Here is a 57,671-nt window from a genome sequence, read left to right as displayed (position 1 = left end):
CGAATATACAGAAAAATTGCTGCTGCTGTTAAACCTGCCAAAAGTCCTATCCAAACGCCTTGCGCTTTTAGATCTGTATGCTCTCCTAAATAATACGAAATAGGAAAACCAATGATCCAATAAGCCACAAATGTAATATACATAGGCACTTTTACATCCTGTAAGCCGCGCAAAGCGCCCAAAACTACAACCTGAATTCCGTCAGAAATTTGGAAAACAGCCGCAATTAAAAGCAGTTTTGATGCAATTGCAATTACTTCGGTATTATCCAGAACCTGTCCTGTATTTTCCATATTTAAAAACATATGCGGCAGATAATTATGGAATACTATAAATAGAAGTGCAAAGAAAGTTTCGAGTATAATTGCCAATAAGAAAATAGAACGGGCTACGACAATCAGCTTTTTATAATCGTTTAATCCTCTTTGGTTGCTGACTCTGATCATCGAAGTGACGCTCAATCCCATTGCAAACATAAAAGTCATCGAAGCCAGACTTAAAGCAATCTGATTAGCGGCCTGACTGGTTTTTCCAATATTACCGCAAAGCCATATCGAAGCGGTAAACAAAACTACCTCAAACAACATTTGCATTGCCGATGGAAATCCAATGCTGATGATTTTTTTGATCGTTGCTTTTTTGATTTCATCAAAACTGAAACCCTTAAAGAAACGTTTTAAATCGTCTCTTCTTGACAACATTATATGCATAAACATTACCAAAAATATTCTCGAAATCACAGTTCCCAATGCCGCCCCGATAATTCCCATTTTTGGAAAAATCCAGATTCCGTAAATTAAAACATAGTTTAACCCTACGTGCAGCACGTTTGCCATAACCATAGCATACATAGAATATTTTGTAAGAGACATTCCATCTGCAAATTGTTTATATCCCTGATACATAATTAAAGGTATCAACGAAAAAGCTACCCAGCCCAAATAAGGTTTTGCCAGAACAATAACATCTGCAGGCTGTTTTAATAATTCCATTATAGGTTTTGCAAACATGATTACAGTAAAAAGCACTAATCCTAAAATGGTGCATAAAAATAATCCGTGGTGAAAAGCAGAACGAATTTTACTGTCATTTTTTTCTGCATCGCCTTCTGCTACAATTGGAGTTATGGCAGTAGAAAAACCAATTCCCAGAGACATTGCAATAAAAATCATGCTGTTTCCTAATGAAACTGCTGCTAATTCTGTACTGCCAATTTTCCCTACCATTATATTGTCGACAATACCAATTAAAGTATGGCCAACCATTCCTAAAATAACAGGATAGGCAAGTTTAAAATTATATGAAAATTCTTTTGTGTACTGCTTTAAATTCACTTGTATTCTTTTTTAGTGCGCAAAGATAATCAGAAGCTTCGAATTCTGATCTATTTATAAAAACATAAGCCAATATTAAGACTAAAATCAGCATACCATAATATTATATAACGATTTTTAAAAATTATATAACAAGCTCAAAAGACCTCTATTTTACTTTTACATTATTAATAATTCAAAAATATTTGCCATGAAAAAATTACAGATTATATGCCTAGCTGCCTTTGCTTTTTTATACTCCAACACAACTTTCGCTCAAGACGCCGCAACAAATTACAATCAGGGATTTAGATTAGGTTTTGGGTTAAATGGCGGTATTCCAACTGATAATGATTATGACTGGTCACTTGGAGGAGACGTTCGTTTACAATATGATTTATCTAAAAAAACATCATTAACGCTAACAACAGGTTTTACAAATTTATTTTTAGGAAAAGATGATTTAGGAAATGACATAAAAGATTTAGGATTTATTCCTGCAAAAGCTGGTTTTAAAGCTTTTATCTGGGAAGATCAATTTTATGTTTTAGGTGAAGTAGGTGCCGGTTTTGCTGTAACAAACGGTTATAACGACACTACTTTTTTATGGGCGCCTGGAATTGGGTACGCCAACAAATACATTGACATAAGTGTCCGCTACGAGGACTACAACAAATTCAAAACCAATCAAGTGGCTTTACGTTTGGCCTATGGTTTTGATCTATAAAAAGAAAGGTTTATTTTATTTTTTTGTTTTTGGTAACAGACCCGGAAGTTTTCATAGTCTTCCGGGTTTTGTATTTTATGCCATTGGTCAAAACAAAATTACCATTAGTCAAATGATTTTTCAGTATTGATTTAGATCGCGGTAATTCGCAGAAAAATTAATCAAATCATGAACAAAACAGTTTTTTATCTATCGCAGCTTTTTCTTCTTTTATTGGTTTCTGCTGCAGCACAATCACAATCCGGAATTTCAGGTGAGTTTAAAGTCGATTATGTTCCTTTTTCTAAATATGTCCGGCCAATAGACAGCACCAGAACAAATGCCGAAAGCAATTTTAAAAGAGCCCAGATTGTTTTTGAAGTACCAATTTCGTTAGAAACAGACAAATACAATAATCCCAGACTCTGGTCTGTTTTTGTAAATGGAAGTTATGCGAGAATGGAAAACAGAAACTACAATATTCAAGATCTCCCGACAGAATTTCAGACAGGATTTCCAACTGAATTATTGAACACACAAGTTGGTATTAAACATTTACGATCTATTTCTCCATCCTGGTCTTTATTAATCCTGGCTTCTGTTGGAGTTTATACAGATATGGTCGAAATTAACAAAGATGATGTCCTGATACAAGGAGGAGTGCTTTTTATCAAACAATTTAATCCTAATCTGGCTTTAGGTATAGGCCCGGTTTTAACCAATAGTTTTGGTGTGCCAATGGTATTGCCCGGAATTTATTTTAATTGGGAATCCAGAGGCGCCTTGCATTTTAAAGTTGCTTTTCCTGAAGGTGTGGAGTTTGGCTATAAAATGTCTGACAATCTTGATTTAAAGCTTGTGGGAGAATTAAGCGGTATGACGGCCGAAACCAAAATTGGAAATAAATCTTCGTTATTGGGATATCAGCAGATAATTGCAGGTTTACGACCTCAGCTTAAGTTTGGCGAGCATTGGACTCTTGAACCTACTGCTGGAACTACTCTTCTTCGCAGTTTCTCTACTACTAATAGAAAGATTAAAGATATTTTTAAAGAAAAAGATATAGCCGATCCAAGATTTACTACTACTTTTTACGGAGCAATAGCTCTAAAATGGAAATTCTAGAGCTACCTGCTTAATAAGTTTTTATAGACTACCTCTTTCAATAATGCCTCGCGGCGGGTTCTTGAAATTGGTAGTTCTTGTCCTTTTATAAATAATCGTCCGCCCGAAACAGAATCGATATGAGTGATGTTTACTAAAAATGATTTATGAATTCTAAAGAAAATCTCTGCCGGAAGTGTTTCTTCTAATGAAATCATGGTTTGATGAATTACAATGACTTTTTCTTTAAAATGAAGTTTAGCATAATTCTGCATTCCTTCAATATATAAAATATCTACCCAGGAAATTTTCTGAAATCCTTCTTCCTGACGCACATATAAAAATGGGTCTAATTGATTCTGCTTTGGAACGTGCATCATTTGATGCCATTGTCTGGCTTTTAAAGATGCCTGATAAAAGCGTTGAAACGTAATAGGTTTTAATAAATAATCTACAACCTGTAAACGATATCCGTCTAAAGCATGTTCTGAATAGGCAGTTGTAAAGATCACCAATGGCGGATTATCTAAGGATTCCAGAAACTCTAATCCGGTAAGATAAGGCATATTGATATCGAGAAACATCAAATCGATTTGCTTTTCCTGAAGATACGAAGTTGCTTCTAATGCCGAAGCACATGTACCCGCAGCTTCCAAAAAATCAATTTTAGAAATAAAATCTACGATTCCGTTTCTTGCGATAGGTTCATCGTCTATAACGAGGCATTTCATGTTCATAATATTGTTTTTGTTTCAGGTTTATTTTGTTTCAGGTTGAATGTTTATTTTTTTTTCACGCTCCCGATAGCTATCGGGATGGGAGATTTAGCAGATTTTTCTCTTTTTTTAATCCTTTTAATCCGTGTAATCTGTGGCTAAAAAATTTAACCGCAAAGGACGCAAAGAACACAAAGCATTAGATTAAAAATTCATGTTAATTCGTGCAATTAGCGACAAAAAAATCATTTTAAATCTAAAGTTACTGTAACCGTAAAATCAGAATCAGTTTTATTGATATTAAATTGATGTTTTTCCGGATATTGAATCGCTAATCTTTTCTTTACATTTTCAAGTCCTAATCCCTGACTTTTAGACGGAATTTTATATTGTTCTGTATACGAGTTTTCGATTCTAAAATTCAATTGCTGGTTTATCTGCTCGCACGATAAATGCACATATCCTTTTTGATTTGGAAGTCGGGACACGTGTTTAAAAGCATTTTCAATTAAAGGAACCAAAAGCAATGGCACGATTTGCAGCTGTCCGTCTTCAATATTCCATTTGCTTTTTACTTCCAGTTCATTTCCCCAGCGGGTTTCTTCAACAGCAATTAAATCTTTCAAGTATTTAATTTCAAGATGCAGCGGCACATATTCTTTGTTGCATTCATACAATTGATAACGCAGAATATCTGAAAACTGAACCAATAAAACAGACGCCAATTGTACATTACTCTGCATTAGAATATGAATATGATTCAAAATATTAAACATCAAATGCGGATTTATCTGATCCTGCAAAATCTTGATTTGTGCTTCAAGGTGAACTTGCTGCAATTGCGCATGATTTCTTTCGATAACATTATGCTCCTGATAAAACCGAAGTCCGCAGGCAGTACCGCAGATTAAAATCGCCGATGGAATATTGCCATAAAATCGTGACCACATAAAATGAAGAGACTCCACATCAGCTTCTCCTGGATATGCTTTCCTTCTCAAAACCGAATCAGAAAAAACAATATAAATTAATGACAGACAAAATGCCAAAAGCAGTACAACAATAACGCTTTGTACCGCAAACCAGCTCATTTTATTTTGTTTTAGTGCTTTGGGCAGTATAACATCACTTAAAATATGAGCTAAAACGGCAGAACAAAACAAAACTAAAACGGCCTGAATCGTGGCTGTCAAAAAATCGTAATCTTCGATCATCTGGGCCCAGATTGTCATCCCTAATAAGCTCCAGAAAAAGACTAAAAATATCCAATGCCTATTTTTATAATTTGCAACCATCTAAATAATTTATAAGATTTACATTCAAAATTAACCTATATATTTTAAACAAACAGCAAAGGAGCACAAACCACAATTGCTGTTAAAATTAGTTTGATGAACTACACTATTGTTTTGACCAACGGAATTTTTAAAGTTATCTAATGGAAAAACAATCCTTAAAATAAAAAAGTTCCGAAGGAGCGACATATTTTTCTGTACCTAAATATATGTCACTCCTCCGGAGCTTTATAATGCAAACGTTTATTCTTTGGTATAAATATTTTGCTTTTCTGAAGCTTACAAAAAACTATTCTTTTGCAAGCTGTTCTTTATAAAGCGCAAAATTGGCTTTTATCTTATCGTCCAGTTCCGGTTCTTTAATATCTGTGTACTGTTTCATTTCTTCCCAAATAATTTTGGCTACAATATAACGCGCCATATCTTTATCATCGGCTGGAACAATGTACCATGGCGCATGTTCTTTAGAAGTTTCATTTATAGCTTCTTCGTAATACTGCTGATATTCATCCCAATGCTCACGCTCTTTAAGATCACCGGGAGAGAATTTCCAATTGTGTTTTCCTTCTTCTAAACGGCGTAATAAACGCTGACGTTGTTCTTCTTTACTTAAGTTCAGAAAAAACTTCATGACAATAGTTCCGTTTTCGGCAATGTGCTTTTCGAAATTATTGATTTGTTCAATTCTGTTTTTCCAGAATTTAGGTTTAATATCGTCAACTGAATTAATTCCCGGTAAATTCTCTGCCAAAATATATTCCGGATGCACACGTGTTACCAATACATTCTCATAATGCGTGCGGTTAAAAATGGCAAACTTTCCTTTTTCCGGCAGGGCAATATAATGACGCCATAAATAATCGTGTTCCAGTTCTGAAGAATTTGGCGTTTTAAAACTATGCACCACAACCCCGCGCGGATTAAATTCTTTAAAAACTTCCCTGATTAAACTGTCTTTCCCGGAAGTATCCATTCCCTGCAGACAAATTAAAACAGCATATTTATTGTGTGCATACATTACATCCTGCAAATCACTCAATTTCGCCTGGACTTTGTCTAATTTTTCTTCTTTTTCATCAGCATCAGCATCGACTTTTAATAAAGTAGGAAGTTTACTTAATTTGATTTTGTCAGTAACTTTAAAATCTTTCGGATCTATTGATTTCATATTTTTCACATTTATATCATAAATATACTACTTTTACGAATTCTGTCAGCTATCGGCATCACTATTAGCTGCCTGTTTTTCAAAATAACATTCATGGAAAAATTTACATTAGAGATATTATTTCAAATCATCGGAATCGGTTCTGCATCAGGATTATTTTACAACAATGACGCTCTTTACATTATTGGCGACAACAGCGGATTTTTATACGAATACAACATGCAGAATCAGCAGTTGAATCAGCATGCTTTAATTGATAATCCAACGCAGAATATCCCAAAAAATCTAAAACCAGATTTTGAATCTTTAACACATCACAACGATACGCTTTATGTTTTTGGTTCCGGCTCTACCGAAAACCGAAACAAAATGATTGAGTTTGACATTAAAAATAAAAACGTTTTACAAAAAAACAATTTAGTCGATTTATATGCCGTAATGCAGAATTTCGGTTCAATAAAACCAGAAGATTTTAATCTGGAAGGAGCTGTCTTTGATGGTGAAAACTGGTATTTATTTAACCGCGGAAATGGCGTATCAAATAAAAACACCATTTTTACCATTCACGCCAAAAGTCTCGGTGATGAATTTGCTTTGGTTGCGACCAATTATAAACTTCCAAAAATAAAAGGCATTCGTTCCAGTTTTACCGATGCTGTTTTAGTCGAAGACAAAATCTATTTTCTTTCAACCGTCGAAAACACAAAATCAACTTATGATGATGGTGAAATTTTAGGAAGCTTTATTGGCAGAATTGATCTTAAAACGATGAAAATTGATTTTACTCAAAAAATTACTTCAACTAATAAATTTGAAGGTTTGACTTTCTATAAAAAAGAAAACAATAAAATCGAGTTTTTACTTTGCGAGGATAATGATACGGAATTGTTAGAAACCAAAATTTTCAAATTGACTCTTCTAATTAAATAAAATGTAACATTTTTCTTAAAATAACGTCTTTTATAACAAAACCAATAACCAATAATTATAAATTTATTTAAAAATAATGATCAAAAAAACCGCTTTCGCTCTTTTAGTTTTTATTACAAGTCAAGCTTCACAAGCCCAGTACAAATACCCTGCAACTCCTGAACGTCCTGTTGTAGAGGATTATTTTGGAACAAAAATCACAGATTCATACAGATGGCTTGAAGACATGAACAATCCTGAAGTTCAAAAATGGTTCAAAGACGAATCGGATTATACCAACTCTATTGTGAAAACAATTTCTGGACGTGATGCTCTTTTTAACAGAATGAAAGAAATTCAAGCTTTGAGTGGAGATCAATACGGAACTATTAGACAAGTTGGAGATATTTATTACTATACAAAAAATAAAAAGAAAGAAAACATATATAAATTGTATTTCCGTAAAAATAGAAACGGAGCTGAAATTTTATTATTAGATCCCAGCACAATAACTAAAGGTGCCACTATAACCAGTTTTAATATTAGTCCTGACAATAAAAAATTGGCTGTAACTATATCTGAAGATGGCGCAGAAGTTTGCGATCTTAAAATTATGGATCTTGAATCAAAAAAATTCCTTTCAGATAAACTTACACCTGTTTGGAGCGAATTCCCTTTTGAATTTACTCCAGACAGTAAAGCCATAACCTACACTCAAATGTTCACTAGAGATAATACAAGTGATGATTTTTTGAAGAACATGAAATCTCTTCTGCATGTAATTGGCACTGATCCCAAAACAGATAAAATACTTGCTTCAAAAGAAAACAATCCTGAGTTAGAAATTTTAGCGGCACAATTTCCTTCTGTTAAGCTTCCTGATGATTATTCGTATGTCATTTTGGATATTGGATCTACAAAAAATGAAGAATTTTCTTTTTATGCCCCGTTTTCAGAACTGGGAAAATCAAAAATTAATTGGAAACCATTAATAAAATATGAAGATGAAATAACTGACAGCCAAATTATTGGCGACAAAATATTTTTCCTTACTCATAAAAATACACCTAATTATAAACTAGCATATACAAGTCTAAAAAATCCAGATTTCAACAATCCAACGATTCTTGTTCCTGAAAGCAATAAAATAGTACGAAGATTAAGAAAGTCTAAAAACTTCATTTACTATAATTTGAGTGACGGAATCAATCAGGAAATTTTTCAACTTGATGCCAAAACTTTAGAAATCAAAAAAATTCCAATACCTGCAGGTTCTAATGCCGGATACCCACTAAGTCCGCGTTACAACGATGATCTGATGCTTTTTAACAACGGCTGGGTTACACCGTCAACAGATTATGATTATAACGGCTTAACAGGTAAATTAGAAAAAAGCAAAGAATTAACATCTAATGGTACATTCCCTGACTTTAGCAAAGATTATATTGTAAAAGAAATAGAAGTGCCAAGTCATGATGGAGTAATGGTGCCTTTATCTATAATTTATCCTAAAAACATCAAAATGGATGGTTCTACATCTTGCTTTATTACAGGATATGGTGCCTATGGAATTAGCCAATATCCATATTTTGTCGGCCCTAGTTTAATGACTTTATTAGAGCAGCATACTATTGTAGCTTTTACCCACATAAGAGGCGGAGGTGAAAAAGGCAATCAATGGCATGTAGACGGAATGAAAGCTAAAAAACCAAATACATGGAAAGACTTTATTGCCTGTTCTGAATATTTGATAAAAGAAAAATATACTTCTAAAGAAAAACTTATTGGAAATGGAGTAAGTATGGGAGGTGTATTGATTGGAAGAGCAATTACCGAACGCCCTGATCTTTACAAAGTGGCACTTGTAGAAGTAGGCTGTACAAACACCTTAAGAATGGAAACTACTCCTAATGGTCCAAACCAAATACCTGAAATTGGCTCTCTAAAAAATGAAGAAGATGTAAAACATATATTAGAAATGGATTCACAAAGCAAGGTAAAGAAAGGAGTAAAATATCCTGCAGTTTTAATTCGCACCGGTATTAACGATCCTAGAGTTACCCCTTGGGAGCCTGGTAAATTTGCAGCTATTTTACAAAATTCCAGCAGCTCTGATAATCCGGTTTTACTGCATGTTAATTATGCCAATGGTCATCATTCTAATGATTTGGATGTTACCTTTGGAGATGAAGCCGACATGTATGCCTTTGCATTGTGGCAGGTTGGAAATACAAAATTTCAAATTAAACCATAACTTTTAAATTTTTGCTTTTTTTATAAGATTTTATAAATGCTTGCGAAGACGTGCTGTAGTGCGTCTTCGCAAAATAATAAATAAAAAAATTAAACTTTTTTTCATCTGCGTCCCAACCTTTTTATCTTTTTAGCACTCTTTATAATTAAAGACCAAAATTGTGATAAACGAAACTCTAATTTCTAACTGCAAAAAAATGAACCGTGATGCCCAGCGTCAGGTTTATGAGCACATGGCTCCAAAATTGTATCGCGTCTGCAAACGATACCTAAAGAAAGAAGAAGAAATCGAAGAGGCTCTAGCCGATGCTTTCTATACCATATTTACAAAATTAGATCAGCTTAAGGAAGAAAAAGCCTTTGAAGCCTGGGCCAGAAAAATTGCCGTTAATTACTGTTTGGCATCAATCAAGAAAAACACAAACTTCAATATGTATCTTGATGATGTTAAGGTTCTTTCGCAGCCTTTTACAGAAGAAATGAACGCATTAGAAGAAGAAGATTTACTCAATTTATTAAACCATATTCCAGACGGCTGTAAAACTGTTTTTAACCTTTTTGTTATTGAAGGTTACGGGCATAAAGAAATTGCAGCTATGCTTAACATTTCTGAAGGCACTTCAAAATCACAATTGAATGCCTCAAAAACCAAGCTGAAGGAATTAGTAAATAAATTGTATTATCAAAAAGCAAAATAGTCATGGACAATCAAGATAAAATATTCAACAGATTTAAGGAAGCTGCAGATAATGCAGAAACCAAAGATTTTCCGGGAATGGAAAAAGTCTGGTCGCGCGTTGAAGAAAAACTCGACAGAAAAGAAGACAGAAAAACCATTTCACTTTGGAAAAAAATTGCGGTTGCGGCTTCTCTATTATTAGTAATCTCTTTAGGTTACCAATTTTTAAAAACCGATGAAAAAGCCATTATCGAAACGCCAAAAGTTGTAGTTACCGAAGATGATAAACCAACAACAGAAGGCCCTTCTTTTGAAGAAAACAAAGCAGTAGTTTCTTCAGATTCGCAATTGGTTCCAAAAGAAGAAGCTGTTAAAATTTTGGACAAACAAATTAAACAGCAAGAAAAAGTAGCGGTTCAGGAAGTACAAGCAGCACCAAATACAGTTTTAGCTCCGCCTGTTGTAACTGAAAGAGCAAATTATGATGCTATAATGGCAGTACCTTCTCCAGTTCGCGCAGAAGAAGAAGCGAAAGACGAAGAAATTATGCTTTCAAAATCTAAAGTGCAGACAGAACCTGGTTTTGGTTATGCTAAAAAAGCGGCAAAAGAATCTTTTAGTTCTTCTGCCGAAAAAGCAGCGCAATCGCCTAGAAAAAGTGCTCCATTAGTTGTACTGAACGGAAATGCAATTTCTCACACCGATGATGTAAAAAGAGATAGAATGATGCAGAGAGAACTTCCTAATCTGGAACCTTCAAATGTTGAGTCTCTTGTTATATTAGATGATCCGCTTTATATTATTGACGGAATATATTATTCAGAAAATGATTTATTCGGGAAAAATCCAACAAGTCCGTATGCTCCACTAAACGAGCAGGAAATTAAAACCATAACAATTCTACAGGATCTGGAAGCCACAGAAAAATATGGCGAAAAAGGAAAAAAAGGAGTTGTCATTATTACTACAAAAACAGGAAAACCGGCTCAGAAAAAATAGCCAAAACAGTAAATCTTTGTCAAAGTTTTGAGCTTTGGTAAAGAAAAAAAATCCGAACATTAATTTAAAACTTACTATCATGAAAAGTCTAAAACTTATTTCATCAGCCATTGCTATGCTTATATGTTTCGTAACAATGGCGCAGCAAAGAACCATTACAGGAACTGTTACAGATGAAAATTCAATTGCGCTTCCGGGAGTTAATGTCTACATTCAAAAAACAAAAACAGCTGCCACAACCGATTTTGACGGCAAATACAGCATTCAGGCTCAAAAAGGAGATATTCTTGTTTTTAGTTATGTTGGAATGAACACGCAAACCGTTACGGTACAAGATTCTAATATCATCAATATTACACTAAAAGAAAGTGGGAATCAGCTGCAAGAAGTTGTTACAGTGGGTTATGGGACTTCAAAATCCAGAAAGAAAATGGTAAAAGAATCCCGAATGATGGCACAAGGAAAAGTCTCAAGTTTACAAATCTCATCAAACAGCCAATATACTCCGGCTCCGAATGTTTCTATGCCAGCTTCTGAATCTGCTGCGCCTAAAAACGAACCAATGTATATCGTAGATGGAGTTCCTATAAAAGCAGATCAAATGGCTAAAATTAATCCGAATGATATTGACGATGTAAAAGTTTTAAAAGATGAATCGGCTGCTTCAATTTACGGAAACAAAGCTGCAAATGGTGCCGTTATTATTGCAACAAAAAAAGGACTTTATAAAAATCTTTCGGAGCAGGAATTAGATAAAAAACTAAATATTATCAGACCAAATCCAACTCTGCCAACTCAGGAAGATTATGATACTTTTGTAGAAAATGCTTTCGAAAGCCCTAAAACGGCCCCGCTTTCTACTTTTTCTATTGATGTAGATAATGCTTCTTACACCAACATCAGACGTTTTTTAAACAGCGGACAAGAAGTTCCGAAAGATGCTGTTCGTGTAGAAGAAATGGTAAACTTTTTTAAATACAATTATCCGCAGCCAAAAAATGAACATCCGTTTTCTATTAATACAGAATACAGCGATTCGCCTTGGAACTCACAAAATAAGATTCTAAAAATTGGTTTACAGGGAAAAAACATTCCAACAAACGATCTTCCTTCATCAAATCTTGTTTTCTTAATCGATGTTTCGGGTTCAATGGAAGACATGAACAAACTGCCTCTGCTAAAACAATCCATGAAAATATTGGTAAATGAATTACGCCCAACCGACAAAGTATCTATCGTAGTATATGCAGGTGCAGCAGGTATGGTTCTGTCTCCAACATCTGGAAATGAGAAAAAAAAAATAATTAAAGCTCTTGATCAATTAGAAGCCGGAGGAAGTACTGCCGGAGGTGCAGGAATTGAACTTGCTTATAAAATTGCCACAGAAAATTTCATTAAAGGCGGTAATAATCGTGTAATTCTGGCAACCGACGGAGATTTTAACGTAGGAAGTTCTTCTAATTCTGACATGGAAAAACTAATCGAAGAAAAAAGAAAAACTGGTGTTTTCTTAACTTGTTTAGGCTATGGAATGGGAAATTACAAAGACAGCAAAATGGAAATCCTCGCTGATAAAGGAAACGGAAATTATGCTTATATCGATAACATTCAGGAAGCCAATCGTTTTTTAGGAAAAGAATTTAAAGGCTCTATGTTTGCGATTGCAAAAGATGTAAAAATCCAGATTGAATTTAATCCAAAACAAGTTCAGGCGTATCGATTGATTGGTTATGAAAACAGAAAACTTCGTCCGGAAGATTTTAAAAATGATGCTATTGATGCAGGAGAATTAGGAAGTAATCATACGGTTACGGCTTTGTATGAAATTATTCCGGCTGGTGTAAAAAGCGATTTTTTAAATATACAGCCAGATGATTTAAAATACACTAAAACCGAAACCAATTCTGCCAATTACAGCAATGAACTTGCGACAATAAAATTCCGTTATAAAAAACCTGACGGTGACAAAAGCATCGAAATGGTTCAGATAATCAATACCAAATCGATTAGTTTAGACCAAGCAAGTGATGACTTTAAATTCAGCACAGCCGTGGCTTGGTTTGGGTTAAAATTAAGAGATTCAAAATTAATTACTGATAAATCTTCAGAGAGTATTGCCGAATTGGCGCAACAAGGAATGTCATTCGACAAAGGCGGTTACAAAGCTGAATTTATTCGTCTTGTCGAAACTTCTGACCGATACAATTAATAAATATTTTATTACATTTGCGCTTTATTCGAAACACTAATTTTTTACAAACGTATGAACCCAATTTTAAGCCAAAATCTATTTTTAGTTAAAGAACACATCGGAATGTTTAAAGCCGCAAACAACTATGATATTTATGATCCAGAAACGAATCAAATTATAATGAACTGCCGAGAAAATAATCTTGGTTTCTTTACTAAAATATTTCGTTTTACAGATTATAAAAGAGCAACGCCTTTTGACATTGAAATTACAACGGCTTCTGGCGAGAAATTAATTTCTGTAAAAAGAGGAGTTGCCATTTTTCGCTCAACAGTTGAAGTTTTTGACGAGAAAAACAGATTGCTTGGAACCTTCAAACAAAAGTTCTTTTCTATTGGCGGTAAATTTGACATCTTAGATAAAAATGAAAGACCGGCTGCAACATTACAGGGAAAATGGACCGGCTGGGATTTTAAATTCTCGCATGAAAACAAACAGCTTGCTCAGGTAAGCAAAAAATGGGCAGGATTAGGTAAAGAGTTTTTTACAAGTGCAGATAATTATGTATTAAAAATTGAAGAAAACGTACCATCAGATAGTCCGCTTAGACAATTAATCCTTGCAGCCGTAATGTGTATCGACATGGTTCTAAAGGAATAAGAAAGTTGTTAAACTTAGATTAAGAAAACATAAGAAAGCATCATTTTAGCTGGCAAAAGTTTTATTTTTGTTATACTTAAAATGATGCTTTCTGCATTTCTAAAAAACAAATCATGACAGACTTAAAAAATAAAAATGCGTTTATTACAGGCGCCGGAAAAGGAATTGGAAAAGCAGTTGCAATTGCTTTAGCAAAAGAAGGTGTAAATGTAATTTTAGTTTCGAGAACGCAGGCCGATGTTGATCAGCTGGCAGCAGAAACCAATAAATTAGGCGTAAAATCTTTGGCATTATCTGCTGACGTTTCTGATATCAATTCTATCAATTCAGCTGTTGAAAAAGCTTTAGCCGAATTTAAACATATCGACATTTTAATTAACAGTGCCGGGATTGCTTCTTTTGGAAAATTTTTAGAATTAGAACCTGCCGAATTCGAAAAAATTATTCAGGTTAATTTAATGGGAACGTATTATACAACACGTGCTATTATTCCGAATATGATTGAAAGACAAACCGGTGATATTATCAACATTTCATCAACTGCAGGTTTAAACGGAAACGCTTTAACAAGTGCGTACAGTGCTTCAAAATTTGCTGTTTTAGGTTTAACGGATTCTTTAATGCAGGAAATGAGAAAACACAATATTCGTGTTACCGCTTTAACACCAAGTACAGTTGCGACAGATATGGCAAAAGACTTAAAGTTAACCGATGGAAATCCTGAAAAAGTGATGCAGTCTGAAGATATGGCAGATTTAATTATTGCTCAGTTAAAATTAAACCGCAGAGTGTTTATTAAAAACAGCAGTATTTGGTCTACAAATCCTTAAAACCATTTTCTACGCTTTGTATAAGTTTAAAACTTTGACAAAGTTCTTAACAGCCTTTAACATAAAATCAAATGGAACAATATTTAAGACAATTAATTGCTATAGAATTTCAGGATAAAAAAGAAATTTTTACCGGTTTTCTTATTGATTATTCTGATGATTGGATTTTACTTCGAAACAATCCTGTTGATTATATTTTGGACGGTTATGTAATTTTGAGAAACAAGAACATTGAAGCCGTACACAGAGATCAGGATTTGGCTTTCACCGAAAAAGTAATCCGTTTAAAAGGTTTAAAAACAAATGCCGAAGATATTATTCCAATCCGGGATTTAAGTTCTATTTTAAGCTTTATAAATAATAAGCATGGAATTTTTCAGATTTCTAAAAAGTCTGCAAAATCAGCTTATTTAGGAAAATTAATTTCTTTGACAGATGAAGAACTTTTAATCGATTTTCTGGATACAAGAGGCCAGTTTGGGGGAGAATTGAGTTTTAATCCTGAGAAAATCAGAGTTATTGAATTTGATACGGATTATATAAATTCTTTGAAATTAGTGATTACCGAAAATCCGAAATAGTTATAAAATAAAAAGCCCTTATTAGAAAGGGCTTTTTTTATGCTTTTAGTTTTTGCGAGGAACGAAGCAATCTCATTATCTATTGCTTTAAACCTCAAGCTTACTCATTTTAGTGTGGTTGCTTCGTTCCTCGCAATGACAAACTAGATGTATATTTTTTTAAGCTTCTGCTAATTTATTTAGAAACTCCATACGAACACTTCCGTCTTCATCAATCTTTGTTAAATTGATTTCGTGTAGGGTATTAATCAATTCTGGATTCCAAGGTGTTTTTACTTTAACGTAGTTTTCAGTAAAACCATGAATATATCCTTCTTTATTTTCACTTTCAAAAAGTACGGTTCTGTTTGTTCCTAACTGACTTTCATAAAAAGCACGGCGTTTTTTAACTGATAAACCTCGCAGCATTTTACTGCGTTTTGCCCTTACATTTGAAGGAACAACTCCAGGCATATCTACAGCTTCTGTATTATCTCTTTCTGAATAGGTAAAAACGTGTAAATAAGAAATATCCAACTCGTTTAAAAAATGATACGTTTCTAAGAAATGCTCATCTGTTTCTCCCGGAAAACCAACAATTACATCTACACCAATACAAGCATGGGGCATAACTTCGCGAATTTTATTTACCCGGTCAATATATACTTCACGCAGATAACGGCGTTTCATTAATTTTAAAATATCATTGCTTCCTGATTGTAACGGAATATGAAAATGCGGTACAAAAGTTCGGCTTTTTGAAACAAAATCTATTGTTTCATTTTTCAATAAATTAGGTTCGATAGAGGAAATACGAAGACGCTCAATTCCATCAACTTTATCCAAAGCCTGAACTAAATCAAGAAAAGTATGTTCGTGTTTTTTATTTCCAAACTCCCCTTTTCCGTAATCTCCAATATTTACTCCGGTTAAAACAATTTCTCTAATATTTTGAGCAGAGATTTCTTTAGCATTTTTTAGAACATTTTCTAAAGCATCACTTCTTGAAATTCCACGAGCCAGCGGAATTGTACAATAGGTACATTTATAATCACATCCATCCTGAACTTTCAGGAAAGCGCGTGTACGATCGCCAATAGAATAGCTCCCTACATAAAAATCAGCTTCGGCAATTTCGCATGAATGAACTTCACCCATATCGTTTTTGCTCAAATCGTGAATATAATCTGTGATTTTAAATTTTTCTGTAGCTCCCAAAACCAAATCGACACCGTCTACAGCAGCTAATTCTTCTGGTTTCAGCTGAGCATAACAGCCTACTGCTGCTACGAAGGCCTTTTCATTTAATTTCATTGCCTTTTTTACAACCTGCTTAAATTGTTTATCAGCATTCTCTGTAACAGAGCAGGTATTAATAACATAAATATCGGCAACTTCCTCAAAATCGACGCGGTCAAAACCTTCGTCATTAAAATTTCTGGCGATTGTTGAAGTCTCTGAAAAATTCAGTTTACAACCCAGAGTGTAAAAGGCAACTTTTTTTCTATTTTCCATAATTTTCTTAAATTAATGAAATCGTTGTCAAAAAATTTAAGGCTGCAAATTTACAAACAAAATTGGTAAAAGAAAACCAATTAAGGCACTTCGTTTCAACAATTTGCATTATTGATTAAAATATTCAAATAAAAACGCTGTATAGTATGATATCTTATTTTGATAAGACAATATTTTTCACGATCTTTATCTCTACAATTCGATAAGAATAAAATGACAAAAACATCGATTAAGTGCAAATTTTATCGATTAAATGCATTTTTTGTAGATTTAAATTCAAAAAATCTTACATTTACCTTTGTCTAAATTCTAGTGCTGAATTTATTCGGTTTTGAGAATTTTAGATGGTTTTGATTAATTTAATAATAAATCGAACATAACAATTTTGAATTTTACTCGTTATGTTGTTGTTTTGTGTTACAAAATGAAATGGGAAAGCCGAAAACCAAAGAGAGTAGGCAAAATTAAAATACAAATACCACGCTTTATGAAAGCATTTTTACCCACAATCTGCTTGATGTTCTTAACCGTTTTTAGTTCGCAAGCGCAAACTACTAATGCCCCAGTTGCAAATCCATTTCCTTCTATCAGCACTTTAACAACTTGGGCAAGTTTAAATTCGCAGCAGCAATTTGATGTTGCTATTCGTGCAGTTGGATTTAAATTTGAAGTAAAAGAACCAGGTGAAGGATCTACAGCCTATACTTACATTCGTAAAGTAACTGTAAACGAAGTAAATTATACTGATAGAATTGTTTACAGAATTACAAACAACAACTCAGCAAGTATCATTTCATTAGTAACTGCTTCTACAGATTTAGTAAGTTTATATACACCGCAATTGGCTACTTTTAAAAACAACAATTGTAAAACTGAAATGTCTAAAGATAAAAACACAACTTGCAGCTGTTACGAAAGTGCAAATTTTGCAATCGATCTTTGCGACGAGCGTGTAAAACTTACAATGGGTGACGGAAACAAGTATTTTGTTTCTGTAGCAAAAAAATAATTAAAGAAACTACGTTTTCCAAATCTTTGCAGGTTTTATAAGCTTACAAAGATTTGGAACGCATTTCTTTTAAAATCTTATAAGTTTGGATTTTTGATTTCGTACCAGACTTCGATTTCTCCTTCATGTTCAAAAGAGTTTACGTAACGTAAGCCTAGTTTCTCGAGAATTTTTCTTGAATTTTCGTTACCTGCGTCCGCATATGCATAAAGTGCATCAACTTTCATTTCATTAAAAGCATAATTAACAAAAGCTTTTCCGGCTTCTGTTGCATATCCTTTTCCCCAATGTTTTTCAATCAAACGGTAACCAATTTCATAAAAGTTAGTATGTCCGTTAATTTCATCAGTAATAAACTTTATTCCTGACCAGCCCAAAAATTCATTAGTTTCTTTAAGAATAACAGCCCAGCGTCCTGTTCCAAAATCTTTATATTGTTTTTGAACAAAATGAATGTATTCAATACTTTGTTCAATATTTTTTACAGGATTATTTCCAACGAATAAATGCACATTTGGATTTGAATCTAATTCAAACATTCCATCAACATCAGAAAGAAGTAATTCCCGCAATAGTAAACGCTCAGTTTCAATTGGATTTTTCATCAAAATTTAATTTAAAATATATTTCTGTACTACTTCTGCCACTCCGTCATTATTATTTGAAGCCACAATTAAATCAGCCTTATCGCGTAATTCCGGCGTTACATTATCAACCCAAACACCAAGTCCGGCATATTCTATCATTGTCAGGTCATTTCCTGCATTACCAACAGCAATAATTTCGCTTTGAAGCACTCCAAGTTTTTGTGCCAAAAGTTTTAAGCTTGCCGCTTTATCAATGCCTTGCTGTGCAGCTTCCAGAAAAAAGGGTTTAGACATTGAAACACTTAAATGGGGCATTGTTGATTTTAAATCTTTTTCAACTTCTTTTAAATAAGCCGGATTTTCTAATAAAATACATTTTACAGCCGGTCTGTCAACATAATCTTTAAAACCAGCCACTTTGCGATGCACCATTCCGGTAATTTCTTTCTCAACTTCTATATACTCAGAATCTGTTTCGCTTATAATTTCATTATCTAAATAAGTAATAATATGCGTTTTCATTTTAACACTGTAATCGTACAATGCATGAATTTGTTCTATAGTAAGTTTTTGTTCAAACAAAACCAAATCGTCTTTAACACGGCTGATAATTGCTCCGTTAAACGAAATCATATAGGAATCGTTTAAATCTAATTCCAGTTCTTTGGCATAAACCGTCATTGCCGAAGTCGGGCGTCCGGATGCCAAAACAACATGAACTCCTTTTGCCTGAGCTTCTAATAAAACTTTTTTATTTAAATCAGAAATTTTGTGGTCGTCTGTCAACAAGGTATCATCCATGTCGAGAACTAACATTTTATATTGCATTTTTTTTAGTTTTCAGTCGCAGTTTACAGTCACAGCATCAGTAATTACTGAAAACTGCGGCTGTAAACTGAAAACTCTTAAAGACTCATTCTAAACTCTTCAATAACCGGATTTGCTTTTGCAAAATCTGTTTCCTGAATAAAAACCTCAACAGCCAGATCTGTACCGCCGAAACCTCCTAAACGAGCCGATTGAATATTATCTTTTTTTACTGTTTCTACTCCAGCTTCTTCTAATCTTTCCTGAAGAGCAATTGCAAGTATTTCACTTCCTGAATACACTTTCATTAATCCCATGGCATTTATTTTTTTTATAATTATTTAATTTATTCTAATATGATTTTTAACTGATTTTGAAAATCTTCATTCTCATTTACTCCAATATGCCCTTGATTTTTTAAAGGATAAAAATTTATTTTTGACTTTAAAAGCTCTTTTAATCTAACTGAATTATTAAAAGGAATTAATTGATCATCTGTTCCGTGAAAAATATAAATTGGAGCTTTTACTTCTGGAAGATAAACATTAGTTTCTAAACTAAACTTTTTCATAAAATCCGGAAAAAATGGAACTCGTGAACTTGACAGCTCTAAAAAATTATAATAGGGAGCCTGAAGTATTAAAGCTTTAGGTTTGTTCTCTACAGCTAGTTTTACAGCAAACCCAGACCCAATAGAATATCCGGCAATTATAATTTTATCTTTTGAATATCTTTTAGAAATTGAGTTGTAAACGATCGAAATATCTTTTGATAATTGTTCTTCATCTTCAATTTTACCCTCACTTTTTCCAAAACTTCTGTAATCAAGAATAAAAATGTCATAACCTAAAGAAGTATATCTTTTTGCAATGCTTCCCCAAGTTTCAAGTGTTCCAGCGTTTCCGTGTAAATAAAAAACAAGTCCTTTCGATTTTTCAGCTTTAAATAAAAGCCCGTTTAAATTTACGCCGTCAAACGATGTAATATTAATTTCTTCAAACTTTTGCTGATATCCAAATTTATAATCTTTAGGCAGTCTTGAACTATGAAAAACCAGTTCAACCTGATTAAAATAGACATAGGAAATTATTAAAATATAAATTACCAGAAAAAAACACAAAAGCGCAATAATCAAAAATTTAAATGTTTTAATAATTTCCATTAATCGAATTATAAAATTTCAAACTGCCTCTATTTCCTTTGGTATTCGTAAGTCACATTATAGGCACTTCCGGCCCAGAAGAATAACAAAAGAGCACCGCTGTTATCAGAAGCTTCATTTACTAAAAGATTGCCATTTTTATTTAGGCCTATTCTTCTTTTATTGTTTTCGCATCCGCCAAAAAGATACGGAATGTGGCGGCATTTCAAGAATTTGTTATCCAGATAAAACATTCCTTTTTTATATTTACCTGAAAGCACAGTATCTATAATAATCTCCGAATTTTCATGGATTTTTATAGACAATAAATTTTCGTTTTGAAATTTAAGATCGATTGAGCGATTGTTGTTTTCACTCTTCTTAAATATATTCTTTTTAAAACTGGAATTTGGCGTTACCATAAATTGGTAAACGTTATTTCTGACTAGTGAATCCGGAACTTTATTTTCTGAATCAAGTTCTTCCGGCTTGTCGTTCAGATATTTTACAATTGGATTTAGTGTATAACTTCCTTCTAGTTTAGAAATATCTTCTCTTTTTAAATTCTGCAGTACATTACTAAATTTCTTTTTTGAAAAACTGGCACAACTTAAAAAACTAGTTGTAATAAACATTGTAAGCAAAAAATATAAAAAATGTTTTCTCATTCGATGTTTATTACAATTTCAAGTTTCTCTAAATATTATTCTTCTTCCTCAATATCGTCGTCTTCTTCGTCAAGTTCTTCCTCGCCTTCTTCATCCATATCAAATAAATAAGGCTCTACAAGCATTTTATCTGCCAATATTTCGATACGCTCTGACAATGTTTCAGCAAAAATTAAACGCTGCGTTTTAGCAATACTGTTTGAAATACGCATGATCTTGGTTTCATGACGCAGTTTTAAAATAGGATCAGCATCATCTAAGATAAACATTCTTAAACGATTTACGTTATAACCAGCCGTTGAAAACATTTCGCTTAATTTATTTGGCGTTCCAATTAAAACATCGATTCCAGTAGAAACATAATTTTTATCGTAATCCATATCACCTTTATCATGCACGCCATAAACTTCGAGATTGGTATATTTTCCGTATTTCTCAAAAAGTTCTTCCATTTCAAGCACCTTTTCTTTGTCTTCAACAATAATCAAAGCACGAGGCGATTCTTCATTTTTTCCAGCTAACTGCTGAATAACATTCAGGACAATTGTAGTGGTTTTTCCGCTTTTTTCAGGAGAAATAATTATACAATCGGCGCCGCTTTTTATGGTCGAAAAAGTTTCCATCTGCAAAACATTTGCTTCTGTTAAACCATTTTCAATTAATCCGTCTTGTAATTTCTCGTTTATCTTTTTTAGTTTCATTTTTTTATGCTTTAAGCTTTAAGCTGTAGGCTATAAGCGAAAATTATTTAGTTTCTATAAAAGCTTAAAGCCTAAAGCTTACAGCCTAAAACGCGAAGCACTTATTTGCTTGCGAACATTTTCACGTCATTTTCGGAGATTTCACTGCCTCCTAAAATGATTAATCTTTCTACCACATTTCGCAGTTCACGAATATTTCCGGTCCAATCATATTCCTGCAGTAATTGTATAGCCTGCGCCGAAAATCCTTTAACCGCATTTCCTTGTTCTGATGCAATTTTCTCTGCAAAATGCGAAATTAAAGCTGGAATATCATCACGTCTTTCATTCAAAGGCGGTACTTTAATTAAAATTACTGCCAGACGGTGGTATAAATCTTCACGGAAACGACCTTCGGCAATTTCTGTTTTTAAATCTTTATTAGTTGCCGCAACAACACGAACATCAACTTTAATATCTTTATCGGCACCAACTCTTGTAATCATACTTTCCTGCAAGGCGCGTAAAACTTTGGCTTGCGCCGAAAGACTCATATCACCAATTTCATCTAAGAAAATAGTTCCTTTATCTGCAGCCTCAAACTTTCCGGCACGATCTTTCACTGCCGATGTAAAAGCACCTTTTACGTGTCCGAATAACTCACTTTCAATCAACTCACTCGGAATTGCTGCACAGTTTACTTCAATTAAAGGAAAACCAGAACGCTCACTTTTTTCGTGTAATTGGTGTGCTACTAATTCTTTTCCGGTTCCGTTTGGTCCCGTGATTAAAACTCTGGCTTCTGTTGGGGCTACTTTGTCAATCATTACTTTTATATGATTGATTGATTCGCTCTCACCAATCATTTCGTAATTTTTGCTGACTTTTTTCTTTAGAATTTTATTTTCAACTACTAATTGTTTTTTATCTAAAGCATTACGGACAGTATTCAATAAACGATTCAAATCCGGCGGTTTCGAAATATAATCAAAAGCTCCTAAACGCATAGTCTGGATCGCAGTTTCCATATCGCCGTGACCCGATATCATGACCATAGGAATTTCCGGCTTTATCTTTTTTGCTTCTTCTAAAACCTCAACACCGTCCATTTTTGGCATTTTGATATCGCACAAAACCAAATCATAATCGTTGTTTTTTATTTTTTCAAGTCCTGCAGCCCCATCTTCGGCTTCATCTACCTGATAGGAATCATTTTCTTCTGATAAAATTTTTACCAAAACTCTTCTAATCGCTGCTTCGTCTTCGATAATTAGTATTTTACTCATTTTTTTTGAGGTTCTAAGGTTCTGAGCTGCTAAGGTTCTGAGTTTTTTTTATTTTAAGCAGCTAAAGAAAACCTTAGCGACTTAGTTCCTTAGAACCTTAGCAGCTTTTAAAAAATTAATATTTAAGCCACTTATACAATTCCTTCCATGTTGGTTTTTTGCCGTACATTAAAATACCTACCCGGTAAATTTTAGCTGCGAACCATACAACAAGGAAAAATGAAGCAAACAATAATGATACCGAAATTGCAATTTGCCACCACGGCACGCCAAACGGTATACGCATTAACATAACTATTGGCGAGGTTAACGGAATCATCGAAAACACAACTGCAATAGTTCCGTGCGGATCGTTTACTACAGTAAAAAATCCGATGTAAACACTTAGTATCAGCGGCATTAAAATTGGTAATAAAAACTGCTGTGAATCTGTTTGATTATCAACTGCTGCTCCAATTGCGGCATAGAATGAACTGTATAGAAAATATCCTCCAATAAAATAAATTACAAAACCAATTATAATGCTTGCTATTGGCAGATTCCATAATTCTGCAATATACATTTGCGCAGAACCTGAAAATTGATGCTGAGCCGTTTGCATCATTTCTGGTGAAATTCTTGCCGTTGGCCCTACATTTACGCCAAAAAATGCCGAAGCTGCAAACATTAATCCCAAACCAATAATAGCCCAAATCATAAACTGTAAAATTCCGGCCAGCGAAGTTCCTACAATTTTACCAATCATTAACTGAAATGGTTTTACTGATGAAATAATGATCTCGATAATTCTATTTGTTTTTTCTTCGATTACGCTTCGCATTACCATATTTCCGTAAATGATAATAAACATCATAATCAAGTATCCAAATGCACCGCCAATTCCAATTTTAATTTCGTTTAATCCTTTTAGACTTTCTTCTCCGGAAGCTTTAACCAAGTGAATATTAACATTTGACTGTGCTTTTTGAATTGCCAGCGTATCTAGTTTAGCTTCTTCGAGATTTAGTTTTGTAATTTTATTTCCAATGATATCCTGTGTGTTCTCGATAAAAGAAATACTTGGGCTGTTATTAGAAATAAATTCAATTTTACTTTCTAAATCTTTTTTATCATTTGTTTTTGGGATAACAATTAAACCGCTGAAATTTTCTTTTGTAATACTGTCTTTTAAAGCTTTTACTTCAATTTCAGATAAATTATAATATTTAAACTCTGAACTGTTTTTGTTTTCTTTCAAAAAATCGGCAGCAAAAAGTCCAGTTTCATCATGAATCGCTATTCGTTTCGTTTCGGCTTTCATTGAACTTAAATAGCCGATAAAAACAGCAATAGCTACAAATAAAAGCGGACTCAAAAAAGTCATGACAACAAAAGATTTATTGCGGACTTTGGCAATAAATTCTCTTTTTATAATTAATGAAATAATACTCATTTCTTGATTTTAGATTTTAGATTGTTGACTTTAGATTTTTAAATTTCAGGATTAATTCTGAAATCTATCCTGAGGCTTCGGGACTGAAATCTAAACTTTATTTTCTGTAACTGTCTGGATAAAAATATCGTTAATGCTTGGAATTTTTTCCACGAAATGTGTTACTTGTCCGCGCTGCGTCAAAACATTTAATAATTCGTTTGGTGAAGCATTTCCTATTTGAATATTCAATTTTAAATCATCATTTAAAGATTTAAAACTCGCAGGAGAAACAGTAAATTTTTGTGTAATGTCATACATCAAACCTTCAACATTATTTGTCAGGATTCCCACTTCAAAACTGTTCGTTCTAAATTGACGTTTTACATCAACAACTTTTCCTTCAATTAATTTATTTGATTTGTGGATTAAGGCAATGTTTTCACAAAGCTCTTCTACGCTTTCCATTCGGTGCGTAGAAAAAATTATAGTAGAGCCTTGTTCTTTTAATGCCAGAATTTCATCTTTAATAACATTGGCATTTACAGGATCAAATCCAGAAAAAGGCTCATCTAAAATAAGCAGTTTTGGTTTGTGCAAAACACAAACTACAAACTGAATTTTTTGCGCCATTCCTTTAGAAAGTTCCTGGATTTTTTTGTTCCACCAGCCTTGAATTCCTAAACGGTCAAACCAATAATCCAATTGTTTTTTGGCTTCGGTTTTAGAAAGTCCTTTCATTTGAGCAAGATATAAACATTGCTCCCCTACTTTCATTGAACTGTACAAACCTCTTTCTTCCGGCAGATAACCAATTGTCTGCACGTGTTTGGGATGTAATTTTTCTCCATCTAAAATTATCTCACCGCTATCCGGAAGTGTAATTTGATTTATGATTCGAATAAGGGATGTTTTTCCAGCTCCATTTGGACCTAAAAGTCCATATATACTGCCTTTTGGCACATTTAATGAAACTTCGTTAAGCGCTACATAATCGCCATATTGTTTTACGACTTTATGTACTTCTAGTAAGTTGCTCATTTTATTTTTTAGGTTTTCTTTTAGCGGCTTTTTTTATTTTAGCCAACAATCTGTAAAAGTAAATAATTCATAGCGAATCTGCATTATAATACACAAAAAACCCATTCTATTTGTATAGAATGGGTTTTTGTTTTATATAAACCTCTTAGAGAAAGTTTAGATTATGAGAACATATCTTTTACTTTTTCAAAAAATGATTTCTCTGATTTTTCAGGACTTGGAACAAAGTGTTCATCGTTTAAAGCATTCTCAAAGAATTGTTTTTGTTCTTTGTTTAATGTTTTTGGAGTCCAAACGTTTACGTGAACTAATAAATCTCCGCTTCCGTAACCATTTAAACTTGGAATTCCTTTTCCTTTTAATCTTAAGATTTTTCCAGACTGAATTCCTTCTTCTAATTTAATACGAACTTTTCCATTAATAGCTTCAATATCTTTTGAAGCTCCTAAAACTGCTTCTGGGAAACTGATGTATAAATCGAAGTGAACGTTTTCACCTTCACGTTTCAAAAATTCGTGCTCTACTTCTTCAATTGCAACAATTAAATCTCCAGGAATACTATTTCCTGGTGCATCGTTACCTTTGTTAGAAACTTTTAACTGCATTCCATCAACAACTCCCGCAGGAATTTTGATTGATACTGTTTCATCTTCCTGAACCATTCCCTGAGCATCTGCTTCGGCAGGTCTTTTGTCTAAAATCTGACCAGAACCGCCACAGGTAGGACAAGTTGATGCAGACTGCATTCTTCCTAAAATAGTATTGGTTACACGCATTACTTGTCCCTGACCGTTACAAGTTGTACAAGTTTTATACGTTACGCCTTTAGCCTGAACTTTACGTTTTACTTTAACTTTTTTCTCAACTCCATTTGCAATTTCTTCTAAAGTCAGTTTTACTTTAATTCGAAGATTGCTTCCTTTTGCACGGCGAGGACCTCCGCCTCCGCCTCCGAAACCGCCAAATCCACCTCCAAAAATATCACCAAACTGGCTGAAAATGTCATCCATATTCATACCACCGTGACCGCCAAATCCGCCAGAACCATCAAATGCCTGATGTCCATATTGATCGTATTTTGCTTTTTTCTGCGGATCACTTAAAACTTCATACGCTTCTGCCGCTAATTTGAAGTTTTCTTCTGCCTCTTTGTCGCCTGGATTTTTATCAGGATGGTATTTTAAAGCACTTTTTCTATATGCTTTTTTAATTTCGGCAGCATCAGCATTTTTTGAAATGCCTAGTATTTCGTAAAAATCTTTTTTCATAATTAGATTAAGTTCCAAATCTTATCCCGAAGCTTCGGGACCAAAATCCAAAATAATTCATCGGACTTTGTTTACATTTTTTTAGTTTCCAACAACAACTTTAGGATAACGAATAATTTTTTCTCCTAATTTGTATCCTTTTTCAATAACATCTACAACTTTCCCTTTTAATTTATCCGATGGAGCTGGAATTTGGGTAATTGCTTCAGCAATATCAGCATTGAATGCATCTCCTGCCTGAATTTCAACCTGCTCTAAGCCTTTAGAAACTAAAGTGCTTTTTAATTTTTCGTGAATCAGTTGAACACCTTTTTTCAAATTTTCATCATCAGATTTGTTGATCTCTACAGCTGCTCTGTCGAAATCATCTAAAACAGGAAGCATAGCCAATAAAACTTCTTGGTTTGCCGTTTTAAATAAATCGATACGCTCTTTTGAAGTTCTTTTTTTGTAATTTTCAAATTCAGCAAATAATCTCAGAAACTTATCTTTTTCTTTCGCCAAGTCTTGGGCTAATTGCTCCTCAACACTTAATTCTTCAACAATTAACTGCTCTCCGTTTGCATTGTTCTCTAACGTTACATCGTCTAATTCCTGATCGAATTCTGTATTTTCCGTAGTCATATTACTTTTATTTTTAAAAATATTCTTAAACTTCATTTTTTATTTCTTTCTTTTGGATTGCAAAAGTACTGCCAAATCTCATAAAATGTCAAATTGTCACTTTATTAGTTATGAGACTTTTAAAAACAGAAAACAGTCCGTGAAATTTTATTATAATTTTAAGACTATTACGTTTTAGTTGTCGTATATTTGAGTACCAAAGTATAATTAAATTATTACCTAACAAAATTGAATTTAAGGGTTGGCTTCGGCCTCTAAATAATTATTAATTCAAGTTTACCTTATATTAAAAAAAGCTTCGCCTTTATAGAGACGAAGCTTTTTTTTATACTTAACTATTTAATTTTGCACGGGCGGAGGGATTCGAACCCCCATCAACGGTTTTGGAGACCGCTATTCTACCCTTGAACTACGCCCGTAACTTAAGGTCGGCAAATTAAAAGTTTTTTTTCTTTACAGGCAACTATTTTAGGCAGAGATTTAAAAAGAAAATCCTTTAAATGACTGTAATCTACAGCAAAAATCTCCACTCCAGACAGTTAACCTAACAAAGTATTTTTTAATCCTTCAAAATCTACAGACACCTGTTCTCCAGTCACTAAATTTTTAAGCGCATAAGAATTTGAATTAATTTCCTGATCTCCGACTAATACAGCAAACGGAATCAAACGTTTATCTGCATATTGAAATTGTTTACCCACTTTTACATTATCCGGATATAACTCTACTTTTATATTTTCCTGTCTTAATTTTTGAATAGCTTTTGAAGCATATAAAGCTTCTTTGTCTCCAAAATTTAAAAATATAGCTTTTGAAGCAGCAGCAACTGTTTCAGGAAATAATTGTAATTCTTCTAAAACCAGATAAATTCTATCCAATCCAAAAGAGATTCCAACACCGCTCATATTTTTTAAACCAAAAATACCAGTCAAATCGTCGTATCTTCCGCCTCCGCCAATAGAGCCCATTGCAACGGTTTTTGGCGCCGCTACTTCAAAAATAGCTCCTGTATAATAATTTAAACCACGAGCTAATGTCACATCAAGATCTAAAACTGCAGTAGACAAACCTAAATCTGCAACATTGTCACAAATAAACTTCAATTCTTCAACTCCTTTCATTCCTTCTTCAGAAGAAGACAATAAGTCCGAAAGCTGTGCAATTTTGTCTGCAAAAGTTCCTGAGAAACTAAAAAGTGGTTGCACTTTTACTAAAGCATCTTCAGAAATTCCTTTTTCGATCATTTCTTTCTTTACGCCGTCTTCACCAATTTTGTCTAATTTATCAAGCGCAACTGTAAAATCAATCAATTTATCTGAAGCGCCAATTACCTCAGCAATTCCAGATAAAATTTTTCGGTTATTGATTTTAATTGTAACTCCTTCTAATCCTAAAGAGGTAAAAACAGTATCATATAATTGAACTAACTCAACTTCCTGCCATAAAGATTTCGAACCTACAACATCAGCATCACATTGAAAGAATTCTCTAAAACGACCTTTTTGCGGATTATCTGCTCTCCAAACCGGCTGAATCTGATATCTTTTAAAAGGAAATTCGATTTCACTTTGGTGCTGTACCACATATCTTGCAAACGGAACTGTTAAATCGTAACGCAACGCTTTTTCAGAAATTTTTCCTGTAAATTTATTCAGCTCAATTCTTTGCTCTAAAGTTATTTTTTCAGCAGAATTTAATTGTAATTCTTCGATTGATTCTGGCAATTCGATTTTACTTTTATTGTAGAAAAAATTACCTGAATTTAAAATTTTGAAAATCAGACGATCTCCTTCTTCTCCATATTTTCCCATTAAGGTATCTGAATTTTCAAACGAAGGCGTTTCGATTGGCTGAAAACCAAATTTTTCAAAATTAGCTTTTATAGTCTGAATAATATATTGACGTTTTGACACCTCAGCTGGTGAAAAATCTCTTGTCCCTTTTGGTATACTTGGTTTTGAAGCCATCTTCTTTATTTTAAGATTGTTGATTTTAGATTTTAGATTTCTTTTGAAACTCAAATTCAAAAACCTTTAAGATTAATTTATTTATTATTTTTTGATTGCAGGTTCTTTAGACTTTCGACTTTATGACCTTCCAGCTTTCGACTTAATTTAAGTCTGCAAATATCTTACTTTTTAAAATAAATAATAACACTTCGAAAACAAACTTGTAACAAAAACCGTATTTTCGTGACAAATTGGTCATGATGCTAAAATTATTTAAAGAAAATATCCGAATTGCTTTTGGTTCCATCAAAACTCAATTACTGCGAACCATTCTTACGGTTTTAATTATTGCGATCGGAATTACCGCTTTGGTTGGAATTCTTACAGTTGTAACAGCACTTGAAAATACTGTTTCAATCAATTTTGCCTCAATGGGAGCTAATACTTTTAACATTAACCAATACGAAAACACGGTTCGAAATCGCGGCGGAAATGAACGTGAAATTATCAACCCAATTATTTCCTATCCCGAAGCTGTTGCTTTTAAAAACAAATACAAATACCCTTTTACCGAGACTTCTCTTTCGTTTACTGCAACATCAAAAGCCGAAGTAAAATTTTTAGATACTAAAACTGATCCCGAAATTACCATTTTGGGTGTCGACGAACATTTTATTTCTAACTCAGGTTTAGAAACCACTTTAGGCAGATCTTTTAATCAATTTGACATTGACAATAATACCTATACCTGTGTTGTAGGTTCAGATTTTGAAAAGGGCTTATTAAAAGATGTCAACCCAATTGATAAAGTAATTTCTATTCGCGGTGCCCGTTTTAAAGTTATCGGCGTTTTAAAAGAAAAAGGTTCGACTTTTGGAAATAGTCAGGATTTACGGGTTTTAATTCCTATACAGGTTGCCAGATCTTTATTTACAGCACCCAATATCAATTATACTATCAGTGTTATGGTTTCTAAAAAAGAACTTTTAGACGAAGCCGTTGACAATGCAACCAGCACAATGAGAAGGGTTCGAAAACTAAGTCCGGTTCGTGACAATAATTTTGGCATTGGCCGAAGCGACGATTTAATCAATCGAATTTTAGGTATTACACAATATTTAGGCTGGGCATCCTGGATTATTTCGATCATTACAATTTTAGGATCTTCAATTGCTTTAATGAATATTATGATTGTTTCGGTTACAGAACGTACACGCGAAATTGGAGTTAGAAAAGCGCTTGGGGCAACAAAAATTACAATTTCTGTTCAGTTTTTTATCGAAACTTTATTAATTGGACAAATTGGCGGTTTAGTTGGAATTGTTCTGGGAATCCTGATTGGTTTTGCTTTTGCGGCTGCAATGAGTTTTGCTTTTGTGATTCCGTGGATGGCAATTTTTGCCGCTTTTGCAACTAGTTTTATGGTAGCAATAGTTTCTGGTTTATATCCTGCCATAAAAGCATCTCAATTAGATCCTATTGAGGCTTTGCGATACGAGTAATTTTTTTTAGTTTTCAGTCGCAGTCGCAGTTCCCAGCTTAACCGTGACTGAATACTGTGACTGAATACTGCGACTAAAAACTAAAATTTAAATATTAACTTTTATCATTCGGTCGTTATCGTAAATATCTTTTCGGAGATCAATATTGATAAAATCCATTTTACCCAGAAGTTCTATCATTTCTTTTCCTAAATATTGATTGATTTCAAAATAAAGCTGTCCCTTTGCCAAAAGATTGTTTTGTGCCAGCGAAGCTATTTTTCTGTAGAAAAGTAAAGCATCGTTGTCATCAACAAAAAGTGCTAAATGAGGTTCATAATCCAAAACGTTCTTTTTGATTTCTTCTTTTTCAAGATTGCGTACATAAGGCGGATTAGAAACTATGACATCATATTTACATTTTAATTCTTCGGCTTGTAAAATATCCTGAAATATAAAAGTTACATTAACATCATTTCTAATGGCATTTCGCTTCGCAGTTTCGATTGCTTTTTTTGAAACATCGATAGCATAAACATCTGCATTTGGCAGATTTTTAGCGAGTGAGACAGCAATACAGCCGCTTCCGGTACCAATATCAAGAATTTTTATTTTTTCTTTTCTATCAATTCCTTTATTTTCACTAATAATCCATTCGACTAACTCTTCGGTTTCGGGTCTCGGAATTAAAACATTTTCGTTTACTTCAAAATCCAAACCGTAGAAATTTGTTTTTCCTAATAAATATTGAATTGGAACTTCTTTTTTCAGCTGGGCTAACAATGAATCCCAAACAACAAAATCTTCTTCTGTAAAAGCTAATTCGTGATTTAATGCTAAATCTATTTGACGCAGTTTGTGTTTATCTTCTAAAATTAAATAGAAAAAACTCTCTGCTTCGTACGCATCGTACAAAGAAGATAATTCCTTAATAAACTGAGTACGATATTGCTTGATTTTCATTTTATATATCTGTTATTTAGATAGTCTTTTTTATTTAGCAGTCGAACTGCACGGCTATTTCTGAAACTTTTTTCACTGAATTTTCATTTTCAGCTTTTGACGAAAGAAATAAAATCACACGCTCTTCTTCATAATCTCTGTTTGCTCCAAAAACAAAGTCGAGTTTTCCGTCGCCGTCAATATCTCCTGCAAAAAGAAACTCTACAAAGGTGTCATTAAAAGATGCTTCGGTCAGAATCAGTTTTTCAGGATTATTACCAATGGTTAAGTATAATTTATAATCTTCTACTTTTTTAAAGATTTCAATTTTATCATCATCTGTGCTTACTTTTTCTTCAGATAAAACTTTTCCTTCTCCGCGTAAAGTATAATTGACATTATTAAAAGTAAAACTCATTTTTTCTTTAGGCCAGATTTTATCTCTTTCAATTTTAAGAGATTTTATTTTTCCGGTTTTCAATTTAGGATCGTCCATTAAAAGCAGCACCTTTTTTTCAGGCATAATAGAAAGCGTAGAATCGCCTGAACATTCACTGTATCCTTTTTCAATTTTAAAATTTGCTTTTCCTAAAAAAAATTCTCCATTTTCCTCGTACAACTCAACCCATTTTTGGTTTAAAGCTTTTACAGGATTTTGGTTATCATAAGTTCGATAAGTTTGGGGTATTAAAATATCGAATTCATTTTTAAAGGCTTCTTCAGTAACGGCTGTACTTTCACTTTCCTCAGTTTTAACAACTGAATCTTTGACAACTACAGCTTTGTCTGCCGCTTTTTCTTGTTTAACATCTTTACAAGAAAACAATACTGAAACTAAAAGAATAGCAAAAACATTTTTTTTCATTGGCTTATAATTTTTTCAACATCCAGACAGGGCAGGAATTATGTCCGGTGCAACCTAACGGAGCGTCTAAATATTCAAATCCTGATTTTCTATATAATTTTTGAGCAGCATGCATAAACGGCATTGTCTCGATATAACATTTTTCAAATCCAAAATTTCTTGCGCTCTCCAAACATTCATCCATCATTTTGCTTCCAATTCCTAATCCGCGCACTTTGGGCAAAAAATACATTTTTTGTAATTCACAAATTTCAGGATCTCCATTTTCTAAAGGAGCAATTCCTGCACAACCCAAGATTTCACCTTCACTTTCTACTACAAAATAAACCGATTTTGGTTTGCAGTACTCTTCAAACATTAAATCTAAATATGGATCTTCATAAGCGGTACCTACTTTTGGAATTTCCATTTCATCAAAAACTGATCTTATTAATTTCGCAACTGATTGATTGTCTTCTTTTTCAATCTTTCTGATAACCCAATTTTTCATTTTATTTATTCACTTATATCTACAAAAATAAAAATACTTTTTCGATAGTTTCATAACAATTTGTAATGTTTCACAACAATAGCTATAAGATTAGACTCAAAATTTAAAAATAAGTTACTTTTGCAAAGTGAATAAACATGAGAAATATATTAAACGATGCATAGAGCTTGCTAGAAATGGCTTTGGAACAACATATCCAAATCCGATGGTGGGGAGTGTAATTGTTTATGAAGATACCATTATTGGTGAAGGCTGGCATAAAAAAGCCGGTGAACCGCACGCCGAAGTTAATGCAGTTCGATCTGTAAAAGACAAATCGTTATTAAAAAAAGCTACAATTTATGTCAGCTTAGAACCTTGCTCCCATTTTGGAAAAACACCTCCTTGCTGTGATTTGATTATTGCAAACGAAATTCCAAATGTGGTTGTAGGAACAGTCGATCCAAACGAAAAAGTAGCAGGCAGAGGAATTAAAAAATTAATTGAAGCCGGTGCCAATGTTGTAGTTGGAATTTTAGAAGATGAATGTAACGAACTCAACAAACGTTTTTTTACATTTCACCAAAAAAAACGACCGTATATTATTTTAAAATGGGCCGAAAGTCTGGACGGATTTCTCGCTCCTGAAAAAGAAATCGATCAGGAAAGAAAACCAGTTTGGATTACCAATCAATATTCTCGTCAATTAGTTCATAAATGGCGAAGTGAAGAACAGGCTATTTTAGCAGGAACTCAAACGGTTATTGACGACAATCCGAAATTAAACGTCAGAGATTGGTCTGGAAATAATCCGGTCAGAGTAATTTTAGATCAAAACAACCGAATTTCTAAAGACAGTTTTGTTTTTGATGAAAGTGTAAAAACTATTGTTTTTACGAAATCTGAAAACATGATTTCGACAGAAAATACGATTTTTGAAAAAATTGATTTTGATAAAAATATAATTGAAAATATTTTAACTGTTTTATACCGGCATCAAATTCAATCTATAATTATTGAAGGAGGCAGACAGACTTTAGAATCTTTTATAAATGAAAATATTTGGGATGAAGCCCGAATATTTGTTGGAAAAAACACTTTTAAGAAAGGGACCAAAGCTCCGGAACTTCAAAAACAAAATGCCATTAAAACTTATATTCAAAACGACGAATTAATATATGTAAGAAATCATGATTGATACGATAATTTTTGACTTTGGAGATATTTTTATCAATTTAAACAAACAAGGAACAATTTCTGGCTTGCAAAAATTAGGTCTGAAAGAATGGAATGCTGAACTTGACCGCTTGAATTTATTATTTGAAACTGGAGATATTTCATATGATGATTTTGTGGGCGGATTTCAAAAACAACTTCCAAATACTTCTACAGAAGAAATTTTGGAAGCCTGGAATGCGGTTTTAGCAGATTTCCCTTCTTATAGATTAGATTTCGTAAAAGAGCTTTCAAAAAAATACCGTTTGTTTTTATTAAGCAATACTGACTCTATTCATATTGCCACTTTCGAAAAAACTGTCGGCGTTCCTTTTTATACTGATTTTTACAATTGTTTTGAAAAAGTTCATTTTTCATTTGAAATTGGAAAAAGAAAACCAAATGCTAATTCGTATCAGCATTTAATTGATGAACATAATTTAGTTCCACAAAAGACTTTATTTGTTGATGACAAAAAAGAAAACACAGATGTCGCTGCAGTATTAGGTTTGCATGTTTGGAATTTACAAGTTGGGCAGGAAGATGTTGTGGATTTGTTTGATAAAAACATACTATAAAATATCTTGCCGCAGATTAAAAGGATTAAAAAGATTTTTTACTTATAATTCTGCAGCAAAAAAAACAATTTAGAATATTAGATTTGGAATATAACGATACGTATCAAACCATTGCCAGAGAATCAGAAGAAGTGCTTTTTAAAGAAAAAGGAAGCAAATTCTTTGGTTATGCTTTTCCTATAGAAAGTGAGGAGGAAGTAAAACCTATTATTGAGGATTTACGAAAACTTCATCCACATGCTGTACATTATTGTTATGCTTATCAATTAGGAACAGCTCCCAAAATTTCTTATCGTGCAAATGATGATGGAGAACCAAGCAACACCGCGGGAGCACCAATTTACGGACAGATACAATCTTTTGGCGTAACGAACGTTCTTGTAGTTGTGGTTCGTATTTTTGGAGGCACAAAATTAGGAGTCGGCGGATTAATTGCGGCATATCGAACAACTGCACAGATAACATTAGAAGTTTGTGAAATTGTTGAAAAAACGATCGATGTTCATTTTTTAATTTCTTTTGATTATAAAAACATGAACAAAGTAATGCGTGTTATAAAAGAAAAAAAACTGGAAATAACATCTCAGGAAATGGAAATAGATGAAAATTCCGGTCTTCCAATTGGGAAAATCATCACAAAAACGCGAAAAAAAAATGCCGAAATGATATTCGACATTTTTGATTTAATGTTTGAAATTGATGTTAAAATTATATAATTTAGTATAAAAACGTATCTGGATTTAACAATTATTCCATCGTTTTAAACAATTCTAAAATATAATCTGGAGGTGCCGTTGGGCGGCCCGTTTTTAACGAAATAAATACTAAAATAAACACTGCCGTTGTTAATAACTCATTTGCCTCGTTATAAATTTCGCAGTCAAATTCGATCTTAACAGATGACTGGCTTTTGAATGTTGTATGAATAGTTAAAAGCTCATCGTAACGAGCAGATTTTTTATAGTTGATCTGCATGGAAACAATTGGAAGTCCAATACCGCTTTCTTCCATGCTTTTATACGAAATCCCTTTATTTCTAAGCCATTCCACGCGTCCAATCTCAAAATAAGGCACATAATTTCCGTGATAAACAACTCCCATTTGGTCAGTTTCGGAGTAACGAACACGCACTTGCGTTTGATGTTTTTTCATTATTAATGTATTAAAAAAATTTAAATTATTCAAGCCCTCTTACAACATTTTTTTATAAAATTAGATACCAAAATATTTTTTTTTACAGAAATTTGTTCACATATTTGTTATCCCGAAATAAGGAATAAAATCGCTCCTTTTTTTACAGGAGAATCTTTATTAATAATATAAAAATTTATTTGAATCTATGACTAAAACTGCTCAATCGGTATGGGAAAACTGTTTGTCTTTTATAAAGGACAATATTCAAGATCAAGCATACAAAACTTGGTTTGAACCAATCAAATCAGTTGAGCTAACCGATAACGCGTTATATATTCAAGTACCAAGTAAATTTTTCTACGAATGGCTCGAAGAGCATTACGTAAAATTATTAAAAGTTGCACTTACCAAAGAACTTGGAAAAAATGCAAAGTTACTCTATAAAATTAAAATGGAGAACACTTATGGAAATAAACAGCCATTTACCGAACAGCTGCCAAGTTCCAACAGAGTTCCAATGAAACCGCAAGAGGTTGATGCTCCGTTTAAAAACTTAAATCCTGAGCTTAAAAATCCTTTTGTAATTCCTGGAATCCGAAATTTAAAAATTGAATCTCAGTTAAATCCTAATTACAGTTTTGACAATTTCCTTGAAGGAGATTCTAACCGTTTAGCCCGTTCTGCCGGTATGGCTGTTGCCAATAAACCTGGAGGGACTTCATTTAATCCTTTGTTGATTTTTGGAGGAGTTGGTTTAGGAAAAACACACTTAGCACACGCTATTGGGGTTGAAGTAAAAGACAAATATCCTGAAAAAACGGTTTTATATATATCTGCCGAAATTTTCACACAACAATATATTGATTCGGTTAAAAAGAACAATCGTAACGATTTCATTCACTTTTACCAATTAATCGACGTTTTGATTATTGATGACGTTCAGTTTTTATCTGGTAAATCAGGAACTCAGGACGTATTTTTCCACATTTTCAATTACCTGCACCAAAACGGAAAACAAGTAATCTTAACTTCTGATAAAGCTCCTGTTGACATGCAGGATATTGAACAGCGTTTATTATCTCGTTTTAAATGGGGATTATCTGCTGAACTTCATCAGCCTGATTATGAAACCCGTATCTCGATCTTAAAAAACATTTTGTATCGTGATGGTGTTGATATGCCGGAGGACATTCTTGAATATGTTGCCCGCAATATCAAATCTAATGTAAGAGAATTAGAAGGTGCTATTATCTCTCTTATTGCTCAGTCTTCTTTCAACAAAAAAGAAGTTACGATTGAATTAGCAAAAAGTGTAGTTGAGAAATTTGTTAAAAACGTAAAGAGAGAAATCTCTATCGATTATATCCAAAAAATTGTTTCCGATTATTTCCAGCTGGATATCGAAACGCTTCAATCTAAAACAAGAAAGAGGCATGTTGTTCAGGCTAGACAATTGGCCATGTTTTTTGCAAAGAAATTTACTAAAGCTTCTTTAGCAAATATTGGTTCACAAATTGGAGACCGCGATCACGCAACTGTATTACACGCTTGTAAAACTGTTGACAATTTAGTTTCTACAGACAAACAATTCAAAAAATTTGTCGAAGACATCAACAAAAAACTAACGCTATAACGCGAATCATGCCAGTAAAAGTTTTAATGGTTTGTTTGGGGAATATTTGCAGATCTCCTTTAGCAGAAGGAATTTTAGCATCAAAATTACCCGCAGACAAATTTATTGTAGATTCTGCCGGAACAGGATCATGGCATGTAGGACACTGCCCCGATAAGCGTTCCATAGATGTTGCCCGCAAAAACGGAATCAACATAAGCGCACAAAAAGGCAGACAGATTAAATCATCCGATTTTGATGAATTTGATTATATCTATGTAATGGATAATTCAAATTTTCGCGATGTAGTTCATCTGGCTAAAACTCCTGAACATAAAAATAAAGTTCGTTTAATTCTTAACGAATTATTCCCAGACGAAAATGTTGATGTTCCAGATCCCTATTATGGTTCTGCAAATGGTTTTGACAACGTTTACCAAATGCTAGACGAAGTAACAGATTTAATTGCTGACCAGCTTCTAAAAAAACATTCTTAATTCAATTGTTTCTGCAAAAGAGATAGTTGAATTTTTTAATTTTAAACACATACACATGAAACTTCTCGGAAAATTATATCTTATTCCAACTACAATGGGCGAAAGCGATCCGATGGATGTTTTACCACAAACGGTAAGAAGAACGATAGAAGTTATCGACCATTATATTGTTGAAAACGATAAAACAGCCAGAAAATCTATAAAAGCCGTTTATCCAGAAAAAAAACAATCTGAACTTGTTCTTTTTACTTTAAACAAACGAACTGAACCAAGCGAACATTTAGACTTTATAAAACCTTTATTAGAAGGTAAAAATATGGGATTAATGAGCGAAGCCGGATGTCCGGGCGTTGCTGATCCTGGTGCCGTAATTGTAAAATTGGCACATGAAAAAGGAATTCAGGTTGTTCCATTAGTTGGCCCCTCTTCTATTCTATTAGCGATGATGGCTTCTGGAATGAATGGACAGAGTTTTACTTTCAATGGTTATCTACCAATTGACAAAGACGAAAAAAAATCGGCAATACGTCATTTTGAGAGATTATCTCAGGACAAAAACCAATCACAGTTATTTATTGAAACACCTTATAGAAACAATAAATTGATCGAAGATCTTTTACAGATTTTAAATCCGTCGACACATTTATGTATTGCTACAGATATTACACTGCCAACGGAATTCATAAAAACCTTGAAAGTTTCGGATTGGAAAAAATTGAAAATCGATATTGACAAACGACCAACTATTTTTATTATTCATAAAATCTAATTGAACCTAGATAATGAAAAAGGCTTTAATTCTAATTTTGACTTCAATCTGTTTTGTACAATGTAATTCTTCAACAGATACTAAAGATTCAAAAAACAAAAAAACGGAACAAAATATTACTAAAGAAAACAACTCTGAAGAGTTTCTTCCTGAAGTTAATTCAACTGTTAATAAAGATACAGTTAAAATAAAAGAGGACACTAAAATATATGATATTGACTCAATAGATGTAAAACCTGATTTTGATAAAGGAATTGCAAAACTTCATAAATTTATTAGAAACAATTACAAATATCCTGACGAAGAACTTCAAGTAAAAGGAATAGTTGATGTAAATTTTGTAGTTGAAAAGGATGGCACACTAACTGATATAACAGTTACCAAAGATGCTGATTATGGAACAGGAAAAGAAGCGATTCGCATTCTAAAAAAATGTCCAAAATGGCTTCCAGGCACACAAAACAACAAACTTGTGAGAGTTCGTTACTATTTAACTATACCAATAGATGTATATCATGAGCAAGCTCCCTAACGTAACCACAAGCATTTTCACAGTAATGTCTAAAATGGCATCTGAATATAATGCGATAAATCTTTCACAGGGATTTCCAAATTTTCCTGTTGACGAAAGATTAACAGATATTGCCGCAAGATTATCCAAGGAAAACGTACATCAATATACACCAATGGCAGGTTATCCGCCATTGATGAATAAAATTGCAAAGCTGATTCAGGATTCTTATAAAAGAACCATTAATCCAGATTTAGAACTTTTGGTTACAGCCGGAGCAACTCAGGGAATTTTCACTACAATTTTAGCTTTAGTAAAAGAAAATGACGAAGTAATTATTCTTGATCCAAGTTATGATTCTTACGAATCTCCTGTTTTACTCTGCAAGGCAAAACCAGTTCGTGTGGCACTAAATGACGATTATACTCCAAATTGGGAAACAATCGAAAAAGCTTGTTCTGCAAAAAGCCGAATGATTATTATCAATAATCCACATAATCCGACGGGAAAAATTTTAACTGAAAATGATTTTATTCAGCTAAAAAATCTTCTTGAGAAATATCCAGACATTATTGTTTTGTCTGACGAAGTTTACGAATACATTACTTTTGAAGAAAAACATATTTCGGCACATACCAAAAGCTTTCTTTTAGACCGCTGTATTATGGTTTCTTCTTTTGGAAAATCCTTTCATATTACTGGCTGGAAAATTGGCTATACCATTGCGCCAGAACATTTAATGAAAGAAATCAAAAAAGTGCATCAGTTTTTGGTTTTCAGCGTAAACAGCATTTCACAGTTTGCAATCAGCGAATATCTGGATGTTGTTGATGTAAATCTGCTTGGAAAATTCTATCAGGAAAAAAGAGATTACTTTCAGAAACTGCTTCAAAACAGTCGCTTTGAACTAAAACCTTGCGAAGGAACCTATTTTCAGGTTGCTTCTTATGCCAATATTTCAAATGAAGATGATGTTACTTTCTGCAAAAATCTAATAATTAATCACGGAGTAGCTGCCATTCCAATTTCTACTTTTTATTCAGATCATAAAGATCAAAAATTAATTCGTTTTTGCTTTGCAAAAGATAATTTTACGCTGGAAGCAGCTGCAAAAAAATTGTGTGAGATATAAAGTTTATCAAAATTTTATAACATTATTATGCGTGCATCCTATTATTTTAATTAATATTGTAAAAAAAGAAAAGTATGAGTTACACAGATAAAATGTTACGAGACGACGCTTTAAAAGGTAAAGTTATTGTAGTTACTGGCGGCGGAAGCGGTTTAGGTAAAGCAATGACCAAATATTTTTTAGAATTGGGCGCTCAGGTTGCGATTACTTCCAGAGACTTAGAAAAGCTGAAAACAACAGCTGCAGAACTCGAAAGTGAAACTGGCAGAAAATGTTTACCTCTTCAATGTGATGTTCGTCATTATGAAGAAGTAGAAAATATGCTTCAGGAAACTTTAAAAGTTTTCGGAAAAGTGGATGTTCTTTTAAACAATGCGGCAGGAAATTTCATTTCGCCAACAGAACGTTTATCTGCAAATGCATTTGATACTGTTATCGATATTGTTCTTAAAGGTTCTAAAAACTGTACACTGGCTTTTGGAAAACACTGGATCGACACGAAACAAACATCTGCAACGATTTTAAATATTGTAACAACTTATGCGTGGACTGGTTCTGCTTATGTGGTGCCAAGTGCAACGGCTAAAGCCGGGGTTTTAGCCATGACAAGAAGCCTTGCCGTAGAATGGGCTAAATACGGAATCCGTTCTAATGCTATCGCTCCGGGACCATTCCCAACAAAAGGAGCATGGGATAGATTATTGCCGGGAGATCTTTCTGAAAAGTTTGATATGGCAAAAAAAGTGCCGTTGAAACGTGTAGGAGATCATCAGGAATTAGCCAATTTAGCAGCTTATTTAGTTTCTGATTTTTCAGCTTATGTAAATGGTGATGTTATTACAATCGACGGAGGCGAATGGTTAAAAGGTGCCGGACAATTTAATTTATTAGAAGCAATTCCAGAGGAACTTTGGGATCAGCTTGAAATGATGATAAAAGCAAAAAAGAATAAATAATTACAAGTGCTTACTAAATTCAGAATATTTTTTAAAACTATACTGATTGCACGAAATCCCGAAGGTTTACTTTCGGGATTTTTTTTAAAATAAAAACAAACATTTTAACCATATAAGTGATATAAGTTCAGTTAAGTACTATTTTGCTTAAAAATTTTTCTACTTAAATTTAGTTACATTACTTATATGGTTAAATTACATTCTATGTTTAGCAATTCAGTTTAATTATTATTTTTGCCAAACAAATATCAAACAAAAATTTTATGCTCATTATTGGAATTGCAGGAGGAACTGGAAGCGGAAAAACAACGGTTGTACACCAAATCATGAATGAATTGCCAGACACAGAAGTTGGAGTAATTTCTCAGGATTCGTATTATAAAGAAAACCATAACTTGTCTTTTGACGAGAGAGCATTAATAAACTTTGATCACCCTCGTGCCATTGATTTTGAATTATTGGTAAAACACCTTAAAGCTTTAAAAGCAGGAGAAACTATCGATCAGCCGGTTTATTCTTTTATTCAGCATAACAGAACCGACGATACGATTTCAACTCATCCAAGAAAAGTAATGATTGTGGAAGGGATCTTAATTTTAACAAATCCGGAATTAAGAGAGCTTTTTGACATTAAAGTATATGTTCACGCTGATTCTGACGAAAGATTAATTCGTCGTTTAAAAAGAGATATTTCTGAACGCGGACGTGATATTGACGAGGTTTTAAACCGTTATCAAACAACATTAAAACCTATGCACGAACAATTTATCGAACCAACAAAAGCTTTTGCAGATATTATTATTCCAAACGATAAATACAATACGGTTGCAATTGATGTAGTTCGGGCCGTAATTAATCAGAGAATTTTATAATTTTTATCGTAAATTTAAACCATAAAAATACAAGCTTCCCGATAATTATCGGGAATGCTTTCTATAATGTCTAAAACTCAATCATATACAAAAGAAACAATCTTATATGAAATTCAAAAATCCGTATAAAGACAAAAAATGGTTTAAATTCCTGGGCAATAAATACGTCTGGGTATTGTTGTTTTTTGTTATCTGGATGTTATTTTTAGACAATTACTCCTATTTTGACCATCGTTTTTTAGACGGACAAATTAATGAGCTGAAAGACAACAAAAAATATTATCAGGAAGAAATAAAAAAAGATCAGGAACAGATCAAACAACTTAAAAATCCTGAACAAATAGAAAAATATGCCCGCGAAAAGTACTTTATGAAAAAGGACAGCGAAGATATTTACATCATTCATTTTGAAGGAGACACTATTCAGGAAAAAGAATAATTCAGAAAAAACACCAAATGGCCACTAACCTATTCGAAGATTTTAATCCGATTTCATCCAAACAATGGAAACAAAAAATTCAGTTTGAATTGGATGGAGCCGATTACAACCAAACTGTTATTTGGAATTCTCCAGAAGATATTCAGGTAAAACCTTTTTATCACAGCGACGAATTTACCAAATCAGCTTCTGTACAAACTCAGGCATCAGAATTTAAAATCTGCCAAAATATATTTGTTCACGATGTCGAAAAATCTATTAATAGAGCCCTAAATACTATTGAAAGAGGTGCCGAAAGTTTACGTTTTACAATTCAAAACGAAAATACTGATGTACAGAAATTATTAGAAAATCTTCCTTTAGAAGGCAGAATTGTTTATTTTCATTTGAGTTTTCTCTCAATCGATTTCGTAAAAAAACTGGACGTTATTTCGGTTCAAAAAAATGCGATTTTTTATTGCAATCTTGATCCAATAGGACAATTGGCACGAGATGGAAACTGGTTTACAACATCAGATAAAAATAATTTTGAAACACTTGAAAAAATTTCAAACCAAACTAACTTTCCGTTTCTTAGTGTAGATTTAGGTTTGTATCAAAATTCGGGTGCAAATATTACACAGCAGATTGCTTATAGTTTAGCGCATGCTAATGAGTATTTAAACCGTTTCCCTGCTTCAACAAAAACAATAGTTTTCCAAATTTCTGTTGGAACAAATTATTTTTTTGAAATTGCAAAACTTCGCGCTTTACGAATGCTTTTTAAATTAATTGCTGCAGAATATAATCCAGATTTAGATTGTCATTTTTTAGTTACACCGACTAAGCGAAATAAAACGATTTACGATTATAATGTCAATATGCTTCGAACCACAACCGAATGTATGTCGGCAATTTTAGGCGGTGCAGATGCTGTGGCTAATTTACCTTACGATTCTTTATATCACAAAGACAACGAATTTGGTGACCGAATTGCCCGAAACCAGCTTTTAATTCTAAAACACGAAAGTTATTTTGATAAAGTTGACAATCCAGCCGATGGAAGTTATTATATAGAAAGTTTAACCGTTCAATTAGCAGAAAAAAGTTTGGCTTTGTTCAAAGACATTGAAGCAAACGGAGGTTTCCTAAAACTTTTGAACGAAGGAACAATCAAAAAGAAAATTCAGGAAAGTGCCAGTAAAGAACAAGAATTATTCGATTCTAAAAAAGAAGTTTTGTTAGGCACCAATAAATATCCAAACAAAGAAGACAGAATGAAACACGATTTAGAATTGTTTCCTTTTGTAAAAATCAAACCAAGAAAAACATTAATTACACCCATTATAGAAAAAAGATTAGCTGAAAAGCTGGAGCAAGAAAGACTTGAACTTGAATAAATTGATTTCAATCAGCTATATTTGAATATAAACCTAAATAATTATGGAAGCAATTAGAAGAATAATATCAGTTAAAAATCATTCAGTAACAGTTATTTTACCAGATGATTTTAAAGCAGATGAAGTAGAAGTAATTATTTTGCCTGTTCAAAATGATGAATATAAAATTCCACAATGGCAGATTGACCAAGTTAGAGAAAGAACAGAAACGTATTTAAAAAATCCCAAGAATGTTACTGACATTGATGATTTTTTAAAAGAAATTGAAAATGATTTATAAAGTTGTTATTATTGAAGAAGCTAAATTGGATTATAAAAAATCTTTATTTTTTTACAAAGATATACATCCAAAATTAGCTGTTAGATTTAATGATTCCTTTAAAAAAAGTTTAGAAACCATTAAACAAAACCCATTATTGTTTCAAATAAGATATGACAACGTTCGAATCATATTTTTAAAATCGTTTCCATACGCATTACATTATTCAATTTATGAAAATTGTGTTGTTATAAAATCCATTTTTCACACTTCAAGAGATAGCGAATTAAACATATTTTAAATAACAATTTTTACAATTGAGAAAAGACCTTAAACATATTCACCTTCAAAGTCAAAAGTCGAAAGCCGAAAGTCAAAAGTCTGAAGATTTGACTAACAACTTCACAACCGCCGAAGGAATTGAACTTAAAAAAAACTATTCTGAAAAAGATATAGAAGATTTGGAGTTTATTGATTTTGGAGCTGGCTTTACGCCCAATTTACGCGGTCCTTATGCTACTATGTACGTTCGTCGTCCGTGGACAATTCGCCAGTACGCCGGATTTTCGACTGCAGAAGAAAGTAATGCTTTTTACAGAAGAAATCTTGCTGCGGGTCAAAAAGGGCTTTCAATTGCTTTTGATTTACCTACGCACCGCGGCTACGATTCAGATCATGAAAGAGTTGTTGGTGATGTTGGAAAAGCAGGTGTAGCCATCGATTCTGTTGAAGATATGAAGGTATTATTCGATCAGATTCCACTAGACGAAATGTCGGTTTCAATGACCATGAACGGTGCTGTTCTACCTATTATGGCCTTTTACATTGTAGCAGCCGAAGAACAAGGTGTGGAATTGAACAAACTTTCGGGAACAATTCAAAATGACATTTTGAAGGAATTCATGGTGCGTAATACTTATATTTATCCACCTGCACCTTCAATGAAAATTATCGCTGATATTTTTGAATTTACGAGCAAAAAGATGCCAAAATTCAATTCTATCTCAATTTCAGGTTATCACATGCAGGAAGCCGGAGCAACAGCTGATATAGAATTAGCGTATACTTTGGCAGATGGATTAGAATATATTCGAACCGGATTATCAACCGGAATGACTATTGATGAATTTGCTCCTCGCCTTTCTTTCTTTTGGGCAATAGGAATGAATCATTTTATGGAAATTGCCAAAATGAGAGCCGGTCGAATGATTTGGGCAAAACTAATTCAGCAGTTTAATCCAAAAAGTGATAAATCATTAGCATTAAGAACGCACTGTCAAACCAGCGGCTGGAGTTTAACAGAACAAGATCCGTTTAATAATGTAGCCAGAACTTGTATCGAAGCTACTGCAGCCGCATTTGGAGGAACGCAGTCTTTACATACCAATGCACTTGACGAAGCGATTGCTCTGCCGACAGATTTTTCTGCCAGAATTGCACGAAATACGCAGATTTATTTACAGGAAGAAACTAAAATCACTAAAACCGTTGATCCTTGGGGCGGCAGTTATTATGTTGAATCTTTAACAAACGAAATTTTAGAAAATACCTGGAAACTTATTGAAGAAGTTGAGGAACTGGGCGGCATGACAAAAGCAATTGAAGCCGGAATTCCAAAACTTAGAATTGAAGAAGCAGCGGCCCGAAAACAAGCCAGAATCGACAGCGGTCAGGATATTATTGTTGGTGTAAATAAATTTAGATTAGAAAAAGAAGATCCGTTACATATTTTGGATGTTGATAACCAAATGGTGCGTAAACAGCAAATTGAGCGGCTTGAAGAAATTAAAGCAAAAAGAGATACTGAAAAAGTAAATCTATCACTGGAAAAATTAATTCATTGTGCCAAAACCGGAGAAGGAAACTTACTAGAAATTGCTGTAGAAGCTGCCAGAAACAGAGCTACACTAGGCGAAATCAGCGATGCTCTGGAAAGTATTTTTGGAAGGTTTAAAGCGCAGATTAAATCATTTAGCGGTGTGTATAGTGCAGCAATAAAAAACGACGAGAATTTTGAAAAAGCAAAACAGCTGGCTGATGCTTTTGCAAAACAAGAAGGAAGACGGCCAAGAATTATGATTGCCAAAATGGGACAAGACGGTCATGACCGCGGTGCAAAAGTGGTAGCAACTGGTTATGCCGATGTGGGTTTTGATGTAGATATAGGTCCGTTATTTCAAACTCCTGCTGAAGCTGCAAAACAAGCTGTAGAGAATGATGTACATATTTTAGGTGTTTCATCTCTTGCAGCCGGACATAAAACATTGGTTCCGCAAGTTATTGAGGAACTTAAGAAACATGATCGTGAAGATATTATGGTGATTGTGGGCGGTGTAATTCCAGCACAGGATTATCAGTTTTTATTTGATGCAGGTGCAGCGGCAATTTTTGGCCCGGGAACTAAAATTAGTGAAGCGGCTATTCAAATACTTGAAATATTAATAGACTAAAATAAAGTGCAAAAAAAATCCCGAAATAAATTCGGGATTTTTTTTTTAATTGGTTATTACAGCGTTGTTATCCGCTTCAATAAACGAGAGGTCGTAGCCTGCAAAATCTCGCATGTAACTTTTTAACGAGGTTCCAAAAGCATCTCTAAAATGCCTGTTCCCATTGTGTTTAAAAAAGTTTTTAACTGATCCGGCACCTCCTAAATGTGCCGCTGCTAAAATACCAGATTCGGTAATTTCTACACCATTAATAACTTTTCCTTCGTACTTTCTGATTTCATTACGTAAAATCCATTTATTTTTAGATAATAACGCAACAAAAGCTTTTTCCTGTAGTGCAGGATCTTTTAAAAAGGCTTCGTCATTTTTAACTCCGATAGCGCGTAAGGCTTTTGTACCAAATTGATATTTTCCCATGTAACCCAGTGAATTTACCATTCGGTATTTTCCCTGAGATTCTTTAAAAGCTACTGCTTCTTTAAAACCGATTAGATGATTTCCGGTATAAGGGACGTTTAGATTTACTTTAGGATATTCATCCTTTTCTAAAGATGGAAAGATATATTCTGATCCATCTGTTTTTTCTGTTAGAAACCACGGTTTGGTTTCGACGTTAAAGGGCTTAAAACCCAAACTTAAAAATGTAATAATAACGATTAAACTCGCATAAAAATACCACTTCTTTATCATAAATTGTTTTTCTTCAAAACGCTGTCACCCTTTTGAAATTTCTACGATGCAAAGATAAGGAATACAAAACAATACTGTTATTCAACAACTTACAGGTTTGTCAAAATTTTAAAACCTCGCTTAACCCGCTAATGATGCAGTTTTCGAAGCTTTATCATAAATTGAAACTGAGGTTAAAAATTCCAATATTAAATTTTCAAAAAACGGCATTTTTATCAAATTTTTATCAATTTAGTTAAAATAGAAAGACAAAACCTACAATATTAATCTTTTTTTTATGAAAACAATATTTTAACTTACAGAAATTTACCTTTAATTAACAAGTTAAAACTTTCTTTTTAGGTCAATTTGAAATAATTTATGTGTAAAATTGCTTTTGAAAATCATTTTTTACTCTATTTTCTCCTATTATTTTACCTAAAAATAATATTGAGTTTAAAATAAAATGATCATCTTAATTTTTATAATTCCATAAAAAAACCGAAGCTGTAAACTTCGGTTTCTTTTATTAGAGAATATCTAAACTTTATCTTGTTACACCTTGACTAGCAATCCAGTCTGAGTATTTTTTTGCATTTTTTGTATGATCTGCATAATTTGAAGCAAATTCATGATAACCAAAACGATCAACACTTGCACAGAAATATATGTAATCGTTTTTCTCTGGATTTAAAACTGCTTCTAGTGCAGTTATATCAGCCATTGCGATTGGTCCCGGAGGAAGTCCGATATTTATATAAGTATTGTATGGAGATTTCATAACTAAATCATTATAGAAAACTCTTTTTATAACCTGATCAAAATTATTATCTCTTAATTTTAATGCATAAATCACAGTAGGATCTGCCTGTAATGGCATTTCTAAACGCAGACGGTTTAGATAAACTCCTGCAATTCGAGGTCTTTCATCTTTTTTAACTGATTCTTTATGAACAATTGATGCTAAAATAGAAACCTGAACTGGAGTTAAACCTTGTTTTTTTGCTTGTTCGATTCTTTCAGGTGTCCAAAATTTATGGTATTCTTTGATCATTTTATCACGGAACTTTTCTGCAGATGTATTCCAATACACTTCATACGTATTAGGGATAAACATAGCAAAAACATTTTCTTCGTTAAATCCGTTGTCTGATAAAAATTTAGGATCTCTAAAAGCTTTCAATAAAGATAAACTGTCTGCTTCTATTTCAGAACCTACTCTGCCTGCAAAATTTTCTAAGCGCTCCTGATTGTTAAACGCTAATTTAACCGGAACATTAGAACGCATTGCACGAACTAAATCAATGTTGTTCATGTCTTTTTTAAGAAGAAAACGACCTGATTTTACATTTTCAGGGTAACTTCTTTTATTGGCAACTAATTCAAAATTGTCAAAATTCTTGATATAAGGTTCTAATATTTTTTTTACGTCACTGTAATTTGATCCTGTTGGAACATGAACGTAAACTTCTTTTTCTTCAAATTTTGTATTGGCACTAAAAATTTGGCTGATTAAAATAAAACCGTAAATCAGAAGAACAGAAATTACGGCTACAGCAGTTATCGTGATAATTTTCTTTAATTTCAAAGCGATTGGTTTAAATGTTTTTATTGATTAACTGAAAAATTGCTTCATCATGGTATTGGTTATCGAGCAAAATCCAGTCTTTTTTAATTCCTATTTTCTCGAAACCAAATTTAGTAAAAAGAGCTATACTTGCTTCATTTTTTGTACTAATATTTGCATAAAGCTGATGCAGATTTAAATTAAAAAAAGAATATTTAATTAAAAGCTCTAATGCCTCAGAACCAATATTTTGCCTTCTATTTTCATCTTTTTGAATCACAATACCGATTCCTGCCCTGTTATTCCTCGGATCAAATTCAAACAAATCAATTAATCCAATGGCAGGAAAATGCCGGTCTTGACAAATTGCCAGACGCAGTTGTTTTGCTTCATAAATATCCTGTTGTGCATTTTCAAGATACTGACGAATTAAAAAACGGCTGTAAGGTGTATTGGTATTGCTGACTTCCCAAATGCTCTGGTCATTTTCCATTCCATATACAAATTCCAAATCTTCTGGTTCAAGTGCACGAAGATAAATAGTATCGCCTTTGAGTGTGATCATTCTCTTGTTTTAGATTTTAGAGTGTTGATTTTAGAATTTGTCTTCGACTCACTCGGATTGACATTGTTAATTAGATTTCTATAGTTCCTTTGAAAACAAATTTAGCAGGACCTGTCAAAAAGACGTTTATAAAATGATCTCCTAATTTATCAAAAGAAACTACAAGTTTTCCTCCTTCAACATTTAAATTAATCGAAGTTTTATCAGTCTGTCCAATTGCATTCATGGCAATTGCAACTGCTGTTGCTCCAGTTCCGCAGGCTAAAGTTTCGTCTTCAACACCTCTTTCGTAAGTACGAAGTGAAAAAGTGCCGTCATCTACTTTTTTTACAAAATTAATATTGCTTCCTTTTTCACCGTATAGTTCACCGTAACGAATTGAAGCACCGTTTTCTTTTACATTATAATGTTCTAAATCATCTACAATTTGTACATGATGTGGTGATCCTGTATTTAAAAAAGTATAAGAATCATTTTTTTGTACTTCATCAACATCGATCATTTGCAGTGAAACAATCGAATCATTACCAACTGATGCATGGTGCAATCCGTCAGTAGCAATAAATGTCGTTTTGTCATTAATAACTCCTAATTGATTTGCAAAAGCTACAAGGCAGCGTCCTCCATTTCCGCACATCGAACTTTGGTTTCCGTCTGAATTATAGTAAACCATTCTAAAGTCAGTTTCAGAATCATTTTCTAACAAAATAAGTCCATCAGCTCCAATTCCGAAACGTCTGTCGCACAAGCGCTCAATTAGTTTTACATCTTCTTTTGGGAAGAAATTAGATCTGTTATCGATCATTACAAAATCGTTGCCTGTACCTTGATATTTATAAAATTCTACTTGCATTTTTTAGTCGTTAAGAAGTACAAAAGTACGAAGAAACTCCGAAGATTAATTAACGAAATGTTAATCATTGTTAAAGAGCGTTAAACCGTTTTATCAAATAATTTTTTGGTATAATTTTACGTTATAAATGTTAAAAACAAATATCTAAAATAACTTAAAAACATAAACTGTAATATGAAAAAATTTTCAACCTTATTTTTAGTTTCACTACTAAGCGGTGCTACTACCCTTGGTGCTTACAAGTTATTATTTGACAGCAGTGATTCTTTTTTTGGAAAAGGAAATTCTGTTGTTACCCTTGCTCCTAATTCATACGGAAGAACGGTTGGATTACCTGGCGAAGCTGTTGATTTTACTGAAGCGGCAGACAAAACAATTCACACGGTTGTTCACGTAAAAAATGTTTCCCGAAGAACTGTCAGCAACCCAATGATGGAATTTTTCTATGGATACGGCGGACAGCAGCAACAAGAACAGGTAGGAACCGGATCTGGTGTTATTATTTCTGAAGATGGATATATTGTAACAAATAATCATGTTATTAAAGATGCCACCGAAATTGAAATAACACTAAATAACAAAAAATCTTATAAAGCAAAATTAGTCGGCACCGATTCTAAAATGGATATCGCATTATTAAAAATTAATGCTGATGAGAAGTTACCTTATACTGCTTTTGCCAATTCTGATTCTGTAAAAATTGGCGAATGGGTTTTAGCAGTTGGAAATCCGTATAACTTAACGTCGACAGTTACTGCCGGAATTGTTTCGGCGAAAGCCAGAAATTTAGACCAAAGCGGTATTCAGTCTTTTATTCAAACTGACGCTGCTGTAAATCCTGGAAACTCTGGAGGTGCATTAGTAAACACAAGAGGAGAATTAATTGGAATTAATACTATGATTTCGTCTATGACAGGATCGTATGTTGGGTACTCATTTGCAGTCCCTTCAAACATTGCCAGAAAAATTATTGAGGACATTATGGAATATGGAAATGTTCAAAGAGGTATTCTAGGTGTTGAAGGAGGCGAATTAAACAGTACGGCTTCAAAAGAATTAGGAATTACTGAGACTCAAGGTTTCTACATTAACAAAGTTTCTAAAAATTCTGGTGCCGAAAAAGCGGGATTGGCAAAAGGTGATATTATTGTAAAATTAGATGAGCAAAACATTTCGACTTTTGCTGATTTATCTGGTTACATTAATACAAAACGTCCGAATGATGTCGTAAAAGTAACTTACATTAAAGACGGAAAAACTAAAACTGTTCCGGTTACTTTAAGCAAAAATGAATTCTTTAGTACTGAATTTAAAGGTATTGAATTAGAAAACATTGATGCTGCTGATAAAAAGAAATTCAGAATTGATTATGGTGTAAAGATCAAAAACATCACAAATGAGAATTTAATGCAGTATCAAAATGAATTACAAGGAAATATCATCTTGAGCATAGATAACGTAAAAGCTACAAACGTTGAAACTGTTTCTAAATTATTGAACAAAAAGGACGAAGGACAAAGTATTCGTATCGAAATGATCAATAAAAACGGAGAAATATTTAGAATCATTATTTAGTCTCAGTTTACAGTCACAGTATTCAGTTCTTTGAAAATGTAAACTGTGAGTGCGACAGAAAACTTTAAAAAAAGCCATCTTAAGAAATTAAGGTGGCTTTGTGTTTTTATAAAATAAATGCTAAAATAGTTTACGAAATCGATTGAAATAGATACTTTTGCGCCAAATTATAAAATAAGTGAGTGTTTTATTATTTCAATTTAATCAATTATGAGCAAAAAAACTTTATACCAAAAAGAGGTATCATTACAGGTCGACCGAAGAAGAGCTGGTGTCGAATTAATCAAAGTGATAAGTGATTTATGGTATGACAAGTCCATCGAAATGGTTTTATTTAAAAATCAATTATTGGATAAAAATGTCAGCGACATTATCAATCTTCATCAATATGCCGGTGAATTTGTGGGCAAACCTATTACAATTTTCGATTCGGTCGAAATCGCAAAAGTTGTTTTATCATTAGATCTTCCGCCTGCTAAAATAGATCTGGGTAAATTAACTTATGAATATCGCCTTGAAGATGAAAAATATCCAGACGCAAGATATTTTGTTATCGAAAAATTAAAAAAGTCAAAATCTTCAAAAGAAATTCAACCTAAAGATGTTGTTCTCTACGGTTTTGGAAGAATAGGACGTTTATTGGCAAGAGAATTAATGTCTAAAACCGGAAAAGGAAACCAATTGCGTTTGAGAGCTATTGTTACCCGAGATAAAAACGACGCAACAAGTTTAGAAAAACGAGCTTCGTTATTGCGTTATGATTCTATACATGGCGATTTTCAAGGTTCTGTAACTGCTGATTCTAAAAACAATGCTTTAATAATAAATGGAACAACAGTTCATGTTATTACTGCAAATTCTCCAGAAGAAATCGATTATACTGAATATGGAATCAATGATGCATTAGTAATCGATAATACTGGAGCTTTTACTACCCAAGAAGCATTAAAAAGACATCTCAAATCTAATGGAGTAAATAAAGTTTTATTAACAGCACCAGGAAAAGGAATTCCAAATATTGTTCATGGTGTAAATCATAACGAATACGATCCAGATGAAAATAATATTTTTTCTGCTGCTTCCTGCACAACAAATGCTATTACACCAGTTTTAAAAGTTATTGAGGAAACTTTAGGAGTTGTAAAAGGGCATTTAGAAACGATTCACGCTTATACAAACGATCAAAATCTGGTCGATAATATGCATAGAAAATACCGTCGCGGAAGGGCTGCTGCCTTAAACATGGTTATTACTGAAACAGGCGCTGGAAGTGCTGTCGCAAAAGCTTTACCGTCTTTAGAAGGAAAACTAACTTCTAATGCTATCAGAGTTCCTGTACCCAATGGTTCTTTAGTGGTTTTAAATTTAGAGGTTAAAAAAGCAACATCAATTGCTGGTATAAACAAAATCATGAAAAAATATGCTCTTGAAGGAGAACTGGTAGAGCAGATAAAATATTCATTGAATAATGAATTAGTTTCATCTGATATTGTTGGAACTTCGGCTCCTTCTATTTATGACAGCAATGCCACTATTGTTTCAAAAGATGGAAAAAATATTGTACTTTATATTTGGTACGACAATGAATATGGTTATAGCCATCAAGTTATTCGTTTAGCAAAATATATTGCTAAAGTAAGACGTTATACTTATTATTAATTCACAACCAAACTAACTTTTTTCTAAAACCATCAGGATATCCTGGTGGTTTTTCTTTTCCTTAAATAGGAAGCACTGTTGTACTCTTTACTTCTGAAATAACAAAAACAGTATTTATTAAAGAGACCTCAGGCAGAACTGATAATTTTTTTTGATGAAAATGATGGTAACTTTCCATGTCAGGAATTATAATTTTCAACATATAATCGAAATTTCCTGAAACATAATTACATTCTACAACTTCAGGAAGATTCAAAATCGACTGATTAAATCCTTCTGATGTATCATAAGTTTGTTTTGTCAGCGTAACCTGGCAATAAACTGTCAAATTATTTCCAAGTTTTTTCTTGTCTAAAAGCGTCACATATTTTTCGATAATACCATCTTTTTCAAGGCGTTTCACTCGATCATGAACTGGTGTCAAAGACAAATTTATTTTGTTTGCAATGTCTTTTAAAGTGTAGTGTGCGTCTTCCTGTAAAAGACGTAAGATTTTTTTGTCAATTTCATCTAAAGCCATAACGAAAACGTTTTATTAAAATTAGTATGATTTAGTCTTTTTTTCTTTTTAAAGAATAAAATTCACCCCTAAACAGAATATTTTTCTGTAAAATTAAAAAATAAAATAATATTTTCTTATTTATTATCCGTTAAACCATAATTTATTCTCTATCTGTAGATTTGTAAAACAATTTCAATAAAAACAAAAAAATATAACAAAATGATAATAGGTGTTCCTAAAGAAATAAAAAATAACGAAAACAGAGTTGCCTTAACTCCTGCAGGTGTATCTGAAATGAAAAAACATGGACATACAGTTTATGTTCAATCTACTGCTGGTTTAGGAAGTGGTTTTACTGATGCAGAATATGCTGAAGCTGGTGCAGTTGTTTTACCAACTATTGAAGAAGTTTATGCAATTGCAGAGATGATCATTAAAGTAAAAGAGCCAATTGCTTCTGAATATCCATTGATCAAAAAAGATCAATTATTATTCACTTATTTCCACTTCGCATCTTCAGAAGAATTAACTCATGCAATGTTAGAAAAAGGAGCTGTTTGTTTAGCTTACGAAACTGTAGAGAAAACAGACAGAAGCTTACCATTATTAGTTCCAATGTCTGAAGTTGCGGGTCGTATGGCAATTCAACAAGGAGCAAAATACCTTGAAAAACCATTAAAAGGAAGAGGAATTCTTTTAGGAGGTGTTCCTGGTGTTCCGCCTGCAAAAGTATTAGTTCTAGGTGGAGGAATCGTAGGAACTCAAGCTGCAAAAATGGCTGCTGGATTAGGTGCGCAAGTTACTATTATGGACTTAAGCTTACCACGTTTACGTCAGTTAGATGATATCATGCCAGCAAACGTGAACACAGAAATGTCTAATCACTACAATATTACAAAAGCAATTAAAGATGCTGACTTAATTGTTGGGGCTGTTTTAATTCCGGGAGCAAAAGCACCTCACTTAATTACTCGTGATATGCTTAAATTAATGCGTCCAGGAACTGTTGTTGTTGACGTTGCTGTAGATCAAGGTGGATGTATTGAAACTTGTACTCCTACAACTCACGAAAACCCAACTTTCATTATAGATGATATCGTTCACTACTGTGTAGCTAATATGCCAGGAGCTGTTCCTTACACTTCTACATTAGCTTTAACAAACGCAACTTTACCATATGCTGTGCAATTAGCAAACAAAGGGTGGGAAAAAGCATGTGCTGAAAATGAAGAATTGAAAAAAGGGTTAAACGTAGCTAATGGAAAAATCCTTTACAAAGGAGTTGCAGAGGCTTGGAACTTACCTTTTAACGAAAAAATAGTATTAGCAAACGCATAGTGTTAATACTTAAATAAGTGCTTACTAAGTCACTATTACAAAGGCTTTTCTTAATTGAAAAGCCTTTTTTTATGGCATAAAAAAAAACCTGCCATCAAGACAGGTTTTCAATATAGTAAGCTTTTTTATTTTTTATTATCTAAAACTTCAGTCATAACTTTTGCTTCAGTTCCATTTGGGAAAGTAACTTTAATCTTTTGAGCTATCGTTGGAGCAATTTCCGTAATGGCTTTTTTATCGTAAGACTCGCCTTTCTTAATATTCCAGCCATAGAAAATAGCCGGAACATGGGTATCATAGCTGTAAATTGTTCCGTGTGAGGTTCCTGTTGGAGTATATTCTATCATACCTGGTTTATCAACAATTACTAAATCACCATTTTGTGTAACATCATAGCCTTTTGCAACAAAATTAAGAGCATAATCATTCCCAGCATTAGCTAAAACTTCTTCTTCTGTATACACTTTTTTAACTTGTGGCTGTGTAATTAAAAACTCTTTAAAAGCTTGCTTTACTTTTAAAAGTTCTAATCCTTTCTCTTTAATAATTTGTTTATTAAAGAAAACATTAAAGTTTGAATAATTCTGAATCAAATCCACCCCAAAAGTTTTTACAGAAAAATCCTGAAGAGTTTTCTTAACTTCTTTTGAAGGATAATTATCAACATTATACTTGCGATCCTTTAAATAAATTACATTTTCTGCACCTGCGTGATCTGCTGTTAAGAAAAGTAAATAATTCCCTTTACCAACCGTTTTATCAAGATAAGCTAAAAAGTCAGCAATTGTTTGATCCAATCTCAAATAAGTATCTTGAAGTTCCATTGATCTTGGTCCAAGCAAATGACCAACGTAATCTGTAGAAGAGAAACTAACAGTAAGGAAGTCTGTAATATTATCTTTTCCTAATTCCTCCTTCTCGATTGCTCTTTTAGCAAATTCTGCCAGCAAATCATTTCCAAAAGGAGTAGCACGGATAACTCCAGCATCATTTTTCTCATACATTGATTTTAGATCATATGGAAAAACTGGTGCAGCACTTCCATATAATTTTCCTTCATAAGGATTATTATCTGGAAGACTTTCATTGTAAACCGAAGCAGGTTTGTACAAATCCCATCCCTTGTTAATATATTTTAAGTAGTTTTTTTCATTATTGAATTCAGTAACCCAATCAGGCAGTTTATCGCCATAAAAAGTACTAGAAATAAACGAACCTGTTTTACTGTACCAAAATGCCCAATTAGCAAAATGACCAGCCGGTAATATAGCTCCACGATCTTTTAAGCTCATTCCAATTACTTTTCCATTAAAATTTGTAGCCATTCTAACTTCATCTGTAATCGTTGTACTTTGAAGATTTTTAGGAGACATTGCACCTTCTTCTGCAGTACCGTCTCCTACAGTTTTAACTCCTGCATCATCGGTACAATACATTTCTTTTCCAAGAGTCCTGCTGAACCATTCATTACCAACAATTCCATGAGTAGCTGGTGTTGTACCAGTATAAATTGAAGCATGTCCAGGGGCGGTGTAAGTTGGCATATAATTGTAATGCATATTCTGGAAAGTAAATCCATCATTCATTAATCTCTTAAAGCCGTTTGGAGAAAAATCATCAGAAAATCGATATAAATATTCCATTTTCATTTGATCGACAACTATACCCACAACTAATTTAGGACGTTGTTGTGCACTCAAACTTGTGATAACAAAAAGTGCCAACAGTAAAATACTTTTCTTCATGTTTAATAAAATAATTTAAACACAAAAATACTCATTCAAAATCTAAAATTCTAAAGTATCTATACCTAAGACAGACAATTGACTATAATTTAACAAAAATTGAACGCTACATCTTCTTAAACATAATTATCAGAAGATTTTAAAACTTTATAATAGAAATAATTTAGTGTTATTTCCCTCCTGCGAGCTATATTAAGAACCTTTCCTATGGTTTCAGGTGCAGGAAATCCTGTTCTATATTATGATTAAATCCGGGCAGTATTTAAATT

General features: G+C 33.1%; 57 protein-coding genes and 1 tRNA gene (1 of these 58 running past the window's edge). 30 read left to right on the top strand and 28 right to left on the bottom strand.

Annotated features, from left to right (window positions below):
- Positions 1–1,334: the 5' portion of an MATE family efflux transporter gene (locus tag ACTJIW_RS08400; RefSeq protein WP_121360336.1), read on the bottom strand. 52 nt of this gene lie to the left of the window's left edge; only the first 1,334 of its 1,386 coding nucleotides appear in the window; its start codon is at positions 1,332–1,334; its stop codon lies off the left edge, out of view.
- A 190-nt stretch (positions 1,335–1,524) separates the two neighbouring features.
- On the opposite strand from ACTJIW_RS08400, the gene ACTJIW_RS08395 reads away from it, so the two are divergent.
- Together ACTJIW_RS08395 and ACTJIW_RS08390 are read left to right on the top strand one after the other, a co-directional pair.
- Complete coding sequence (locus tag ACTJIW_RS08395; protein WP_012026988.1) at positions 1,525–2,040, top strand: hypothetical protein; 516 nt, start codon at positions 1,525–1,527, stop codon at positions 2,038–2,040.
- Positions 2,041–2,208: 168 nt separating this feature from the next.
- Positions 2,209–3,144: a DUF6268 family outer membrane beta-barrel protein gene (locus ACTJIW_RS08390; RefSeq protein WP_440715235.1), complete on the top strand. Its 936-nt coding sequence runs from the start codon at positions 2,209–2,211 to the stop codon at positions 3,142–3,144.
- Between the two features lie 2 nt (positions 3,145–3,146).
- On the opposite strand, the gene ACTJIW_RS08385 is transcribed toward ACTJIW_RS08390, so the two are convergent.
- From ACTJIW_RS08385 to ACTJIW_RS08375, 3 genes are all read right to left on the bottom strand, one after another.
- On the bottom strand, positions 3,147–3,860 hold the full coding sequence (locus ACTJIW_RS08385; protein ID WP_440715236.1) for a LytR/AlgR family response regulator transcription factor: 714 nt from the start codon (positions 3,858–3,860) through the stop codon (positions 3,147–3,149).
- A gap of 224 nt (positions 3,861–4,084) precedes the next feature.
- The gene (locus tag ACTJIW_RS08380; RefSeq protein WP_440715237.1) at positions 4,085–5,071 is read right to left on the bottom strand and encodes a sensor histidine kinase; all 987 of its coding nucleotides are present in this window, start codon (positions 5,069–5,071) and stop codon (positions 4,085–4,087) included.
- A 352-nt stretch (positions 5,072–5,423) separates the two neighbouring features.
- The gene (locus ACTJIW_RS08375; RefSeq protein ID WP_073408773.1) at positions 5,424–6,302 is read right to left on the bottom strand and encodes a PPK2 family polyphosphate kinase; all 879 of its coding nucleotides are present in this window, start codon (positions 6,300–6,302) and stop codon (positions 5,424–5,426) included.
- A 93-nt stretch (positions 6,303–6,395) separates the two neighbouring features.
- Between ACTJIW_RS08375 and ACTJIW_RS08370 the strand changes: the two genes are divergently transcribed.
- From ACTJIW_RS08370 to ACTJIW_RS08335, 8 genes are all read left to right on the top strand, one after another.
- Positions 6,396–7,232 carry a DUF6929 family protein gene (locus ACTJIW_RS08370; RefSeq protein ID WP_440715238.1) on the top strand — a complete coding sequence of 279 codons (837 nt, stop codon included), beginning with the start codon at positions 6,396–6,398 and terminating at the stop codon, positions 7,230–7,232.
- Positions 7,233–7,308: 76 nt separating this feature from the next.
- On the top strand, positions 7,309–9,465 hold the full coding sequence (locus ACTJIW_RS08365; protein ID WP_440715239.1) for a prolyl oligopeptidase family serine peptidase: 2,157 nt from the start codon (positions 7,309–7,311) through the stop codon (positions 9,463–9,465).
- A gap of 196 nt (positions 9,466–9,661) precedes the next feature.
- The gene (locus ACTJIW_RS08360) at positions 9,662–10,162 is read left to right on the top strand and encodes an RNA polymerase sigma factor (protein WP_012026995.1); all 501 of its coding nucleotides are present in this window, start codon (positions 9,662–9,664) and stop codon (positions 10,160–10,162) included.
- 2 nt (positions 10,163–10,164) lie between these two features.
- Complete coding sequence (locus ACTJIW_RS08355) at positions 10,165–11,142, top strand: hypothetical protein (protein ID WP_440715240.1); 978 nt, start codon at positions 10,165–10,167, stop codon at positions 11,140–11,142.
- A 79-nt stretch (positions 11,143–11,221) separates the two neighbouring features.
- On the top strand, positions 11,222–13,351 hold the full coding sequence (locus tag ACTJIW_RS08350) for a YfbK domain-containing protein (protein ID WP_440715241.1): 2,130 nt from the start codon (positions 11,222–11,224) through the stop codon (positions 13,349–13,351).
- Positions 13,352–13,405: 54 nt separating this feature from the next.
- Positions 13,406–13,993: an LURP-one-related/scramblase family protein gene (locus ACTJIW_RS08345; protein WP_440715242.1), complete on the top strand. Its 588-nt coding sequence runs from the start codon at positions 13,406–13,408 to the stop codon at positions 13,991–13,993.
- A 113-nt stretch (positions 13,994–14,106) separates the two neighbouring features.
- Positions 14,107–14,823 carry a 3-ketoacyl-ACP reductase gene (locus tag ACTJIW_RS08340; protein ID WP_440715243.1) on the top strand — a complete coding sequence of 239 codons (717 nt, stop codon included), beginning with the start codon at positions 14,107–14,109 and terminating at the stop codon, positions 14,821–14,823.
- Positions 14,824–14,894: 71 nt separating this feature from the next.
- Positions 14,895–15,404, top strand: coding sequence for a hypothetical protein (locus ACTJIW_RS08335; RefSeq protein WP_012027000.1), 510 nt, complete (start codon positions 14,895–14,897; stop codon positions 15,402–15,404).
- Between the two features lie 159 nt (positions 15,405–15,563).
- Here the strand turns inward: ACTJIW_RS08335 and mtaB are convergent, their stop codons facing one another.
- Entirely contained in the window at positions 15,564–16,898 is a 1,335-nt protein-coding gene (gene mtaB / locus ACTJIW_RS08330) for a tRNA (N(6)-L-threonylcarbamoyladenosine(37)-C(2))-methylthiotransferase MtaB (protein WP_012027001.1), read from the bottom strand.
- A 487-nt stretch (positions 16,899–17,385) separates the two neighbouring features.
- Here mtaB and ACTJIW_RS08325 point away from each other — a divergent pair, with 487 nt between their 5' ends.
- Positions 17,386–17,907 carry a hypothetical protein gene (locus ACTJIW_RS08325; RefSeq protein ID WP_044048609.1) on the top strand — a complete coding sequence of 174 codons (522 nt, stop codon included), beginning with the start codon at positions 17,386–17,388 and terminating at the stop codon, positions 17,905–17,907.
- A 77-nt stretch (positions 17,908–17,984) separates the two neighbouring features.
- Here ACTJIW_RS08325 and ACTJIW_RS08320 read toward each other — a convergent pair whose 3' ends face one another.
- The 13 genes from ACTJIW_RS08320 to hisS all read right to left on the bottom strand — a co-directional run bounded on the left by ACTJIW_RS08320 (position 17,985) and on the right by hisS (position 29,387).
- Entirely contained in the window at positions 17,985–18,512 is a 528-nt protein-coding gene (locus ACTJIW_RS08320) for a GNAT family N-acetyltransferase (protein WP_440715244.1), read from the bottom strand.
- A gap of 6 nt (positions 18,513–18,518) precedes the next feature.
- Positions 18,519–19,322 carry a Cof-type HAD-IIB family hydrolase gene (locus ACTJIW_RS08315; RefSeq protein WP_440715245.1) on the bottom strand — a complete coding sequence of 268 codons (804 nt, stop codon included), beginning with the start codon at positions 19,320–19,322 and terminating at the stop codon, positions 18,519–18,521.
- A gap of 77 nt (positions 19,323–19,399) precedes the next feature.
- The gene (locus tag ACTJIW_RS08310) at positions 19,400–19,618 is read right to left on the bottom strand and encodes a putative signal transducing protein (RefSeq protein ID WP_012027005.1); all 219 of its coding nucleotides are present in this window, start codon (positions 19,616–19,618) and stop codon (positions 19,400–19,402) included.
- Positions 19,619–19,647: 29 nt separating this feature from the next.
- On the bottom strand, positions 19,648–20,463 hold the full coding sequence (locus ACTJIW_RS08305) for an alpha/beta hydrolase (RefSeq protein ID WP_274251178.1): 816 nt from the start codon (positions 20,461–20,463) through the stop codon (positions 19,648–19,650).
- A gap of 29 nt (positions 20,464–20,492) precedes the next feature.
- Positions 20,493–21,077, bottom strand: a complete 585-nt coding sequence (locus tag ACTJIW_RS08300) for a hypothetical protein (protein WP_274251179.1) — start codon at positions 21,075–21,077, stop codon at positions 20,493–20,495.
- A 68-nt stretch (positions 21,078–21,145) separates the two neighbouring features.
- Positions 21,146–21,811, bottom strand: coding sequence for a DEAD/DEAH box helicase (locus tag ACTJIW_RS08295; protein ID WP_073408783.1), 666 nt, complete (start codon positions 21,809–21,811; stop codon positions 21,146–21,148).
- Between the two features lie 101 nt (positions 21,812–21,912).
- A complete protein-coding gene (locus ACTJIW_RS08290; RefSeq protein ID WP_012027009.1) occupies positions 21,913–23,076 on the bottom strand; it encodes a sigma-54-dependent transcriptional regulator in 1,164 nt (387 codons plus the stop codon).
- Between the two features lie 115 nt (positions 23,077–23,191).
- Positions 23,192–24,508 carry an ABC transporter permease gene (locus tag ACTJIW_RS08285; RefSeq protein WP_274251180.1) on the bottom strand — a complete coding sequence of 439 codons (1,317 nt, stop codon included), beginning with the start codon at positions 24,506–24,508 and terminating at the stop codon, positions 23,192–23,194.
- A 90-nt stretch (positions 24,509–24,598) separates the two neighbouring features.
- Complete coding sequence (locus tag ACTJIW_RS08280) at positions 24,599–25,528, bottom strand: ABC transporter ATP-binding protein (protein ID WP_440715247.1); 930 nt, start codon at positions 25,526–25,528, stop codon at positions 24,599–24,601.
- 161 nt (positions 25,529–25,689) lie between these two features.
- Positions 25,690–26,796 (bottom strand): molecular chaperone DnaJ, encoded by a 1,107-nt coding sequence (gene dnaJ, locus ACTJIW_RS08275; RefSeq protein WP_012027012.1) that lies wholly within the window; start codon positions 26,794–26,796, stop codon positions 25,690–25,692.
- An 81-nt stretch (positions 26,797–26,877) separates the two neighbouring features.
- Positions 26,878–27,456, bottom strand: coding sequence for a nucleotide exchange factor GrpE (locus tag ACTJIW_RS08270; RefSeq protein ID WP_440715248.1), 579 nt, complete (start codon positions 27,454–27,456; stop codon positions 26,878–26,880).
- 312 nt (positions 27,457–27,768) lie between these two features.
- Positions 27,769–27,839 (bottom strand) — tRNA-Trp (locus ACTJIW_RS08265).
- Between the two features lie 120 nt (positions 27,840–27,959).
- On the bottom strand, positions 27,960–29,387 hold the full coding sequence (gene hisS / locus ACTJIW_RS08260) for a histidine--tRNA ligase (RefSeq protein ID WP_274251182.1): 1,428 nt from the start codon (positions 29,385–29,387) through the stop codon (positions 27,960–27,962).
- Positions 29,388–29,626: 239 nt separating this feature from the next.
- Between hisS and ACTJIW_RS08255 the strand changes: the two genes are divergently transcribed.
- Positions 29,627–30,871, top strand: coding sequence for an ABC transporter permease (locus tag ACTJIW_RS08255; protein ID WP_440715249.1), 1,245 nt, complete (start codon positions 29,627–29,629; stop codon positions 30,869–30,871).
- A gap of 87 nt (positions 30,872–30,958) precedes the next feature.
- Here the strand turns inward: ACTJIW_RS08255 and prmC are convergent, their stop codons facing one another.
- From prmC to ACTJIW_RS08240, 3 genes are read right to left on the bottom strand one after another with little or no spacing between them, the layout of a single operon-like run.
- Positions 30,959–31,813 carry a peptide chain release factor N(5)-glutamine methyltransferase gene (gene prmC, locus ACTJIW_RS08250; protein WP_073408789.1) on the bottom strand — a complete coding sequence of 285 codons (855 nt, stop codon included), beginning with the start codon at positions 31,811–31,813 and terminating at the stop codon, positions 30,959–30,961.
- Positions 31,814–31,847: 34 nt separating this feature from the next.
- Positions 31,848–32,657, bottom strand: coding sequence for an FG-GAP repeat protein (locus ACTJIW_RS08245; RefSeq protein WP_440715250.1), 810 nt, complete (start codon positions 32,655–32,657; stop codon positions 31,848–31,850).
- Positions 32,658–32,661: 4 nt separating this feature from the next.
- Complete coding sequence (locus ACTJIW_RS08240; protein WP_440715251.1) at positions 32,662–33,147, bottom strand: GNAT family N-acetyltransferase; 486 nt, start codon at positions 33,145–33,147, stop codon at positions 32,662–32,664.
- Positions 33,148–33,274: 127 nt separating this feature from the next.
- Between ACTJIW_RS08240 and ribD the strand changes: the two genes are divergently transcribed.
- From ribD to ACTJIW_RS08225, 3 genes are all read left to right on the top strand, one after another.
- Positions 33,275–34,324, top strand: coding sequence for a bifunctional diaminohydroxyphosphoribosylaminopyrimidine deaminase/5-amino-6-(5-phosphoribosylamino)uracil reductase RibD (ribD, locus tag ACTJIW_RS08235; protein ID WP_440715252.1), 1,050 nt, complete (start codon positions 33,275–33,277; stop codon positions 34,322–34,324).
- Complete coding sequence (locus ACTJIW_RS08230; RefSeq protein ID WP_440715253.1) at positions 34,317–34,919, top strand: HAD-IA family hydrolase; 603 nt, start codon at positions 34,317–34,319, stop codon at positions 34,917–34,919. Before ribD ends, ACTJIW_RS08230 begins: the two co-directional genes overlap by 8 nt.
- Positions 34,920–35,002: 83 nt before the next feature.
- Complete coding sequence (locus ACTJIW_RS08225) at positions 35,003–35,635, top strand: IMPACT family protein (protein ID WP_440715254.1); 633 nt, start codon at positions 35,003–35,005, stop codon at positions 35,633–35,635.
- 31 nt (positions 35,636–35,666) lie between these two features.
- On the opposite strand, the gene ACTJIW_RS08220 is transcribed toward ACTJIW_RS08225, so the two are convergent.
- Positions 35,667–36,071: an acyl-CoA thioesterase gene (locus ACTJIW_RS08220; protein ID WP_011921524.1), complete on the bottom strand. Its 405-nt coding sequence runs from the start codon at positions 36,069–36,071 to the stop codon at positions 35,667–35,669.
- Positions 36,072–36,258: 187 nt separating this feature from the next.
- Between ACTJIW_RS08220 and dnaA the strand changes: the two genes are divergently transcribed.
- From dnaA to scpA, 12 genes are all read left to right on the top strand, one after another.
- A complete protein-coding gene (gene dnaA, locus ACTJIW_RS08215) occupies positions 36,259–37,686 on the top strand; it encodes a chromosomal replication initiator protein DnaA (protein WP_011921525.1) in 1,428 nt (475 codons plus the stop codon).
- 8 nt (positions 37,687–37,694) lie between these two features.
- Positions 37,695–38,162, top strand: a complete 468-nt coding sequence (locus ACTJIW_RS08210; protein ID WP_073408795.1) for a low molecular weight protein-tyrosine-phosphatase — start codon at positions 37,695–37,697, stop codon at positions 38,160–38,162.
- Positions 38,163–38,217: 55 nt separating this feature from the next.
- A complete protein-coding gene (locus tag ACTJIW_RS08205; RefSeq protein ID WP_011921527.1) occupies positions 38,218–38,931 on the top strand; it encodes an SAM-dependent methyltransferase in 714 nt (237 codons plus the stop codon).
- A gap of 13 nt (positions 38,932–38,944) precedes the next feature.
- Entirely contained in the window at positions 38,945–39,463 is a 519-nt protein-coding gene (locus ACTJIW_RS08200; protein WP_440715255.1) for an energy transducer TonB, read from the top strand.
- A complete protein-coding gene (locus tag ACTJIW_RS08195) occupies positions 39,447–40,574 on the top strand; it encodes a methionine aminotransferase (RefSeq protein WP_440715256.1) in 1,128 nt (375 codons plus the stop codon). Before ACTJIW_RS08200 ends, ACTJIW_RS08195 begins: the two co-directional genes overlap by 17 nt.
- A gap of 74 nt (positions 40,575–40,648) precedes the next feature.
- Positions 40,649–41,530: an SDR family oxidoreductase gene (locus ACTJIW_RS08190; protein WP_440715257.1), complete on the top strand. Its 882-nt coding sequence runs from the start codon at positions 40,649–40,651 to the stop codon at positions 41,528–41,530.
- 263 nt (positions 41,531–41,793) lie between these two features.
- Positions 41,794–42,402: a uridine kinase gene (udk, locus tag ACTJIW_RS08185; protein ID WP_011921531.1), complete on the top strand. Its 609-nt coding sequence runs from the start codon at positions 41,794–41,796 to the stop codon at positions 42,400–42,402.
- Between the two features lie 106 nt (positions 42,403–42,508).
- A complete protein-coding gene (locus ACTJIW_RS08180) occupies positions 42,509–42,841 on the top strand; it encodes an FtsB family cell division protein (RefSeq protein ID WP_011921532.1) in 333 nt (110 codons plus the stop codon).
- Positions 42,842–42,858: 17 nt separating this feature from the next.
- Positions 42,859–44,220: a methylmalonyl-CoA mutase subunit beta gene (locus tag ACTJIW_RS08175; protein ID WP_440715258.1), complete on the top strand. Its 1,362-nt coding sequence runs from the start codon at positions 42,859–42,861 to the stop codon at positions 44,218–44,220.
- A gap of 43 nt (positions 44,221–44,263) precedes the next feature.
- Positions 44,264–44,500, top strand: coding sequence for a hypothetical protein (locus ACTJIW_RS08170; protein WP_121360310.1), 237 nt, complete (start codon positions 44,264–44,266; stop codon positions 44,498–44,500).
- Positions 44,490–44,780, top strand: coding sequence for a type II toxin-antitoxin system RelE/ParE family toxin (locus ACTJIW_RS08165; protein ID WP_440715259.1), 291 nt, complete (start codon positions 44,490–44,492; stop codon positions 44,778–44,780). Before ACTJIW_RS08170 ends, ACTJIW_RS08165 begins: the two co-directional genes overlap by 11 nt.
- Before the next feature lie 16 nt (positions 44,781–44,796).
- Positions 44,797–46,929, top strand: coding sequence for a methylmalonyl-CoA mutase (scpA, locus tag ACTJIW_RS08160; RefSeq protein WP_440715260.1), 2,133 nt, complete (start codon positions 44,797–44,799; stop codon positions 46,927–46,929).
- Positions 46,930–46,974: 45 nt separating this feature from the next.
- Here scpA and ACTJIW_RS08155 read toward each other — a convergent pair whose 3' ends face one another.
- The 4 genes from ACTJIW_RS08155 to dapF all read right to left on the bottom strand — a co-directional run bounded on the left by ACTJIW_RS08155 (position 46,975) and on the right by dapF (position 50,583).
- Positions 46,975–47,619 carry a hypothetical protein gene (locus tag ACTJIW_RS08155; protein ID WP_011921535.1) on the bottom strand — a complete coding sequence of 215 codons (645 nt, stop codon included), beginning with the start codon at positions 47,617–47,619 and terminating at the stop codon, positions 46,975–46,977.
- Positions 47,620–48,145: 526 nt separating this feature from the next.
- Complete coding sequence (gene mltG / locus ACTJIW_RS08150; protein WP_274251194.1) at positions 48,146–49,186, bottom strand: endolytic transglycosylase MltG; 1,041 nt, start codon at positions 49,184–49,186, stop codon at positions 48,146–48,148.
- A gap of 10 nt (positions 49,187–49,196) precedes the next feature.
- Positions 49,197–49,730, bottom strand: coding sequence for a GNAT family N-acetyltransferase (locus tag ACTJIW_RS08145; RefSeq protein WP_274251195.1), 534 nt, complete (start codon positions 49,728–49,730; stop codon positions 49,197–49,199).
- A gap of 70 nt (positions 49,731–49,800) precedes the next feature.
- Positions 49,801–50,583 carry a diaminopimelate epimerase gene (gene dapF, locus ACTJIW_RS08140; RefSeq protein ID WP_440715261.1) on the bottom strand — a complete coding sequence of 261 codons (783 nt, stop codon included), beginning with the start codon at positions 50,581–50,583 and terminating at the stop codon, positions 49,801–49,803.
- A gap of 174 nt (positions 50,584–50,757) precedes the next feature.
- Between dapF and ACTJIW_RS08135 the strand changes: the two genes are divergently transcribed.
- Together ACTJIW_RS08135 and ACTJIW_RS08130 are read left to right on the top strand one after the other, a co-directional pair.
- Positions 50,758–52,158: a trypsin-like peptidase domain-containing protein gene (locus ACTJIW_RS08135; protein ID WP_011921539.1), complete on the top strand. Its 1,401-nt coding sequence runs from the start codon at positions 50,758–50,760 to the stop codon at positions 52,156–52,158.
- A gap of 210 nt (positions 52,159–52,368) precedes the next feature.
- Positions 52,369–53,817, top strand: coding sequence for a glyceraldehyde-3-phosphate dehydrogenase (locus tag ACTJIW_RS08130; protein ID WP_440715262.1), 1,449 nt, complete (start codon positions 52,369–52,371; stop codon positions 53,815–53,817).
- A 61-nt stretch (positions 53,818–53,878) separates the two neighbouring features.
- Here the strand turns inward: ACTJIW_RS08130 and ACTJIW_RS08125 are convergent, their stop codons facing one another.
- Complete coding sequence (locus tag ACTJIW_RS08125) at positions 53,879–54,337, bottom strand: Lrp/AsnC family transcriptional regulator (RefSeq protein WP_008467950.1); 459 nt, start codon at positions 54,335–54,337, stop codon at positions 53,879–53,881.
- 201 nt (positions 54,338–54,538) lie between these two features.
- Here ACTJIW_RS08125 and ald point away from each other — a divergent pair, with 201 nt between their 5' ends.
- Complete coding sequence (gene ald / locus ACTJIW_RS08120) at positions 54,539–55,657, top strand: alanine dehydrogenase (protein WP_440715263.1); 1,119 nt, start codon at positions 54,539–54,541, stop codon at positions 55,655–55,657.
- 125 nt (positions 55,658–55,782) lie between these two features.
- On the opposite strand, the gene pafA is transcribed toward ald, so the two are convergent.
- Positions 55,783–57,402, bottom strand: coding sequence for an alkaline phosphatase PafA (gene pafA, locus ACTJIW_RS08115; RefSeq protein WP_073408805.1), 1,620 nt, complete (start codon positions 57,400–57,402; stop codon positions 55,783–55,785).
- Between the last annotated feature and the right edge of the window lie 269 nt (positions 57,403–57,671).

Origin of the sequence: Flavobacterium sp. 22659, from assembly GCF_052044235.1 — a bacterium.
In the GTDB taxonomy this organism is placed as follows: domain Bacteria; phylum Bacteroidota; class Bacteroidia; order Flavobacteriales; family Flavobacteriaceae; genus Flavobacterium; species Flavobacterium johnsoniae.
Note: the sequence above shows the minus strand (reverse complement) of the source record. Positions and strands in the feature narration are given on the sequence as shown.

What these genes read in the sequence shown, in the direction of transcription:
- ACTJIW_RS08395 (WP_012026988.1), top strand. Translation starts at nt 1,525, where the DNA reads ATGAAAAAATTACAGATTATATGCCTAGCTGCCTTTGCTTTTTTATAC.
- ACTJIW_RS08390 (WP_440715235.1), top strand. Translation starts at nt 2,209, where the DNA reads ATGAACAAAACAGTTTTTTATCTATCGCAGCTTTTTCTTCTTTTATTG.
- ACTJIW_RS08385 (WP_440715236.1), bottom strand. Translation starts at nt 3,860, where the DNA reads ATGAACATGAAATGCCTCGTTATAGACGATGAACCTATCGCAAGAAAC.
- ACTJIW_RS08380 (WP_440715237.1), bottom strand. Translation starts at nt 5,071, where the DNA reads ATGACAATCTGGGCCCAGATGATCGAAGATTACGATTTTTTGACAGCC.
- ACTJIW_RS08375 (WP_073408773.1), bottom strand. Translation starts at nt 6,302, where the DNA reads ATGAAATCAATAGATCCGAAAGATTTTAAAGTTACTGACAAAATCAAA.
- ACTJIW_RS08370 (WP_440715238.1), top strand. Translation starts at nt 6,396, where the DNA reads ATGGAAAAATTTACATTAGAGATATTATTTCAAATCATCGGAATCGGT.
- ACTJIW_RS08365 (WP_440715239.1), top strand. Translation starts at nt 7,309, where the DNA reads ATGATCAAAAAAACCGCTTTCGCTCTTTTAGTTTTTATTACAAGTCAA.
- ACTJIW_RS08360 (WP_012026995.1), top strand. Translation starts at nt 9,662, where the DNA reads ATGAACCGTGATGCCCAGCGTCAGGTTTATGAGCACATGGCTCCAAAA.
- ACTJIW_RS08355 (WP_440715240.1), top strand. Translation starts at nt 10,165, where the DNA reads ATGGACAATCAAGATAAAATATTCAACAGATTTAAGGAAGCTGCAGAT.
- ACTJIW_RS08350 (WP_440715241.1), top strand. Translation starts at nt 11,222, where the DNA reads ATGAAAAGTCTAAAACTTATTTCATCAGCCATTGCTATGCTTATATGT.
- ACTJIW_RS08345 (WP_440715242.1), top strand. Translation starts at nt 13,406, where the DNA reads ATGAACCCAATTTTAAGCCAAAATCTATTTTTAGTTAAAGAACACATC.
- ACTJIW_RS08340 (WP_440715243.1), top strand. Translation starts at nt 14,107, where the DNA reads ATGACAGACTTAAAAAATAAAAATGCGTTTATTACAGGCGCCGGAAAA.
- ACTJIW_RS08335 (WP_012027000.1), top strand. Translation starts at nt 14,895, where the DNA reads ATGGAACAATATTTAAGACAATTAATTGCTATAGAATTTCAGGATAAA.
- mtaB (WP_012027001.1), bottom strand. Translation starts at nt 16,898, where the DNA reads ATGGAAAATAGAAAAAAAGTTGCCTTTTACACTCTGGGTTGTAAACTG.
- ACTJIW_RS08325 (WP_044048609.1), top strand. Translation starts at nt 17,386, where the DNA reads ATGAAAGCATTTTTACCCACAATCTGCTTGATGTTCTTAACCGTTTTT.
- ACTJIW_RS08320 (WP_440715244.1), bottom strand. Translation starts at nt 18,512, where the DNA reads ATGAAAAATCCAATTGAAACTGAGCGTTTACTATTGCGGGAATTACTT.
- ACTJIW_RS08315 (WP_440715245.1), bottom strand. Translation starts at nt 19,322, where the DNA reads ATGCAATATAAAATGTTAGTTCTCGACATGGATGATACCTTGTTGACA.
- ACTJIW_RS08310 (WP_012027005.1), bottom strand. Translation starts at nt 19,618, where the DNA reads ATGGGATTAATGAAAGTGTATTCAGGAAGTGAAATACTTGCAATTGCT.
- ACTJIW_RS08305 (WP_274251178.1), bottom strand. Translation starts at nt 20,463, where the DNA reads ATGGAAATTATTAAAACATTTAAATTTTTGATTATTGCGCTTTTGTGT.
- ACTJIW_RS08300 (WP_274251179.1), bottom strand. Translation starts at nt 21,077, where the DNA reads ATGTTTATTACAACTAGTTTTTTAAGTTGTGCCAGTTTTTCAAAAAAG.
- ACTJIW_RS08295 (WP_073408783.1), bottom strand. Translation starts at nt 21,811, where the DNA reads ATGAAACTAAAAAAGATAAACGAGAAATTACAAGACGGATTAATTGAA.
- ACTJIW_RS08290 (WP_012027009.1), bottom strand. Translation starts at nt 23,076, where the DNA reads ATGAGTAAAATACTAATTATCGAAGACGAAGCAGCGATTAGAAGAGTT.
- ACTJIW_RS08285 (WP_274251180.1), bottom strand. Translation starts at nt 24,508, where the DNA reads ATGAGTATTATTTCATTAATTATAAAAAGAGAATTTATTGCCAAAGTC.
- ACTJIW_RS08280 (WP_440715247.1), bottom strand. Translation starts at nt 25,528, where the DNA reads ATGAGCAACTTACTAGAAGTACATAAAGTCGTAAAACAATATGGCGAT.
- dnaJ (WP_012027012.1), bottom strand. Translation starts at nt 26,796, where the DNA reads ATGAAAAAAGATTTTTACGAAATACTAGGCATTTCAAAAAATGCTGAT.
- ACTJIW_RS08270 (WP_440715248.1), bottom strand. Translation starts at nt 27,456, where the DNA reads ATGAAGTTTAAGAATATTTTTAAAAATAAAAGTAATATGACTACGGAA.
- hisS (WP_274251182.1), bottom strand. Translation starts at nt 29,387, where the DNA reads ATGGCTTCAAAACCAAGTATACCAAAAGGGACAAGAGATTTTTCACCA.
- ACTJIW_RS08255 (WP_440715249.1), top strand. Translation starts at nt 29,627, where the DNA reads ATGATGCTAAAATTATTTAAAGAAAATATCCGAATTGCTTTTGGTTCC.
- prmC (WP_073408789.1), bottom strand. Translation starts at nt 31,813, where the DNA reads ATGAAAATCAAGCAATATCGTACTCAGTTTATTAAGGAATTATCTTCT.
- ACTJIW_RS08245 (WP_440715250.1), bottom strand. Translation starts at nt 32,657, where the DNA reads ATGAAAAAAAATGTTTTTGCTATTCTTTTAGTTTCAGTATTGTTTTCT.
- ACTJIW_RS08240 (WP_440715251.1), bottom strand. Translation starts at nt 33,147, where the DNA reads ATGAAAAATTGGGTTATCAGAAAGATTGAAAAAGAAGACAATCAATCA.
- ACTJIW_RS08230 (WP_440715253.1), top strand. Translation starts at nt 34,317, where the DNA reads ATGATTGATACGATAATTTTTGACTTTGGAGATATTTTTATCAATTTA.
- ACTJIW_RS08220 (WP_011921524.1), bottom strand. Translation starts at nt 36,071, where the DNA reads ATGAAAAAACATCAAACGCAAGTGCGTGTTCGTTACTCCGAAACTGAC.
- dnaA (WP_011921525.1), top strand. Translation starts at nt 36,259, where the DNA reads ATGACTAAAACTGCTCAATCGGTATGGGAAAACTGTTTGTCTTTTATA.
- ACTJIW_RS08210 (WP_073408795.1), top strand. Translation starts at nt 37,695, where the DNA reads ATGCCAGTAAAAGTTTTAATGGTTTGTTTGGGGAATATTTGCAGATCT.
- ACTJIW_RS08205 (WP_011921527.1), top strand. Translation starts at nt 38,218, where the DNA reads ATGAAACTTCTCGGAAAATTATATCTTATTCCAACTACAATGGGCGAA.
- ACTJIW_RS08200 (WP_440715255.1), top strand. Translation starts at nt 38,945, where the DNA reads ATGAAAAAGGCTTTAATTCTAATTTTGACTTCAATCTGTTTTGTACAA.
- ACTJIW_RS08195 (WP_440715256.1), top strand. Translation starts at nt 39,447, where the DNA reads ATGAGCAAGCTCCCTAACGTAACCACAAGCATTTTCACAGTAATGTCT.
- ACTJIW_RS08190 (WP_440715257.1), top strand. Translation starts at nt 40,649, where the DNA reads ATGAGTTACACAGATAAAATGTTACGAGACGACGCTTTAAAAGGTAAA.
- udk (WP_011921531.1), top strand. Translation starts at nt 41,794, where the DNA reads ATGCTCATTATTGGAATTGCAGGAGGAACTGGAAGCGGAAAAACAACG.
- ACTJIW_RS08180 (WP_011921532.1), top strand. Translation starts at nt 42,509, where the DNA reads ATGAAATTCAAAAATCCGTATAAAGACAAAAAATGGTTTAAATTCCTG.
- ACTJIW_RS08175 (WP_440715258.1), top strand. Translation starts at nt 42,859, where the DNA reads ATGGCCACTAACCTATTCGAAGATTTTAATCCGATTTCATCCAAACAA.
- ACTJIW_RS08170 (WP_121360310.1), top strand. Translation starts at nt 44,264, where the DNA reads ATGGAAGCAATTAGAAGAATAATATCAGTTAAAAATCATTCAGTAACA.
- ACTJIW_RS08165 (WP_440715259.1), top strand. Translation starts at nt 44,490, where the DNA reads ATGATTTATAAAGTTGTTATTATTGAAGAAGCTAAATTGGATTATAAA.
- ACTJIW_RS08155 (WP_011921535.1), bottom strand. Translation starts at nt 47,619, where the DNA reads ATGATAAAGAAGTGGTATTTTTATGCGAGTTTAATCGTTATTATTACA.
- ACTJIW_RS08145 (WP_274251195.1), bottom strand. Translation starts at nt 49,730, where the DNA reads ATGATCACACTCAAAGGCGATACTATTTATCTTCGTGCACTTGAACCA.
- dapF (WP_440715261.1), bottom strand. Translation starts at nt 50,583, where the DNA reads ATGCAAGTAGAATTTTATAAATATCAAGGTACAGGCAACGATTTTGTA.
- ACTJIW_RS08135 (WP_011921539.1), top strand. Translation starts at nt 50,758, where the DNA reads ATGAAAAAATTTTCAACCTTATTTTTAGTTTCACTACTAAGCGGTGCT.
- ACTJIW_RS08130 (WP_440715262.1), top strand. Translation starts at nt 52,369, where the DNA reads ATGAGCAAAAAAACTTTATACCAAAAAGAGGTATCATTACAGGTCGAC.
- ACTJIW_RS08125 (WP_008467950.1), bottom strand. Translation starts at nt 54,337, where the DNA reads ATGGCTTTAGATGAAATTGACAAAAAAATCTTACGTCTTTTACAGGAA.
- ald (WP_440715263.1), top strand. Translation starts at nt 54,539, where the DNA reads ATGATAATAGGTGTTCCTAAAGAAATAAAAAATAACGAAAACAGAGTT.
- pafA (WP_073408805.1), bottom strand. Translation starts at nt 57,402, where the DNA reads ATGAAGAAAAGTATTTTACTGTTGGCACTTTTTGTTATCACAAGTTTG.